This window comes from Mesorhizobium sp. WSM4310 (genome assembly GCF_007003935.1).
Taxonomy (GTDB): Bacteria; Pseudomonadota; Alphaproteobacteria; order Rhizobiales; family Rhizobiaceae; genus Mesorhizobium.
Window position 1 is genome coordinate 1 of record NZ_VFTA01000041.1, and the last position, 47,052, is coordinate 47,052.

Consider the following 47,052-nt stretch of genomic DNA (forward strand, 5'->3'; position numbering starts at 1 on the left):
AGGCGATAGACACGTCCACTTGCCACCTCGGCTTCCGCTGCATCGTGCGTCCGGTGTGAGGGAAGAGTGCGGAAGCTCGGCTGGCATAACCCGCAAGGGCAAAGAAGGGCAATGGCACAGTCTAAGTGGGTGGGTAGGCAGTCCGTATGGGGTATATCAGCTCTGTTTCTCACGCTGACGGCGTGCGGAGCAGGACCAGAAGGCGTTCTGGCGCCAATCCCCGCGAATCTGGTATCGTCGGCGGCATCGGATGTAACGATGCTGGTCGCAACCAGCCGCAAGCCTTCCGGCGACCCAGCGACCCTGTTTACAGGCGAGCGCAGCCCGACGCTTTCCATGACCGATCTGACCATTTCAATTCCGCCGAAGCGGGCGCCCGGCACGGTCGAATGGCCAAAAACGCTGCCACCGAATCCCGAAAGGGACTTCGCTGTTGTTGCCGTGAAGAACCTGTCGATTCCCGAGGCTCACAAATGGCTACATTCTCACAATTCGAACGGCCATGTTCTCGTATTCGTACATGGCTTCAACAACCGCTACGAAGATTCGGTTTTTCGCTTCGCGCAGTTTGTGCATGACTCGCGAGCAAGGGTCGCGCCTATTCTTTTCACGTGGCCTTCGCGCGCCAGCGTGCTCGGCTACAACTACGACAAGGAAAGCACCAATTTCTCACGGACTGCGTTCGAGCGAACGTTGAAGGCCTTGGCGGACGACCGCAGCGTGACGGACATCACTCTCATGGCTCACTCGATGGGAACATGGCTTGCCATGGAATCGCTGAGGCAGATGGCATTGGAGGACGGGCAGGTTTCGCCCAAGATCAGGAACGTCATCCTTGCATCTCCCGACCTCGATGTGGATGTCTTTGGTCGCCAGTGGACCGAACTTGGACCGAAAAAACCGAAATTCACGATCACAGTTTCACGGGATGATCGGGCGCTTGCGGTCTCGCGTCTGATTGCAGGCAATGTCGATCGGGTTGGGCAGGCTGATCCGTCAAAGGAGCCGTACAAATCGAAGCTGGAGGCAGCCGGAATAACCGTCCTCGATTTGACCGACGTGAAGACCGACGATCGCTTGAACCACAGCAAGTTTGCCGAAAGCCCGGAAATCGTTCAGTTGTTGGGCGCACAATTGGGTTCCGGTCAAATCATGACCGACTCGCGAGTAGGCCTTGGTGACAAGCTGGGTCTGATGGTTGCCGGCACGGTCGACACTGTTGGCAACGCCGCGGCAGCGACGGTCAGTGGGACCGTTACGACGGTCGAGGGGAAAGCGGGCAAACCCCGGCCCGACGAACTGGAAACGATCCTGAAGGGCGATGCGACTACCGAATGATCCGTACTGGAGAACCGAAGCGCAGGACTTGTCGGTTACTACGGGCGAGGCGCTGAAGGGGGAGAACTCGTGGACACGATGGCGGAAACAGACGTTCCTTCGTTGATTTGGGGGTTCGAACAGCTCACCGAGCGTTTCGTTTCCGGACTGTTCGCGCGGCTTGCCGCTTTGGCCGACGTCCCCGTCGAACTTGAAAACCTGAAGGCTTCGCTCGCGGCCGGGGGGACGCCTTTGCTTGTGCTGTTGTTCGAGATTGTGTTGCTTGTTGCGCTCGTCGCGGGGGTGTTCATCCTGCTTGCCCGGCGGTTCAAGAAGACGAGCGCCACAAGGAGTGGATGGCGCAGATACTTTGCGGGTGCGACGGCTACCGTGGTGGCTCTGGTGGTCGGTTTCATCGCGGCGCGGCTGCTGGGCGGTTCTGGCGTGCCTTTGCAAACCCTTCGCCTTTGGACTGTGGCGACCGTGCTCGGCTTAATCATCCTCGCCGCCGTCAGATCACTCTTGATGGCATCGCGGCGAACCGAGTTCGCAGAGCGCTCCGTCCATCTGGCGGCGCTCGTGCGCGACCTCTCGCTTGCCATTGGCCTGGCGATCATCGCCGTTACGCTGGTCGCGACGTTGCGGCTCTTGAGCGTCGGGCCGGCCTTGGGGGATCTGCTGCGAACAGGCGTGGCAATTCCGATCTACCTTCTGTTTGCATGGGCGGTATGGCGGCACAGACGCACAATGGCAGTCGCCGTCGCCGGTCCGCGGCCCAGAAGCCGCTGGCGCACCCGTCTCGCCAAAATGTGGCCGGCAATCGTGATCGCGTTCCTGATAATCACCTTTCTCAGCACTCAGGCCGCGGTGACCCTGGGAGCATCGCTTCGTGGGTCGGCCGTTCTGCTGACCGCGTTGATGTTTCTCGCCGCGCCGCATGTCGACGCAATGATCGGGAACTGGGCGCAGCGCGGCTTGGAGTCACCTGACATCTCGATCCTGGCAGCGGCAGGGCGACAGACCGCCCGCTTCACCGTCGTGGCTATAATTGTTGCCATGCTGGGAACGCTATGGGCGACACCGCTGGCTGCCGGGTTCGGCATAGATCTCCGAGAGGTCGCCAAGGGCGCATCCGGGGTGGCGCTGATCATGTTGGGGGCGGCGTTTCTTTGGAATGTAGTAGGAGTAGGGACGGCTCGTGCCTTGCGCGCGGAGTTGCCCGCCGTAGGGGGTGACGAGGAGGTGCAGGGTGCGCCGCGTTCACGGCTGGGCACGCTGGTGCCGCTGCTCAACGCGGTCGGCAAATCGAGCATTCTGGCCTTGGCGCTGCTCTCGATCCTGGTGACGATCGGGATCAATGTCTGGCCGCTGATCGCCGGCATGAGTGTGTTCGGGCTGGCCATCGGCTTCGGCTCGCAGACGCTGGTGAAGGACCTGGTCTCCGGGCTGTTCTTCCTGATCGACGATGCATTCCGCTTCGGCGAATATATCGAAACGTCAGGCGCGAAAGGAACCGTGGAAAAAATCTCGGTCAGGTCGGTTTCCCTGCGCCATCAGCGCGGTGCCTTGGCGACAATCCCCTATGGCTCGATTGGCAAGATTCAGAATTTCAGCCGCGACTGGATGATCGAGAAACTGACCTTTCGCGTTGCATTCAACACCGATGTCGACAAAGTTCGCAAGATTTTCAAGAAGATCGGCCAGGATATTTCGGCCAACCCGGAACTTGCTGCAGATCTGCTCGAGCCGTTCAAAAGCCAGGGAATTGCCGAGGTTGAGGACGGCACGCTGGTCATCCGGGCTAAATTCAAGGCGAAAGCGGGCAGAAACTTCATGATCCGCCGTGCCGTTTTGATCGCCGTGCAGCAGGCATTTCAGGAAAACGGCATTCAGGCCGTCCCAAAGCCACTAACATCTAATCCCCCAGGCTAAAGCCGCGGTTTGCGATGTGCATGGTAAGATTGGCGGGCTTGATATGGGAAGTGCCGACACGCATCGGATCAGGATTGGCTTTCAATACGCGTCTTAGCCGCGCCAGGGCAGACGGCCGGGCTGTAGGGCTATGGCGCTTCCGGTTCGCCGCACCGCTTGATCGACATCGCACCATAGTCGATCTCGGCGCCGAAGGCCTGCTCGACCACGTTCAGATCGGCGCAGACCATGCCCTCATGCTTTCCGCATAGCCGGTTGCGCCGAGAGCTTCAATCGCAAGATTAAGGGAGCTCGCCGGGGTATCTCACCAGCCGCAGCCTGCCTCATGAACACGTTCGCGTTCGCCACGCCTTCGTGGCTCGCGATGCTACGAGCTCGTCGAGCGGTATGATCTGTGCGGCCCGGACAAGTAGAAGCAAGCGGCATGATTGACGGGCAATGCCTCCAGGCTGGCGATGAGTTCGGGCGGCAGGCTACCGGTCTGCACTTGGTCGCTAGCGAAAAGGCCGTAGTTTAGGGGCGAGGCATTGGCCGTTTTCATGCAGGCTCCCTGATGTGCGATGTAGCTCGGACTGCCTCCCAGCAAGCGACGCGCTTACACCACTGGCTTGTATTCTGCTTGCCTGCACTGACGCGGATGATCTCATCCACGCGCTTTGCACGTTTCTCCCAACCTTTGCTGCAAGTGCGCTGGTAAGCCCTGATTATTCCAGATCGACAGCAGATCGATGTCCCTGCCCATCTCTAGTCTAGGCTTGCCATGGCCATCGCGTATGTCGCGATCTGTGCCCAGTAGCCGCGGAATTCTGCCTCTCAGTTTCGCATCGGCAACGTTTTTCGCGCCGATTGATTTGGCGCAATTTAAGCATAAGCTATCCCTAATATAACTGCGTTGCTATCCGCTTTGAGCAAAGGATCAGGTTCTTGACCTCGTGGCCTTCATCGCCTTCGCACAGGGATGTGCAGCTTGGCCCGGACCAACTTGGAAGCGCAGCCTCGGGAATGCTGGTGAAAATTGACCAGCTTTCGGCCGGCGGGGCACCCTCACGCATCCGACAAATTCAATCTCATGGCAAGTGGGCGCTTGACCTGGCCAACTTCAATTGCACCGTACATGCCAATGGCGGACTGGATAGCGACTCAGTGGTCGTATTGGCCGTGGAGCGCGCCTGCGGATCGACAATCTGCCGCATTCCACTTGAGGACGGCATGGTCGTCACAATCCCCGCTGGCACGATGATAACCGCAACTATCCAGCCCGGTCTTAGTTATGCGGCCTCCGTGATTCCGACCGCCCTCTGGGCTGAAATTCAGGCGCTTGCCGTGGGAATGTTCGCGGCCCAGGTCGCCGATCATCCGAAGGCCGTCAGGCTCTCAATCAACCAAGCACGAATTCTCCGGAACCAGGTGGAGGCGACTGCGAACAATCTCGTGGCAGCCGCTGGCGATTCAATTCAACTGGAGCAGCCCCCCGATGCATTCCTGGAATATTTGGGAGCGCTGGGTGGGGCTCGGGCTATTGCAGATGGTCGTGCACTCGCGATCGATCATTCTCCACGTCGATATCTCCGCCAAGCCTGGACGGCTGAGGATTTCATCCGCGTCCACATTCGAGAAGACCTACCGATCGTTCGGTTGTGCAGGGAAGTCGGCGTGAGTCGTCGTCAACTGGAGTACGCATTTCGTGCGACATTCGCGGCAAGTCCATTGGAATTCATACGCACTCTCCGCCTAAACGAAGCCAGACGGCAACTGACGACTGCACGTGCCAATGGCCTGAATGTCACGAAGGTTGCGATGGATGTTGGGATTACCCACCTTGGACGTTTCGCGACGAGCTATCGGCAACTGTTTGGTGAATCCCCCAAGGAAACATTCCTTCGTGCGGGAATATCGTGGCCGCGCCTGAAGTCGGCCGATGCAACGGATTGCCAGCCTGCCCCGATCGAATAGTGCTGTGCCATCACGGACCGATAATCAGTTTTATCGGAGTTGCGCAATTCGGATAGCGGCGGGGGCACTCGAAAGGTAGTTTCCCTCCCTCTTGGGAGGATTAACAATGAAAAAAATTGTCTTGAAGCTAACCAGCGCTGCCGGGGTTGCCGCAATAATGTTTGTCGGCCTGCTCGATCCGGTTGCGCCGTTCTCCCCCTTCGTCGGCTACGCTCAAGCAAGAGTGGGGCATCCGCTCACGCCTGGCAGCGCCGCCGGGGTCGCCAGACGTACCACACGCCGAGTGATCCGCCGTTCAACTGTCTACGTGACGAAGCTGCCTGCGGCCTGTGCGAAGACCTCGGTCAATGGCATCCTGCTATGGCACTGCGGCGCCGCCTACTATCAGCCCTCCGGCGGACGTTATGTCGTCGTCTCCGTACATTAGCTGAGATGCGACACTGTGCGAATGCTGGAGGCCCGGCTTGGGCGCGGCATATCGTTTCCACCTTTCTTCTCTGGCGACCGTGGTCGCGTCGTTGATGTGCCCAACTGGATTTTGACCGGCGAACTCGCCGATATCCGCGCAGCATGCGGCGAACTCTGGTTTTAACAAGCGCCATCTGCCAGGCCCGGCTGACGTACGCGGGACCCGGGGTGTCGGCCATTTCCATAGAAACTGGTTGTTGCGCCACCGTGGCTGCATCGGCCACCAGGGCATTTCGCATCAGCTCGCCTCACTCTCCCTCTCGTGGGGAGGGTCGGCGAGCGGTCGAAGCGAAGCGAAGATCGTTCGACGGGGGGGGGTGGGGCCGGCCTCCCCCACCCCGATCCGCTATGCGGATCGACGTGCCGGGGCGAGTCACGAGTCTCGCCCGTCCTTCGGACCCCCACAAGGGGGAGGGTAAGCAGAGCTACTGCCGCTTGTATTCCCGCACCGGCGATTTCGTCCCGTCGGTGTAGGTGACCTGCACCGACATCGATTTCACGCTGTCGGCGACCTTGAAATAGCCCTTGGCGTCGTAGGGGATGGCGTAGGGGTCCTTCTTGTCGCAAGGCGGTATCTCGAGCGAATTGTCAAGCGCGGCACCGTTCAGGCTGTAATGCACCTCCTTGATGGCGCAGCGGTAGGACAGCATCTGGGTGAAATAGACCAGCCCGTGATTGCCGCCGGAGTCGAAAGCGATCCACGACGTCCAGAACTGGTCGAGGATCTGCTTGTCGCCTTGCTGCAGGGCGGCATCCGGATCGAAGCGTATGTCGAACGGACCGGTCTCGCGGCCCCTGATGTCGAGATATTTTATGCCGATCGTGGTCGCCGCCGTGCTGTCGGGCAATTCGAAGCTCGGATTGGCCATCGGCTTGCCGGTGCTCTGGTCCTTCATCGCCAGGAAGCCGGTGTCGGTGAACGGGCCGCTGTCGCCGAGACGCCAGGAAATCGCGGTCGCCGGTTCGGGCAGCGAAATGGTCATCGACCAGCCCTGGTTGGAGCGCATCGGCGTCAGCGAAGGCGCGAAGCGCGCGGGGTCGAGCACGTTGCCAAGTGCTGCCAGCCGGCTGCGGCTGCGCTCCAGCCAGTCGGCGAGCTGCGTCTGGTCGACGAAATATTTGAGCAGCCCGCCATCCTTCTCGTAGGACACGAACTTGGTCAGCGCCTGGGCCTCGCTGCGCTTGTCGGTCAGCGTCTGGCTGCCGAGGCGGTCTTCCGAAAACTCCTGCGCCTTGAGGAAATAGGCCGGCGCATAGTCGGGATTGGCCGTGACGAAGGCGTTGAGCTTGTCCAGCCGCTGTGCGTCCTCGAACTGCAAAATATGCACCAGCTTGATCGACAGCGCCTTGCCCTTGTCGGCCAGCTGCCCGAACACTTCGCGGGCGCCCGCCTTGCCGTCCTGCACCCGAAGCAGCGTCGCAAAGCGCGTATAGGGGTCGATGGCGTCGACATCGAAGCCGGCAAAGGCGAGGTAGGAGCGCCGGGCGTTGAGCATGTCCCCCGACAATTCATAGACGCGGGCATTGTGGTAGAACTCGTCCGGCCGCTTCGGCTCGGCGATCGCCCCGCCCTGCGCCGCCAACCGGGCAAACCCCTTGGCTATGGTGTCGATCGAGGCGGCGATCTGCTCGGTGGTCGCCTGCAGCTTTTCGGCCTGGACCTGCTGCTGTTGCTGGCCGGCGACGAGCGTGTCGGTGGTCTGCTTGACCGCCTCGACGGTCTTCTGCGTCTGCGCGCCCTGCTGCGTCTGCTGCTGCTGGGTGGACGCGATCTGGTCGGTCTTCCGGGCAACCGTGTCGGTCGATTTCTTGACCTCTTCGACGGACTTTTGCGTCTGCGTTACCGTCTGCTCGATCCTGGCCACCTTTTCGGAGACGATGCCCATCGACTGCTGCAATTGCGCGATCGCCGGCACCAGGCCGGCCATCACCCCGTTCTGCGAATTGGTCTCCTGCTGCACCGCATAGACGCCGCCGGCAACCGCCGCCGCGCTGGTGGCGAACAACAGCGCCGGCAGCGCCTTGGCCGCCAGCACCAGCTTGAGCACGATGGCAATGGCGATGATGGCCGCCGCGATGGCCGCGACCAGCGCGATATAGGCGGCGAACGGCGCCAGCGGATTGAGCACGTCGCCAACGGCGCCGCTGATGAAAGCGACGCTGCCGGCCCATTTGCCGGTGCGGCTGAGCGATGCCTTGATAAGCGAGGGCGCTGCGCCCCCGGCCCCGATGTTCGTCATGCCACCCCCCAAAGCCAGCCAATGCCACGCCCCTTCCCACAGGAAACGCGGTTTTGGCAAGGAAAGACACAGAAACAGGCGTTTTCGCGGCGGCTTGAAAACCTGGGTTCCTCGCCCCCGCCAGAGGCGGGGGAGAGGTGGCTCGGCGGGGGCGCGCCCCCCCCGGAGAGGGGGCTGCGCCGACCTCGCCAGTTAGCGATCTGGCTGCGATGCCGCGCCTACGAATTCCCCTCTCCGGCCGCTTCGCGGCCTTCTGGGGCGAGGAAGCCGGTCGGGCTCGACAATCCTGGGACTAACAGCCATTAACCAAATGGACGCATCCAGCGCGTTACGTTAGCTTCGCCTCATCTCAGCAACAGCATCGCCAGAACAGTCCCGCCCTTGTCCAAATTGCGTCCCTTCCCGCTTCTCCAGAGAGTTTTCATCGCCCTTGGCCTGTTGCTGATGGTCGCCGGCTGCTCGACCACGACCCCGCCGGACCAGGTGCTGGCCGTGCCTGCACCGCCGCAGAAATATGCCGCCATCGTCGTCGACGTCAGGACCGGCAAGCAGATGTTCGAGGTCAACTCGACGGCGCAGCGCTATCCGGCCTCGCTGACCAAGATGATGACGCTCTACCTCCTGTTCGAGGCGATGGAGTCCGGCCGCGTGACCAAGCAAACGCAGATCCCCGTCTCCGACCACGCCGCCTCGCAGCCGCCGACCAAGATGCGCTTCCGGCGCGGCGAAACGATCGACGTCGATTCCGCCATCCGCGCCATCGTCGTCAAATCCGCCAATGACGTAGCGGTGGCGGTCGGCGAATATCTCGGCGGGACGGAGGACCAGTTCGCCGCCATGATGACATCAAAGGCGCGCGCGCTCGGCATGACCAGCACCACCTTCCGCAACGCGTCCGGCCTGCCCGACGACGGCCAGATGACGACAGCCCGCGACATGGCGGTGCTCGGCATGGCGCTGCGCCAGCGCTTCCCCCAGCATTTCCACTATTTCTCCGAAAGCGATTTCATGTTCCGCGGCAGGCTGGTGCGCGGCCACAACGACATGCTCGGCCGCGTGCGCGGCGTCGACGGCATCAAGACCGGTTACATCAGGGCCTCCGGCTTCAACATCGTCACCTCCTACAATGCCGATGGCCGCCAGCTGATCGTGGTGGTGATGGGCGCCGACTCAGCCCGCCAGCGCAACGACCATGTCGAGGCGCTGATCCAGCGCAGCCTGTCGCCGACCACGGCCGACAGCAAGACCAGGCTGATGTTCGCCGAACAGCAATAACAAGAGCGCAGCCTCCCCCTCACTTCGTCATCCACGGGTCTGCGCCGCGTCGCTGCGCTCCTTGCTCTGCCCGTGGACGACGACATTGGAGGAGACCTCGCCCAACCCCCAACAGTCAAAAAGACCCGCAGCCGGCTATTGTTATCCGACTGTCACGCAATCGTCTGGAAGCCATGGCATAGGCAGCGCAATCCGGCAGTGGATATGCCCCGTCGCCTCGGCGTATCCTCAGATACAGCAGCGCCACAGCAGGAGCCCGCACCATGAGCACCGTTCCCAAGGCACCCGAGCAGCAGGCGGCGGACACCGAGAACGACAGCGGCGGCGAATATTTCGAGGCGCCGATCACGCCGGAAGACCTGCACGAGGGCTCGGAAGAGCATTTCGACACGCCCGAAGTGCCGGATTCCGAACCGACCGGCCTGGGTGCGTCGCGCATAAAGCCGAAAAAGAAGCCGTCGGCGATCTCGGGCCGCAAATTCCACAAGCGCGACCTGGTGCGCATCGACACGCTGCGCCCGAGCCTGGCCGACCGCATCCGCTCCGACCATCCGGACCTGCCCAGGGGCGCCCGCATCAGCCGCGAGGAGCTTGGCCGCTACCGCATGCGCTACATGGAGGAGCTGCTGCAGCAGGAGCACGGCGAATTTTCCGAACTCGACCGCCAGGTGGTGGAATCGATCGCCCGGCAGGACACCATTTCCGAAAACTCGGAAGAAGAGTTCGAGGAGCACCGCACCTTCCCCGACCGCGTTTCCGACAACATGGCCGCCTTCGGCGGCAGCTGGTGGTTCCTGATCTCGTTTGCCGCCGTGCTCTTGGTCTGGATCGGCGTCAATCTGTTCGAGGGCATCGGCGGCGCCTTCGACCCCTATCCCTTCATCCTGCTCAACCTCTTGCTCTCCTGCATCGCCGCCATCCAGGCGCCGGTCATCATGATGAGCCAGAAGCGCCAGGAGGTGAAAGACCGCCTGCGCTCCTTCAATGAATACCGCGTCAACCTCAAGGCCGAGCTCGAAGTGCGCCACCTGCACGAAAAACTCGACTACCTCATCTCCCGCCAATGGACGCGCCTGGCCGAGATGCAGCAGATGCAGCTCGACGCGATGAACGAGCTTGCCGGTACGAAGAAGGTGAAGCGGGCGGTGCGCGGCAGGCGGGTGGTGAAGGGCGAGGCGTGATCCGCGAAGCGGACGAAAAGCCAATTGCTTGGCTTTTCGAATGCCGAACGGTGAAGACCCGGTCCGCCGTTGGGCGGCTCAAAAGGTCCAGTGAACCTTTTGAAGGGGCTGAACGCCCCATAAGGGCACGGAGCCTGCGAAGGGCCGGCCGCGCGCGCACAATCGCCAATTGCCCGTTGAAGCCCGCGCCGGCTTCCGCTAAGAAGCCGTGACTTGCCGGTTCACCGGCTGGTTCGTTTTCCGACCCGCCGGGAAGCACCCGTAGCTCAGCTGGATAGAGCGCTGCCCTCCGAAGGCAGAGGTCACAGGTTCGAATCCTGTCGGGTGCGCCAGTTTCAACATAAATATCAAATAGTTACCCGATCATGATTTTCGCAAGTGCCCTCGCGTTTTTTGCGCGGAAGCACTACGGAAGCACAAGAGATCGGACCAATTTCGACGCACCCTCCTGTGGAAAAAATGCCATGGAACTCTGCTCGACGATGACGCGGTGACCGAAGGCTGCCCATTTCGGGGGGATAGGATCTATCGGCTCATGAGATTGGCTTGCTTGATTATGGCAGCGCGAGAGTGCTGCCGCCTTTCCCCACATTCGGAGACCCCGCGATATTTTCCGTGACGAATCTGGGTCAGTGCTGCAAAGACCGGTGGAAACGGAAAGTCTGACCCGAAGCCGACGTACGTTTTCCAGACGCGAACGACGGCTTCGCGCCTCATCTCGGTCGCGAAGGCCGGCGTTGCGATTTCCCGAAAGCGGACATGGCGGCGATTGCGTTATAGGTCGCGATTGCGCCAAAAAGCGGTATTCAAGAGAGTTTGCTTTCTACAGGACGAATGCGAGTAAGAACTCGACCAAGAGCCCTTTGCAGCGCCACAGTTCCACCATAACCTGTCGCATGCGCCACGCCTGCCGTCGCGGCGTATAGATGGCGTTACGGGTTAGTTAACGCAGGTCTTGGCGCTGTAGATTGGTAGCAGGCCAAGACGGTCGATCGCCCTTCACAGCTGGCCTGCGCCGATGCGGTCTTGACGACGCAGGGCATTGAAGCCCTGCGCCGACAGCGCCCGCCCCCCGCTTCGGAAACGGAGATCTCCACCTTTAGGAGCGCGCTGCCGACACCGTCGCGATAAAGGCGCGCAGGTCGGCCAGCATCAGTTCCGGCTCTTCCAGCGCGGCGAAATGCCCGCCCCGCGGCATGTCGGTCCAATGCACGGTATTGTAGGTCTTCTCCGCGAACGAGCGCGGCGGCGGCAAGAACACCGGATCGGGAAAGGCCGCAACGCCGGTCGGCACCTGGATGCGGGTGCCGGCCGGAAGCATCCGCGACTCCTCAAGCCGGCTGCCGTAGTAGATCCAGGTTGCAGTCACGAACGATGCGGGCGCGATGTAGAGCATGATGTTAGTGAGGAGTTCCTCCTCGGAAAACTTGCTCCAGATGTCGGGGTCGCCATCGGCGGTTGTCGGAAGATCGGCCCACTTGCCGAACTTTTCGAGTATCCAGCCCGCCGCTCCGACCGGGCTGTCGGCCATCGCGACGCCGAGCGTTTGCGGACGGGTTGCTTGCTCGTGAAAGTAGGCGCTCTCCCGATCGGCAATCGCGGCCCGCTTGGCGGCGAAGGACTTCTCCTCGTCGGTCGTCGGAGCGGCATCCTCCGCATGCACGGTCATCATGTTGATATGGATGCCGAGCAGAGCGTCCGGTCGATCATGCGCTGCCCAGACCGCGAGGGCGTGGCCCCAATCGCCCCCTTGAATGAAATACCGCGCGTCGCCGAACAGTTGGATCATCAGCCCATGCACGAGCGCAGCAGCCCGCCGCGGGCCGATCGGGCCCGTGATCGGGTTGGAGAACGCGAAGCCAGGAAGCGAGGGGACGACAACATCGTGCCCGTCCGCTGCGAGCGGCTCCAAGAGCCGCTCGAATTCGAGATACGAGCCCGGCCAGCCGTGGAGAAGCAGGATGGGCGGCTTGGAGCCGTCGCCCTTCACATGAACGAAGTGGAGGTGCTCGCCTTCCACGTCGGCCGTGAAGTTGGGGAGTGCGTTGAGCCGCCGTTCGACCGCACGCCAGTCGTAGCTGTCCCGCCAATAAGCGGCGAGCCGCTTGAGGTCATCAACCCTGACCCCCGCCGACCAGCCTCCCGCATCCGGCAGCTGGCTCCAGTCATAAGCCTCGACCTTGGCTCTGATCGTGGCGAGCCGTTCGTCAGGGATGTTGATCGTGTAGGGTGAAATCATGATGTTCTCCGCTTAAGCTGGGATGCGGTTCGATGGAAAGGGCGTCCACCGATCTGCTTCGAGAATTGGTATCCAGGCATGGCAAACGACAATCACGAACCCAGCAACAATTCCGCAGCGGCCTGATTGCCACACAATTCCTCATGCTCTCCACTTCAGGGAGACAGACGGAGGAGACGGACGCACCTCCGCAGCTTCGCGATCACATGGTAATTTCAATCAGCCCATCGAACGTCGCTCGTCCGGTAGACAACGGCCATGGCGAGCCTCGTCGGCCCTTCACGAAAATTCCGGAACGAGCGCGGCTGCCGCTTTTTGCATCGCGCCCCAGACCGCCTCGGTATCGTGTGCATCCGTCGATATCGTGCCGACCGATACACGAACCATCCAATGCCCGGCCGCGATGGCGGGCGTGACATAGGCTTGGCCCGACGCATTCACCGCATTCGCCCATGCGCGCGTGAAATCATCGAGACGATGGGACGGCACAGACTTCGGACGATACACAAGACATACGGTTTGCAGAACGACGGGTGCGACGACCTCCCAATCCGGTGTTGCTTCGACTTTCGAGCGGAGATCTTGGGCCAGGCCGATGTCTCGCCGCAACCTGGCTTGTAGCCCGGAGACCCCCTGCTCCCGTATGGCGAACCACAGTTTCAACGCCCTGAATCTTCGCCCGAGGGGAATACCGGTGTTGCGCAGATTGCGCACCTTCTCGTCGGCCTGGGATTGGAGGAAGCTTGGATCAGCAGACATAACCCGAAGCAGGTGAGGCTCATCACGCACGAAATAGAGCGAGCAGTCAAAAGGCACGCCGAGCCATTTGTGCGCGTTGATGACTACGCTGTCTGCCTCTTCGATGCCTTCCCACATCCATCGCAGCTCCGGCAGGATCATCGCATTTCCGGCCATGGCAGCGTCGATGTGGAGCCACAGACCGTGTCTGCGCGCTATGTCGGCGATCTTGGATACCGGATCAATGGACACGGTAGCGGTCCCGCCCACGGCCGCGACGATCGCACAAGGGGTGAATCCGGAGCGGATATCCGCATCGATGGCATCCTGGAGCGCCGCTGGATGCATTGCAAAATTGACGTCGACATCGACCATGCGGACATTCTCACGACCGAAGCCTGCCAGCAGCGCCGCTTTTTCCACCGACGAGTGAGCGCTTGTCGATGTGTAGATCGTCAATGGCTTAAGTTCCGCTTGCAGGCCTTGGCGAGCAAGCGAAAACCCCGTTGTTTTCTCCCGGGCACACAGCAGGGCGACCAAGGTGCTTGTCGATGCCGTGTCGTTGATAACGCCGAACCAGGCGGAAGACAGGCCAACCATTTGCCGGAACCAGTCTAACGTGACCTCCTCAATCTCCGTTACAGCGGGCGATGACTGCCAGGACAGACCCAGCACCCCCAGTCCGCCGCTCACCAGGTCGCCCAGGATACCTGAGCCAAGCGAGTTTGAGGGAAAGTAGCCGAAAAAGCGCGGGTGCTGCCAATGCGAGATATTCGGAAGAACGACCGAATCGAGATCGGCGATGATCTGATCGAAACCCTCAGCTTCCACCGGCGGGACGGCCGGAAGCATCGCTTTCACGTCGCCCGGCCGTGTCGCAGGTTGGACCGGGTAGTCGGATATCTTCGCATGATAGTCCGCGAGCCAGTCGATGATTTCGTGACCTCGTTGTCGGAATTCCTCGGGCGTCATTTAGACCTCTATGGTTGTTTACTTCGGAGTTGGCTGGATGTTCCAAGCTATGGGAGAACGTGTCTCGAATGGCAATCAGTGAAACGAGGCCGCGCCGGATAGGGGGCAGAACACTGTGATGCCACCAATTCAAAGATCTACCACCGCGGTAGTTTATGGCCGGCCAGAGCGCCAATTCCTGTAGCAACGGATATGGCGATCGGATACCAGAGGAGGACGAAGAGCGGGCTGTCGTCGTTGCAATTTGCGGCATAGAACGTCGCCGCTATCCCGGCTTACGCTAGGCCCGCTGCGGCCCCCGCAATTCCCGGCCGAGCCGGCGCTCCATTGCCGAAGGGCCACAAGAAACGCTTGCTGATGACGGCGTTCACAGTGGCTTCGACGAAGGCCGAAGGTATACGACTGCCCGAAGCCCGGTAGGTCCGGGCAGATTACGGTGAGCGACGGAGCCAGCCGATCTGCCACCTGCCGCCATGGCATGTGTGTCCGCGGATAACCGTGGAGGAGAAGGACGGGCGGCCCCGCCCGCCCGTGCCGTCCTCAGCCGGATCTGACCGCGTGATGTTTGGATGGTTGTGAGCTCGAAGCCTGTGAACATCGAGTACGTTTTTCGGGATTTTCAGATGGATCTGTGTTCGAAATCCCTCTTGCCGATAATGGTTCCGGCGCTCGACGTGCGAGTAAACGAGCGGCGAGCGACCGAGGTTCACTAGCTGAGACCGAACGCCCTTTTTTCGCCGTCCCAACCGGTCTTGATCAGGAACTGCTCCCAGGTGAGACTGGAGGGATTGATCCGCCTGCTCCACGAGAGATCCCGGTCTTTCCGGAAATATCCGTATTCGACCGCGTATTCCGCCATGCCGATGTTTTCTCGAACGAGCTCGGGATTTTCCCCGAACTCCGGAAAATGACGAACCAGCTCATCAGGGGTGTAGGCTGATGCATACACAGCCTTCCGGCCCGTGACGCGCTTGAAGGTCTCGATCATCTCGGCCGGTGATAGAACGTCCCCGATGATCGGTAGCGTTTGCCCGGCATAGATGTCGGGATGGTCGAAGATTTCCAGAACGGCTGGCCCTGTCGCCGTCAGCGGATCGACGAAGGGTGCTCGGAAATGCTCCGGCAGATAGATCGGAAAGACGAGCGTGTCGCCCTCCTTACGCGGCGTATAATATTCGAGAAGGTTCGTGTAGAAGAACGCGAGCTCGACGAATGAGCTGCGAACAGGAAGACCCTGGATATAAGTCCCGACGCGCGCCTTGTCCGTGAAATGCGGCGCGAACTTCGAACCTCCGGTGATCTCATCGACGTTTTCCAGGGTGCTGAAGACGATGTGCTCGACACCTGCCTCGACCGCGGCATCTGCGAGATCCCTACCGATATCGAACTCGTAGGTTTCCGGCGGGGCGACGACTGGAGTCATCAGGAAGGCGCCCTGCGCTCCCCGAAACGCTTTCACAAAATCGCTCCTGTGGTTGATCGCAAGCGGCACGGCGATGAGCTCAGCGCCCTGCTCGGCCAGCTTGAGGGCCGCAGGCGAGTCTGGACGACTTGTCAGCGCACGAACGTGATACCGTCCACTCCCCAACAACGACTCCGTCACGCTCCGGCCCTGCTTGCTCAGGCTGCCTGCGACGACAATGGTAGGCTTTTGATCGATCGACATGTGTATCTCCATCACTTTTCTGGAGCAGCGCAGCACGGCACTCCCTGGAGATTAAATCGCACCCTGTAGACCATATGTGAAATCGATTGATTTATGCGCTAGTATCCATGCCATGGATATGAAGCGTATCGACCTCAACCTACTCGTCAGTCTCGAAGCTCTGCTTGTCGAGCGCAACGTCACAAGGGCCGCAGCCCGGCTACATATGAGCCAGCCGGCGCTCAGCGCCCAACTGAACCGCCTTCGCGACCTGTTCAAGGATCCCCTGCTCGTGCCGGCGCATCGTGGCATGGTGCCGACCGCCAAGGCCCTGGAGCTGATCAGACCGCTCAGAGCTTCCCTGGATCAGCTCCGCGGAACCCTCCAGGGCCATGACAGCTTTTCCCCCGCGACAGCCGAGCTAACCATCTCGATCGCCTGCACCGACTACGTCGAGGCTGTGGTGGTGGCGCCTCTGATCGTGGCGCTGCGCGACAAGGCGCCCAAAATACGGGTTGCGGTGCACCGCTTGGCCCCGGCAAAGTTAACGCAGCAACTGGCGGATGGCGATGTCGACCTGGCCATCGCCACGCCAGACACCGGGAAAGCTTACCTGAGGACCTGGCACCTGTTTGAGGAGAGCTATATCCTTATCGGCCGTCCCGGCCACCCACGTATCAATGAAGGGGCGACCGCAGCGGGGTTTGCCGCGCTTGAACAGGTGATAGTCTCGCCTTCTGGAGGCGGATTTACGACCCCCGTCGACGCCACCCTGGAGGCCCTCGGTCACTCCCGCGCCATTGTCGCGTCCGCTGCCTCATTCCTTGTTGTTCCGAGCATTGTCGCCAGCAGCGAGCTCGTTGCACTGGTGCCGCGCCGCCTGATGCGCGACCGTTTAGCTGAAGTCGCGTGGATAGACGTCCCTTGGCTTTCGGAGCGGTTTCAAGTGGAGCTCATTTGGCACGAGCGCACTCACGCGCATCAGGGACAGCAATGGATCCGCGAGCAGATCCATCTCGCCTCCCGCGGACCCACGCCATTTCGAGCGAAAGACAGATGTCTCGGGTATTCGTTCAACGGCACTCCCTGACTGGAAACATGTCTTCACCGTAGTGATGGAGCCGGGTGTGATGGCGGCGGCACAACCATCGGACCGTCAACGGCTCCTCGTATTGATCGTGATGGGCGTCGACGGCTTCGACACCGCAAACTTCACAAGTTTGCCTATCAATCTCGCCTGCCTTTAGGGCTCGCTGAACCGCGAGATGGGCTTCGTATTTGCCGGGATTGGCCCGTCGCCAGTTGGCCTGGCGGGTGTCCGTCTTCAGCATGTTTCGCTCCGCTTGATAGGCTGTGATCGTTAGATAGCACGCTTTCAGCACGTGCGGCCAAGAGCGGGTTTATTATTCGATCCTACGGCGCCGCGCATAGTCGGAGTGCGCCAGGTCCATTCGTGCCGAGTTCCTTACGAAGGGGTGCCGATGTCGTTTAGCGGTCGGGTTCCAGCCCGGAACACCCTCTACGCAGACTGACGGCAATGCCAAACGGCGGAGCACCTCTAACGGGCACGCAGCGTTCTACAGGCAAGCCAAACGGCAGCTAATCGTCAAATCCGAACAGAAGCGGACGGTCTGGAAACGGCCCCAAACACGCTATTCGATCGTCGCCTGAGCGGGGGGGGGGCGCTCGATGACACGGGAGGTTTTTTGCAGCACCAGCGGTTTTGAGAAGCCGGTGCGAGTGGCGCTCGGTCGGTCGTGGAACACCGTCTAAACCGTGGACCGGGTAGCTCAGGCAGCGGATCAAACAGACCCGCGCCGCTCGGAAGGCCTTTGTTGCGGCTGCAAAGGAGGCGGATATTCTGGTTGAGCGAGACCCGTGGGGTTGATCACCCGCCGCTTTCCATGGCGCCTTCGCTTGCCCTAATATCAACAGAGGTCGCCCAAGTCTGGAGCCGTCCATGTGCAACGATTACGAGCAGCATATTATTTTATTTGGGCTGAGTATTGCCGGATGATGGCGTCGCTGGCGCTCAAAGTCCCCCACCCACCAAACCGAACTCGATTTGCCTCAGGTGGACGACGTCCGCATTAATGACCCGGCACCAATAATGCGCGCCGCTGATGACACGATCGAGCTGCATCGATGACGTTCGGATTCGCGCCGGCCGGACCAAAAGGCGGGCCTGTGTTCAACTTCCGGTCCGAAGGGCGGCAATTCGGGAACAGCAAACGCTGCCTCGTTCCTGCGTCCGCGTTCTTCGAATTCACAGGGACGAAGTATCCGAAGGCGAAACATCGCTTCACGCTCAACGGCTGTCCATTCATGGCCGTCGCTGGGCTTTGGCGCGAAGCTGTCGGCAACAAGCCGGCCACCTTTACCATGCTGACGACCGATCCCGGGCCGGACGTCGCGCCGTACCACAATCGACAGGTCGTGGTGCTTCAGCCTGAGAATTGAGTATCTAAAACCGACCAGCTACCAGTTGGCTCCTGATGTTCTGTATATCGTCGCTTCATGGGTCCAATGGATGATACGTGTTCATCTTTCCTGCTTCACGGTTGAAACCCGCCGATTGATCGGTACCGGCCTTCCGACGCCGTCGAGGCAATCAATGTGTCCGGCCTGCCAGGCCGACAGGATGCGCCAGGCGCACGCCTCGGCCTCCGCCGCCACTGCGCTCATGATCGCCAATCAGCTCGATCCCTGCTGCTCTGAGGGCGATTACGACGTTCTTCTGCATGTCGAACGCGCCTGGTAGATCGCTCTCGCCGGCCTCCATTCGTTGGATGGCTGACAGCGAGATGCCGGCAGGCTCAGCCAGGCTTTTCTGGTCAATTCCAAGCAGTGCCCGGGCTGCGCGAATCTGCGAAGCGCTAATCACATTTTGGTCTCCAGACTACGGCTGCTTCGTATTGAAACAGTCATCGACCAACGCGACGGCGTATGGAAAAACGGCGTTTGTGATCAGTAGAGTGTTCATCCCGGCTCGTCGTTTTTAAGCCGCGAAAACCAGAACGCGCTGATCAAAGCGCCTTTTACGCGAGGTAACAAAAGCAGTATCAGCGCCACAATAATAAGAGAGATCAATACCATTGTGACGGCGAAGTATGACAGAAGAAGCCCTTGGAACAAGAAATACAAGGGGGCTGCAAAGACGCCCGCAATGAGGATAGTGAACCAAGGCGCCGCGTCATCAGATTCTATGTCACCAAAGCGTTCTCCACAAACTGCGCAACGCTCCACCTGCTTCAGGTAGGTGCGATACAATTTCCCCTGACCACAATTAGGGCATCGGCCCACCAAGCCTCGTGAAAGGGCGGCTGGCAGGGTCGGTCGTGCAAATCTACCGCTTCCTTTGCCCATTAATGATAATGTATAATACATGACACTCAATGTTTCAACACCTATATATCCACTGTCTGACATGATGCTGCATGGGTCCAGCGTCAGCTTGCGGCTGCTGCGCCATCAGATGGACACGGTCTGACCATGCACGCCTGTTGCGGACTGTCATTTCAGATGATCGGCCAACTCATAAGGCCCACTTGGACGCCTGAGCGTTCGCACTGAAGCCTGCCGCCGCTATCTCGTCGACGATTCACGGCGGAGGGCATGGGTTCCGTGAGGAACAGCGGAAGCTATCTGCCGGCGGTTGATGGTTCCTGGCCGCTTGGCTGACCCGGTCCAGCGCGCTCAACACTTCCGGATCTCGGCCTGCTCCCTTGCAATTTGCGGCAGCCCTTCGACCAAGTCGCCCTGCTTCTGCTTCACGCTACGATCGTTCAAGGCTCCGTTTTCACATCGAAACCTAGGCAGTCGGGAGGCCTTTTAGGTCTGGAGGCTTTTGCTACCTAGTGGCGGAAAAGCCCTCCACATCGATAGTCAATTTCGGGCAACACCGGCCTTTGAATTCACTCCCTCAAGCAAGGCGAGCAGGCCTTTCAGAATTTCGATGGGCGGTGGCGGGCAGCCTGGAATGTGCAGATCGACAGGCAACGCCTCCGACACGCCGCGCACCACGGCGTAACTGCCGGCGAAACAGCCGCCATTCTGGGCGCAATCGCCGAGCGCGACCACCCATTTGGGGTTGGGAGTTGCGTCGTAGGTCCGCTTCAATGCCTCACGCATGTTTCTGGTCACCGGCCCAGTGACAAGCAGGACATCGGCATGGCGCGGCGATGCGACGAACCGGATCCCAAAACGCTCGATATCGTAGAAAGCGTTGTTGAGCGCGTGCATCTCGAGTTCGCAACCGTTGCAGGAACCGGCATCGACTGCCCGGATCGACAGGCTTCGCCCCAATCTTCTGTGAGCAACCCCATTGAGGGCGCGTGCGAGCTCGTCAACCGCCGCGTCGCTCACTCGCGGCGGACGCTCGGTCAGCGGCGGGCGTATCAGGCTTTCGAAGAGGAGCTTGCGCATGATGGCTTGCCTTGGACCCTTAGAGGTCGTGTCCTGAATACGAGCAGTTGAACGATTTGTTGCATAGTGGGAAGTCGGCGACGATGTTGCCTTCGATGGCCGCTTCCAGCAGCGGCCATTGAAACCATGACGGATCACGCAGGTGACAGCGCTCGACCAGGCCGCTTTTACCAATGCGCAGCCAGGCCAGAATGTCGCCCCGGAAACCCTCGACGAGCGCCATGCCTTCATGCGGGCCGCCTGTCTGTGCCAAGTCGACGCGGATCGGTCCACCCGGCAGCTGTCGCAGGATTTGCTCGACCAGGGACAAGCTCTGCTCGACCTCGTGAATGCGAATCCAGACACGGGCGTTCACGTCGCCTTCCTGGAGGAGAGGCACATTGAAGTTGAGCGCGTCATAGGGAGGATAGGCCAGACTGCGTCGCGCATCAAAGTCCCGACCGGAGGCCCGGCCGACATACCCTCCGGCACGATATTGTCGAGCGAGTTCCACCTTCAGCCGCCCAGTTGCGACTGTCCGATCCTGTAGCGACGCGGTGTTGTCGTAGAGTTCTACAAGCGCCGGAAACCGCTGCCTGATCTCTGCGATCAGAGACCAGATCGCTGTCGTCCCCTCGTCGTTCAGGTAGGTCGCCACTCCTCCAGGCACGACGCGGTCGCGCATCAAACGATGGCCGAAGGCAGCATCGCTTGCCCGCAATACGCGCTCGCGCAGGACGCCGCAGTGGGCATGCATGAGTGCGAAGGCGGCGTCGTTGCAGATGGCGCCGATGTCGCCCAGATGGTTGGCCAGACGCTCCAACTCGGCCATGAGCGCTCGCAGCCAGACCGCGCGCGCAGGAACCTCGATACCAAGGGCCGCTTCGACCGCGCGGGAAAAAGCAAGGGAGTATGCCACGGTACTGTCGCCAGAGGTTCTGCCCGCCAGCTTGGCAGCATGGTCGATATCGGACCCCGCCATCAAGCCTTCTATGCCCTTGTGCGTATACCCTAGGCGTTCCTCCAGCCGGACGACCGTTTCGCCGCTGGCTGTAAATCGAAAATGCCCTGGCTCGATGATGCCGGCATGCACGGGCCCGACTGGGATCTGATGCAGGCTTTCCCCCTCGGCAGGCAGGAATTGGTAGGGGGGCGCCGTCGCAACAGAGGTCCGGACGTGGGCACTCAACGGAAAGCTGATGCCCCAGTAGCCATGATCAAGCCACCGTCGCGTATCGGGCGCGCCTTGTGGCAAGAGCCCGAACAGGTCCGCGGCCGCACGTTCAAGGCGCAATGCGGGCGGATGCAGCAGGCCGACCGATGGGTAGCGTCCATCCGGACATAGCAGGCTGACAACGCCGATGTTCCCGACAGCCTCGTCGAGTAGTGCCATGTGGACGGTGCCTGGTTCGCCCCAAAGACCGAGCAAGCTCAAGTGACCCTCAGCCAGTTGCTCGACGGCAAAGCTCCATTTTTTCGAAGTCACCACTGCGCGCGACCACGGGAAATGGTTGTCGACACACTTGCCAGCAAGGATGAGGTCGGTCAGTGCGGGCATGTCATTTCTCCCATCCGCTTCATCCTAGAAGGTTGGCGACATGCTGGAACCATATGACCAGCGGTGGTGGCAAATAGATGCCGGCGGCAAACACAAGCGTCAGGTGGGAATACATCGGAACGTAGGACGCCTCGGCGGGCGCGGTGCTGCCTCGCGGTTCGCCGAAAGCGACGCCGGTCAGCCGAAGCAGCAGGGCGCCGAAAGCGAGCAGAATCCCGAATACCAACGGCATCGCCAAAAGGGGGTGCCTTGCAAATGTCGAACTCACGACCAGGAACTCGCTCATGAAGATGCCGAGCGGAGGGAGGCCGGCAATGGCAACGACGCCGATGACGAGCGCCCAGCCAAGCCCCGGATGCGTTTCCGTAAGCCCCCGGATCTCGGCGATGTTCTGTGTCCCCTTGATCTGGGCGATGTGGCCGACCGTGAAAAAGATCGCCGACTTGGTCAGGCTGTGCATGACCATGTGCAGCAGTCCGGCAAAATTGGCGAGCGGGCCACCCATGCCGAAAGCGAACACGATGATGCCCATGTGCTCGATGGAGGAGTACGCGAACAGACGTTTGATGTCGCGGCGGCGGTAGAGCATGAAGGCCGCGAAGATGAGGGAGGTGAGCCCCATCGTGATCATCAGTGGTCCAGGCGCGATCGCGTCCGGGCTAGCCGCGAGCAGCAGCTTGAAGCGCAGTACCGCATAGAGCGCGACGTTGAGGAGCAGTCCTGACAACACCGCCGAAATCGGCGTCGGGCCTTCCGCGTGGGCGTCGGGCAGCCAGGCATGCAAAGGCGCAAGACCAACCTTCGTCCCATAGCCGAGCAGCAGGAAGACGAAGGCGACGTTCAGCAGCGCCGGGTCGAAGCGCGCTGCGTGCTCGATAAGCACTGTCCAGACCATGGCATTCGTGCCTTCGCCAACAATCGGCTGCGCGGCCATGTAGACGAGGATGGTGCCGAAGAGGGCAAGCGCAATGCCGACACTGCCGAGTATGAAATACTTCCAAGCCGCCTCCAGCGCCTCATGCGTGCGATAGATGCCGACCATCAGCACGGTAGTCAGCGTGGCAAGTTCCACCGCCACCCACATTAAGCCGATATTGTTCGACACGAACGCCAGATTCATGCCGAACATCATGATCTGGTACATTGCGTGATAAAATCGCAAATTCGTCGCCGTCAGCCGCCCGGTATCCAGTTCGTGCGCAATGTAGGAGGCGCTGAACACACTGGTCGTGAAGCCGACGAACGTGTTGAGCACGATGAAAACGATATTGAGATCGTCGACGAGCAAATACTGACCGGGCTGCGGCCGATCCGTGACGAGAAGCGACACCGCAGCGAGCAAGGTCAGCAAGCTCGCGGCGACATTGAGGCCAGCCGTTATCCGATAGTTCGGCAGGGTCGCCAGGAGTGCGGCCGCGCCGACCGGTATCAGCAAGATGGCGGCCACCGCATCGAGGGAAAACGCGGTCAACGATGTTCCCCCCTGTAGTCGTCGAGCGCGCCGACATCGACCGAGTCGAATCTCTCGCGTATGCGAAACAGGAAGACGCCGATGACAATGAAGGCGATCAGAATCGAGAAGGCGACACTGATCTCGACAACCAGCGGCATGCCCTTGGCGCCCGTGGCGGCCAGCACCAGGCCATTCTCGAGCGACATGAATCCGACAACCTGGCTGACGGCGTTCCGGCGGGTGACCATCACCAGGAGTCCAAGCAGTATGATGGACAGCGCAAAGGCAAGATCCTCGCGGGCGAGGGGATCGGCGTCGGGAGTGACCCGCAGCATCAGCACCATGGACAGGGTCACCAGACCTATTCCGGCAAGCATGGTTGGACCGATCCCGACGGCGGTCTCGATGTCGCGATGGATGCCGAGCCGCTGGATGATGCGGTGCAGGCCAACAGGAATGATGATCGCCTTGAAGATGAGGGCGATCGCCGCCGTGACATAGAGGTGATGGGCGTCCTGGATGTAGGCCTGCCAGGCCACGGACAGGGCGAGCACGATTGCATGAAGTGCAAAAACGTTGATCAGGGCGAAGAGGCGATCCTGGTACAGCATCATGAAGCTGACCAGCACCAGGCCGCCGGCGAGCAGATGAGCGATGTCGAAGGTGAGGCCGTTCATCAGAGGCTCCGTGAGACGAACAGCAAGAGCGTGCCGAGCAACGCCAGCATGAGTGCTGCGCCCAAAAAATCCGGGACGCGGAAAACGCGCATCTTGGCGATCGCAGTCTCAAACACGGCGAGGAGAATGCCGCACAAGGCAAGTTTGCCAAGATAGGCCACGGCACCCAGAGCAAATGATTTCGGCCCAGCCTCGACACCAGCCAGCCCCCAGGGGAGGAAGACACAGGAAATCAGCGACACATAAAGCAGGAGTTTGAGGAAGGCTGCGAACTCGATCATCGCCAGATGACGACCGGAATATTCCAAGATCATCGCCTCGTGGACCATGGTGAGCTCCAGATGGGTCGATGGATTGTCCACTGGTATGCGGGCGTTTTCGGCGACCGCCACCATCACGAGAGCGATGAGCGACATTCCGAGCGATACCCGCAGGCCGACCTGCGGCGAGCCCATGAAGGCGGCGACCGTGGACAACTGTGTCGCTCCGGCGACCAGCGCCAGGCTGAACACAATGAGCAGCATGGCGGGCTCGGCCAGCGAAGCGATCATCACCTCGCGGCTTGAGCCTATGCCGCCGAAGCTCGTGCCGACATCCATCCCTGCGAGCGCCAGGAAGAATCGGGCGCTTCCCAGCAGCGCGACAATAGCTATGAGATCCGCGGTCCAACTGAAAGTGAGCCCGGTTGCGAATGTTGGGATAAGCGCGGCCGCGACCCAGGTGGCGGCAAAGATCAGATAAGGTGTCACGCGAAACAGCCAGGATGCGTTGTCCGCCAGAACGACTTCCTTTCGCATTAGCCGCAGGAGATCGCGATAGGGTTGGATCAGGGATGGACCTTGGCGGCGCAAGAGTCGTGCCTTCACCTTGCGCACGAACCCGGTCAGGAGTGGCGCCAGCAAAAGCACCAGCATCATCTGTGCGCCCTGAACGGCCAACTCAAGGATCAGGGCCATAGTGCGAGTACCAAAAGCAGGACAATGAGAAAGAGAAATACAAGAGTCAGGTAGCGCCTGATCGTCAGGAACTGCAGATGGTTCAGGTGGTCGGTCGCAAAGTCGATAGCCCTGCCGATAGGCAGGTAAAACGTTTCCCAGATCACATCGTGGATTTCGACCGTCAAACGAGCCGGGCCAGTTTCGCCAGGCGCCGGCACTTCGACTTTTTCCCGCGCGCGGAATGCGAACGCGCCGAAGACGCGTCGAATGGGCTGTGCAAAGCTTATCGATGTATACTGCGCGGCGGGTGTTACGTCCGGGAAGCCGCAACCCCAGGCCGGGCCGCGGCGGAGCGCATGTGAGGCGAAGCGGTGAATGACGAATGCCGCGAACGATCCGGAGACAGCAATGAACAGGAACACCAGCAGGCCATTGTAAGAACTGCGGCTCGCTGCGATTGGCACGATCGACAGCCATGGCTCAGCCATCTGCACAGGCATCCGGCTGCCAAGCAGCGGAAGTGTCACCGCTGAGAGACCGTCGATGACGAGACCCGGCACAATGCCAGCCAGGAGACAAAGAGCCGCCAGGGTGAACATTGCCGCTAGCGAATAGCGGTCGACCTCGTGCGCCAGTTCCACCGCGGCCGAGCGTGGCCGGCCGAGGAATGTAATCCCGAACGCTTTCACGAAGCAGGCAGCCGCCAAGGCCGCCGAGAGCGCCAGTAAACCGCCAACGGCGGGCACCATGACCTTCAGGCCCCATTGCGGCAGATCTGGGCTCTGCAGGACGGCCTGGAAGGCCAGCCATTCGGAGACGAAGCCGTTGAAGGGCGGAAGCGCCGAGATCGCCACGCAGCCGACGAGAAAGGCAAAACTGGTCAACGGCATACGGTGGATGAGACCGCCCAGTTTCTCCATGTCCCGCTCTCCGGTTGCCGTCAGTACGGCGCCCGCGCCGAAAAACAGCAGGCTCTTGAAAAAGGAATGGTTGAGGACGTGAAACAGCGCGGCGGTGAGCGCCAGCGCCGCGGCCGATGGCATGGCGTTCGCCTTGAAGGCCAGAGCAAGGCCAAGGCTGACGAAAATGACGCCGACGTTTTCGATGGTGCTATAGGCAAGAAGCCGCTTCAGGTCCTTTTCCATCAAGGCGTAAAGAATGCCGAGAACCGCCGTCAGGCCGCCCAGGAAAAGCACCACAACGCCCGACCACCATGCCGGCTCACCGAGCAGGTCGAAAATGACGCGTATGAAGCCGTAGATGGCGACCTTGGTCATGACGCCGCTCATCAGAGCCGAGACGTGGCTTGGCGCGGCCGGGTGAGCGAGTGGCAGCCATATGTGCAGCGGTACCAGGCCAGCCTTGGAGCCGGCGCCCAGCAGCATCAGAGCCAGAACGAAAGCAGCGACGAGCGGGGCGGAAGCGGCGGCACGCATCGCTTCGAACGTGTAGTTTCCGCTCGGGCCGGCCAGCAGGCCGAACGCAAGCAGCAGCGCGAGCGTGCCGAAGCTCGCCATCACGAGATAGATGTAGCCCGCTCTCGCATTGTCCTGCTCGCGATGGTGCGCCATGACGAGCGCCCAGGAAGCGAGCGACATGAATTCCCAGGAAAGCAGGAAAGTGAAGGCGTCGTCCGCCAGCACGACCAGATTCATCCCGGCGAGGAAGGCAGGGAAGAACGGCAGCACCCGATGCGGCGCAGACTCATGCCTGCCGTAGCCGAGGCCGTAAAGACTGGCCATGCCGCCGCCAAAATTGACGACGACGAGGAAAAAGGTCGAGAGCGCATCCAGACGGAAATGGGCGCCAATCCATGGCAGCCCAAGAGGCAGCTCGGCAGTCGACGGGGTTACGGGATCATCGGCGACACGGCTCGCGAGAACCAGGAGCACGGCCGCCGATATGCCTAGCGTCAGGCTGTAGATCAGGCGTGTTCCCGAACCCGATCCGTGGCTTGACGCAATCGCAAGCACCGCAGTTCCCAGGAGCGCGGCAACGCCCCACAGGACGACTGCAGCCCCCGAAATCACGCCACACTCCTCACAGGGACTTTGGCGTCCGTATCAACCCCGCCCATAATTTTGGCGGGATCAAAATCTGCTTTCAGCCGCACGCCGCGCCCGCCGATTTGGCTGGAGGCGCCTTCAGAAATCAATTCGACGCCGGCGAGGTCAAGCGCCCCGATCAGCTTCATTAGGGAATCTACATTGCCCCGGATAATCGACTCACTGGCTTCCATACGTTGAATTGTCGGCACCGAAAGGCTGGACAATTCGGCAAGCCTGCGCTGGTCGATGCCAAGGAGCGCCCTCGCGGCACGCAACTGTGGAGCAGTTATCACGGTCGCATCCCCTTTTTGATCAGCTTTGACGTATTATCTCTAAGCGCTGCAGCATATATTAAAATGCGGTGCATTCAAATAATGATGCGTGACGCATCTGTCTCGAAGCTGTAGAAAACTGGGAGATACGAGTTGGGAGGCGCCGAGCCTCGCCGATTGGTGCCCTGCAATTGCGAAGAGCTGCCCGCTGCAAAATGACGGGCGAACCCCCTCGGCTCCGCATGAAGGGGCCAACGAACGGAAACCCAGCCGAGCGGCGGATTTAGGAATTGGCTGTGATGACAAGGTCATGATCCGGGTTGCGAAATATCATACCGATTTCGGCAACATCGAGGTTCTGCGGGCCAAGGACTCCGGTTCGTTCATTTATCGCCAAGGTGGCTGCTATCAAAGCGAGTGCGATCCGAATGGCGTCAGCGTCGTGCCCTATATACACGCCATCTTTGGTCTCCTCGCACAAGCGCGAGTGTCCGATGTCCTGATGATCGGTTGTGGCGGTGGCAGCCTGGGCACGATGCTGGATAGGGTTGGTGTGCGTGTTACGATCGTCGACATCAATCCAAAGGCTTTCCAGATCGCCCGAAAATACTTTGGGTTACCTCGTGGAGTTCACTCCTTCATCTCCGACGGGCGGGATTTTTTGCGCGCCGGCCGTCACCGCTACGACGCTATCGTTCTGGACGCATATTCCGGGCGGCGCATCCCAGATCATTTGTGCGCCGAGACATTCTTCGGCTTGGCGCAGACGCGTCTCAACAATTCTTCCGGTATTCTGATCGGTAACGTTCATGCTCGTCACGACCTCGACATCATGCCGGATCGCGTTGCTGTAAAGCTCGCCAATATCTGGGCGGATGTGAGACTGCTCGATATCCGCGGCGCTTCGGATCGCAACGCACTCGTCATGGCAGGCAAGGTACGAGATCTCGTCCAGCCAGTGCTGCTGATGCCGCCGTCCGTCGGAGCCGAGGAGATCGAACAGGAGCTTGGCCTCCTGGCGTTCAGGCCTTGGCATGTACCACGACGAGCTGCCTAAGGTGCGGCGCCACTGACAAAGCATGAGCCGAACGCCAAGTCATACTGGGTTCTCGATTGCTTCTCTCGCCAGCCAGTTGCGAAGGTGGCACACTGCGGGCCGCTGCAACGCTTCGGAGGTGGCAACGGCATAACAGGCGAACCGTGTTGGCCACCAATCTTGTCGCCAGCCATCGCGAATGTGCCGCCAAATCCGGCATGTGGCAAAGCCCTGTCGCGCTACTGCCAGAGCCGCTTCATGCGGATGGACACATCCTCCAGGACTGGCATGGAGGCCAGCACAAGGAGAATGGCGGCAAGAAACAATGTCGCTGCAAAGCCGATGTGTTTGAAACCCACAGCGCCGATGACGCCGCCGATAAAGAACAATGCTACGAGCGACGCAAGCAGTCTCAGCTTTCTCCGATCTGCTTTCACGAACAGTCTGTCCGAGTCATTGCCTGAGATGTTCCAGTAAAGCAGCTTGCCGAGTTCGATGCCCATATCCGTCACCAGGCCCGTGACATGCGTCGTCCGGATTCTGGCTTCCGATAGCTTGGTGATGATGGCGTTCTGCAACCCCATGATGAAACAAAGCAGCATCACCGTCATTGGCACAAACAGCGCTTCATGACGCGCAAGATGGCCGCCGAGCAGACCGAAACAGATCAGCAGGATCGCTTCCAGGACAAGCGGGAATGCGTACTCGCCCTGTAGGCCTTGCCGCCGTCCCCAGTTGACCAAGACTGCCGAACAGGCCGCGCCTGTGACAAACGACAACAACGCCCCCAACCCGGAAAGCGCCAGCCCGACATCGCCGAGTGCCAGATGGTCCGCCATCGACGAAACGATGCCGGACATGTGGGACGTGTACTGCTGAACCGCCAGGAAGCCGCCAGCGTTGGCGGCTCCTGCGATGAACGTCAGGAAACGGGCGAGGTGCCGATCGGTTCTTTCGCTTCGTTCCTTTCCGGTCAACCGACGCAGATACACGATCATGAGCGAACCGTGTCTTTCCATGCGGAAAAGCAGGACCGCAAGCTGATGTGCCGGGAAAGGCTCATTGAGTGTTTCTGGAGATGGGGGCGGTGAATGCGTGGCGTCGATGCTGTGCTTTGTAGGCCTAGTTTGGCTTGCCCGCCGGCAGCGTGTCTGGATGGCGGAACCTGACACCACGGCCGCCATCGTCGCTACGCACATGTTCGCTGAGAAGCTCGACGCCGGCGCGGTTCAGGGCGTTGATCACTTTCATCAAGCTATCGACAACGCCTCGCACATTGCCCTGGCTGGCCTCCATTCGTTGGATCGTCGGCAGCGAGACGCTCGCCATTTCCGCCAGGGTTTTCTGGTCGATGTTGAGAAGGGCGCGGGCAGCACGAAGCTGGGAAGCAGTGATCATTGGGTATCAGCGTCTGAATATGAGAAATAATATCCACCATGGTATCATTGACGTATGAAACATCAATACAAAGCGAGAAAATATTGATCGGCCCTTGGCACGACGGGGCTCGGCAATTATCGTCTCCGCATGACTCAACGCTACGAACCTTTTCAGGAGCCGACCGGCACCTGGACCGTCAACGATGCTTGGACCGGACGGCCCGCCGAGATGGGCAGCCGAACCATCGTTGGAATGAACCGGCACGATGCCGAGGAACTTGCCGATCTCCTCAACGGATTGAACGCACAAAGGCAGGAAGCGAAATCATGAAGGTCACGGACAGCAACGGCACTCCGCTGAGCGAAGGAGATTCCGTCACGCTCATCAAGGATCTCAAAGTCAAGGGCACGTCAGTCACCCTGAAACACGGAACGCTGATCAAAAACATCCACCTCACGGGCATGAAGATGAGGTCGAGGGTCGAGCCGAGAAGGTCAAGAACCTGGTTCTGCGGACAGAGTTCCTGAAAAAGGCGTAGGTGAGCGGATTTCTTCACTATTTGGCAGACCGTATTGAAGACGCATTCGTGCGTTGCAGGGTGCAGGTCCGGAGTGAGGAAGGCCCATCCTAAAGGTTCCGCTCATTACCGGCCGCCATCTCGTATTCGATACGTTAGGCGTTCGGCTTGACTGAACTTTGGCGAGATTTACTTCGACATCCTCTCGACCAGAGCAAGTGGCTGATTTGCATTGCCCAGCACAGCCGCGAGAAAGGCCGAAAGCCGGAGCTGCAGCCTAAAGAGCAATCTTTTGGTAAGCTCCGGATTTCTACTCCGAAGGCAGAGGTCACAGGTTCGAATCCTGTCGGGTGCGCCAGTTTTATACTGCAAATACAGTTGGTTAGCAAGACCATTTCTTGATGGGAAGTGGTCGGGAAAGACGTCGCGGAAGCACCACGGAAGCAGTCGGCAGGATGTTCGAATTAGCTATAGGCCGGACGCTGTCCAGTCAGGCGCCTGTTTCGCGTCAAACAAACCACCGATAGCGGCGATAGCTACGCGTGTGGCCGTGACGATGATTTTGGACAACGGCCAGTTTCAACACGCCCACGTTAGGGAACTTGCCAGCCGCCAAGCCTTGGACAGTCTAGCGAGGTTTATAAAGTGGTTGCGTTCAGCAGAGCATCCTCGTCCGCAAGCGCCCTGAGAAGCTTACAAGCATTCTGCCAGTAGCGCGCTGCATCCGCGCGTGTCGAGGCGCGATCCGGCCGATAAGGAGGCAATTCGCCCGCAACGGCTTTGAGGTCGCGTAGCACCGAAGCAATATGCGGCCACGGGAAGTCAGTAGGGTCACCGATATCTCGATCTGCGCCTACGATCATCTCCAACTTGGCTATGACCCCGGTGAGCGACGAAGCCGCCACCTGGGGGATAAGATCTTGAAGCTTTAAAGTCTCGGTCATCGCTAAGACCTCGGCCTCTCGCGCAACCGCATACGCCGCTGAACCACCGACGGTGTGCCCTGCTTTGCTTTCAGCCTGGTTTCGTAAATCTGCGGTCAATCCCCAATTTCCGGTATTGACCATCATACGGCTCTCCAAACGCTGCTGCACGCGACATAACAGCAGGGAGACGTACCGAGCTATCTGCCAATCGTTCACTAACTGCAGCGCAGGGTCGTGCACCCCTGCCAGTTGCGGCTCCACTTCGTCCCGGCTTTCGGCAAAGACACTCGGATTTCTCGTCGACACGGTATGAGCTCCCGGTGAGTTTCACGCTCAGTGAATACATATTATAGTTGATAAACTTAAAGTGTGTAAACCTCGATTGTCCGACGCATGGACATGCGTCAGTTGGTTGGAAAAAACTTCGCGCGGATTCGGCGAGAGAAAGGCCTGACGCAGGAGGATGTGGAAGCACGCTCTGGATTCAGTCAGCAGTATCTAAGCAGCCTCGAACGCGGTCGGCGGAATCCCACCGTAATCACTCTTTACGAGCTTGCCCAAGCATTAGGGGTAAGTCATTTGGAGTTGGTCAAACCAGACGACTCCTAGCCCTGGAATAGTTGCGAGCACTCGCGAGCACGCGTCGAGCGGACCTGTAGCTAACCAGCGGCGGCTTCGCGCCTCATTGCACGAACCCGCTGCGCGGGAGGGCCGCCTCCTTCTGAGATGGCGTGCATGTCATAGGCCTTGAGCGGGTAGAGGCGTCGATCTGACCATGGAGTTCCCTTCAACGAGAGGAACTCGCCATGGCTACCCCATCGACCAATGCACCTATTAGCCCGCTTCGCCAGCGCATGCAGCACGACATGCTGATGCGGGGCCTGGGCTCGCATACCCAGCAGGATTACGTTCGTCACGTCCGGCGCTTCGCCGCGTTCCTCGGCCGCTCGCCCGATGCGGCGTCGTCTGAGGACATCCGCCGCTTCCAGCTTCATCAGCATGAGAGTGGCGCCGGACCTGCGACGATCAACGGTGCGGTCTCGGCCTTGCGGTTCCTGTTCCTGGTGACGCTGAAGCGGCGGGATCTGGCGCGTGCGCTGGTGGTCATGCGGTATCAGCGCAAGCTTCCCGACGTGCTGAGCGTGGAGGAAGCGGCGCGGCTGCTCGAAGCCGCACCTGGCATCAAGTACAAGGCCGCGCTCGGCGTCGCCTATGGCGCGGGCCTGCGCGTGTCCGAGGTCGCGCATCTCAAGGTCGACGATGTCGATAGCACGCGCATGCTGCTCCGCGTCGAGCAGGGCAAGGGCCGCAGGGACCGCAACGCGATGCTCTCGCCGCAGCTTCTGGGGCTCCTGCGGCTGTGGTGGCGCGAAGGCAGGCGGCGCGGGGTGATGCTTCCGCATGGCTGGCTGTTCCCGGGCCGCAGTTGCACGGCGCCGATCTCGTCGCGGCAACTGCACCGCGCCGTCCAGGAGGCGGCCGAAGTCGCCCGCATCCGCAAGCGCGTCAGTCCGCACACGCTGCGCCACAGCTTCGCCACCCACTTGCTCGAGCAGGATGTCGACATCCGCGTCATCCAGGTGCTGCTCGGGCACAGCAAGCTCGATACGACCGCTCTCTACACCAAGGTCTCGACCCGGACGATCCACGCGGTCGCCGGGCCGCTCGATCGGTTGATGGCGCTGATGGAAGGCAAGACGCCGCCCGGTTGAGCCGTGCGCGCCTCGATCGAGGTCGCCGACATCTTCCGTGCTGCTGGCCCCGCCTATCGGGTCGCCCATGCAGGTCACCTGAGCCTCATCCAGCTCAAGGTGATGTCGGCGATCGAGCATTGCCGCACCGCGGCCCTTGGCGGTCACGTCGAGGCCTGCGAGGACTGCGGCCAATGGCGGATCGCCTATAACTCCTGCCGCAACCGGCACTGCCCCAGATGCCAGGGCGCTGCGGCACGGACATGGCTGGCCGAGCGCGAGGCCGACCTGCTGCCGGTCGGCTACTTCCACGTCGTGTTCACGCTGCCTGCCGAAGTCGCCGACATCGCGTTCCAGAACAAGGCGCTCGCCTACGACCTGCTGTTCAAGGCAGCGTCGGAGACGATGCTGACCATCGCGGCCGATGCGAAGCACCTTGGAGCCAGGATCGGCATCACCGCCGTGCTCCACACCTGGGGCTCTGCGATGACTCACCATCCGCACGTGCACATGATCGTACCGGGCGGCGGCATCGCGCCCGGCGGGAAGCGCTGGGTCTCGTCGCGGCCGGCCTTCCTGCTTCCGGTGCGCGTGCTCGGCAAGCTGTTCCGCCGGCTCTTCCTCACCCGATTGATGGCGCTGCACGACGCCGGACGGCTCAGCTTCTTCGGATCAATGGCGTACCTCACCGGGCGGCGAGCCTTCCTGCGGCACCTGTCGCCAGTCCGGAAGAAGCGCTGGGTGGTCTATGCCAAGGCACCGTTCGCGGGACCGGAGGCGGTGCTCGCATACCTGTCGCGCTATACTCACCGGGTCGCGATATCGAACAGCCGCCTGATCGCCTTCGACGAGAGCGGCGTCACCTTCCGCTACAAGAACTACCGCCGCGACGGCGCCGACCGCCAGCAGGTCATGACGCTCGCCACAGACGAGTTCATCCGTCGGTTCCTGCTCCATGTCCTGCCGCGCGGCTTCCATCGCATCCGCCACTACGGCCTGCTCGCAGGCGGCTCTCGCAAGGCCAGCCTCGCGCTCGCCCGCGAACTGCTGAGCGTCGCTGCGCCACCCGATGACGACACACCAGGCGAACCGGAGGACTTCCGCCCGTCATGCCCGTGCTGCGGCGGACGCATGATCGTCGTCGAGGTACTCGAACGCCGGGGGCAGCCACGCGGACCGCCGGACGCTACCGCGACGAACCGGGAGACCGCTCTATGACCCGGCATGGAATAGTCGTCGAGACTTCAACCGCAAGCCCTCAGCCTCCGGTAACGGACCCACACGCGTCCATGGTGATCGTCGACGCCGACGGGGCCGCCTTCGGCCGCTTACCGTGCCGACAACATCGCGCGGAGGCGCAACGAAGCCGCCTGTCCGCATCCATCCCGGCGCTTCCCGGCGACGGTCGCGCCATCGCCGACAGCAGCCGCAAATCGAAATCCCCATAGACATCGACTGTAGCCCGCGGGTTCCTGCATGAGAGGCTTTCGTACGCCTGACGGCACCCGAAACCCTTCCCAAGTAGGACGTTCACACAGCCTTGGCCTCGCCCAGAAGCGGACATCGCGGCTGATACCAGCGAGCGGTCGGAATGCTCCCTCATATCGGTCATTGAATAATCTTATCGCCCCCAAACCTGCAGATCGGTTAGCACGACGTCTATCCTTACAAGGATTCACTCAACGAGCACTCATCAAGATCCGATTGAACGTTAAGCCCGTTCGCAAGCTGATGCCCCATCCAATCTGCTCGACGTCATGCAGGTTTTGTTTACCGCCGTTTCGTCACCAGGGGATCGCCGAAGACGGTCAACGCAAGGCGGTTTGCGGGAGAGTTTCCGAGGGCGCGTTCGACGGCCTTGTTGCCCTCGAAGTTCGCCTCGATCACACTCGCTCCGGCGGACCACGCGTCCATAAACGCAGGTAGCCAGTAGGCGGGGACACTCGCGTTGAGTGGCCACGGTGATGCGACTACCGCCGAACAGCCCTGATCGAGCAGTTCCTTTGCAAGTCCGGTCGTGGTGTCGGCCATGGGGTGCTTATCAAACCTGCCGGCGCTGCAGACAAACAGAATGACAACGCCTGCGTTGCGCACTGCGCTCGATATTGCGTCGGGGGTAAGCCTCATATTGGCATCATCTGCGACAACCTGAAAGAAGCGGCCTTCCGGGATGATGCTTCCGTGCGCCGTGACTATTGCCAGCTCGGCACCCTTCAAGCGGTCCGGAACCGCAAGCCCTGTGTCGAGGTCGATCGAGTGGTCGCGAAGCGTGCCGCTGAGCCGCTCGGCCAGCGTTCCGAGAGTCTGGACAGCTTCCGGGTCGTCCGAGATAGGAATCCATGCGAACGGTGCACCAGTCCTCGCCGGGCGGTCTCTTGCCTCCTTGAGCCACGAAAGGGAAGGTGCGGCCGCCACGGGGACTTGCAGGCCGAGCAATTCGCCGGATGCCATGAGCAGGTTCGCAGGGAGTTGCTGCAGCGCAACGTCGGCAACAAGAAGAACGGGCGTCGTCGGAACGGCGCTGATCCCAAGTTCGCGCATACTGTTGTAGAACACGTTCAGATCGTCTGAATCGAAGGCGTATTGGTATGGGTACTGTTCCCCCCACGCGTCGAATGCTGCCTTGGAAAAAACCTCCGCCGATTCAACTATCGTTGCCGACAACTCGCCACCTTCTGCGGTAACGCGCACCACGCGGTTTGTGTCCGTCAAACCGAGCAAGGTGACGCTGATCCCGGCGCGCGAGATTTCTTTTGCGATTTCTGCCGGCTCCTCGATCGAGCATGGAAGGGCAGAACCGCTGTTAGCGGATTGATGTTTGATTGCTTGGTCGGCGAGAAGCTCGATTGCGAACGCGGCGACTGTTGCATCGTCGCCCGCCTCCTTAGAGTCCAGCAGCCTCCGTGCCGCCATTGCCACGGGACGAACATCGTATGCCGCATCTTCCGAGTGCCGCGCGGGTTCGAGGCGCTTCGCGAAAGACAATACATCTTTTGCCGACGGTCCCCCTACAGACAGGGTCCGGACCATCGAAGCGTTCGGCTCGCCGAGTGCTGCCAGCGCCGCCTCCAGCATTCCGCGCGCCCGCTCCGGTACGGCAATTCCACTGGCCTCCGCCATCTGGATCGCCTGTGCCAGCAAAATCGAGACAGGGGCGAGTTCGTCATGAAGGTCGATTACAGTCTGGCAGTTATCGGCAAGAGTGGCAAAAAACTCAGCCATGTTTTCCCGAGCGGGGATCGTCATCACCAATTCGCGGAAGCGAAGGCCAAGTTCGATCGTTTCAAGGCGATGCCCCTGAGATTGCTCCACCCCCATGGTCCGGAAGAGCTGCTTTGCAACCGGCAGAAGCGAGCGCGCGAACGCAGTCATGTTCAGGTCACGCATCAGCCGGATCAGGCCATGAGTTTCATACCATGATTCTTCGGGGCCGACTGGTGCTTCGCATGAAAGTGCGCACGCCATTCCGACAAGCGATTCGGTCAGGTTGTGGAGGCGATGGTAGATGTCAGCAAAGCCATACCATGCGATACGCGACCGCAGCGGATCATCTCCTGCGACCTGAAGGCCATGTTCTGCAAGGTTGCGCGCAAGCTGAACTCGTCCGGCAGTCACATACGCGCCGCCAACCAGCCTCATCAGCATGAGATCGATGTTCGGCGCGGTTGTGTGCGGCGCGGTTGCCACGGCGATTGCCAGAAGCTTTTGAATATAGTCGATATCCGAATCATCGCGGAGGCCTTGGCTTACATACTCGATCAATCCTGAAAGCCCGTTCATGAGCGTATCTGCCTGCCCATTGAGAAGGGCTGCGGGCAGCGTCGTGCGGCTCAAAACAACGATCTGCTGGCCAGCTAGCCATTGCAGCGCCGATTTCAGGAAGGGCATGAGGCTCTCTTCGAAATCCACCTGACCATTTGCCCGCAGCCTTGGCGCGTTACCCGTCGGCGCGGGAGCGGCTTGCATCAGCTTCAAGGTAGCGGTCGCGATCACCGGCAGGCCGTAGGTTCCAGTGACCTTTACCGACAGAAGCTTTGCGAGTGCCTGCCGCGTCTCGCCGTCAGTGGGATTACGTGAAAGGTAGCCTAGAATGGCATTAACCGGTCGATCAAGGTCCGCCGGATCAATACCGAGCCCGCCATGTTCGTCACGACGGATCAGTAGCTGTTCGATGGCACGCAGAAGCGCCCATGCAGATCGCTGGGCGTCCCCTCCTGCCAGCTCGAGCGTCATGGCGAGTGCGAGTGCTTCGGAGAACAGGCCACGCGCATCCGCATCCCGGATGCAGGCGAGCCGCGCCTGGACGAGCCGGTCCGGCCAACGATCCGCGACCTCGGCCAGAACAGCTTCGTAGCCGGACTTGGCGGCACCAGACAAAGCGGCAGCGAGCCGCTCATAGTAAGCAGTAACCTCTTGATCGATGCCGGGCGGCGGTGCTGCCAGCATTGCAGTGACGCCCGCATAGTCGCGCGCTTTCAACAGCAACCTCAGACGATGCCTCTGAAGATGGTGCGAACTCGGAAACATGCGTTCGAGCTGCGCAACACTTCTTGCTTCAAGCTCTTTCTCGCCGAGATCGTAAGCGAGGTCCACAGCGGCTTCCAGCATTTCCGACGTAGCCAGCTCGCCGATAGCCGGGTTCAGCAGCTCCGAAGCAAGGTCGTACGCGCCAGCTTCGACGGCGATTATGGCGAGCTTTACACGGCCCTCGGGGCTGGGATCTGATCCCGAGCGCAAATCCACCCGAACCAACCCGGAAGCCTGCGCCGCAAGCCCTGCCCGGTGAAGCATCTGGATTTTCAACCCGCTCTTATGGCGCCTTAACCCCTCAGGCAACGCGTCGATGGCCGCAAGCACGGAACCGATGCGGCCGGCCTCGATGGCGGCAAACCACAGCTCTGCGTTCTCTGCCAGAACGCCATCGATATCGTTGTCATTTTCAGCCGTCAGCAGACCACAGTTTTCGACCGACAGAAGAAGGTCTGTGTTGCCTTTGCGATGCGGACGCCACTTACCTGTATGCAGCGCCACATAAAGCTCATTCCGACCTGCGACAGCTACGGCCTTTGCCGCGAGGCTGTGAAAGTGGGGGACCCACAGATCCTCCTCCAGCCCCAGCTGACCTGGCTTGCCATTGGTAAGTTCGACCGCTTCATCGCGATACTTTGCCCCGGCACAAAGTATCAGGACCGAGTTTCGCCTTGCCCTCTCGAAAATCTCCGTGACGGCATCGACCTGCAGGTTGGCGGCGTGAACAATCTGTAGACGCCTTGGCAAGACCTTCAGTTCCTGCTCGTCGAGCGGCTTGCCGCGATGCACGGCAACGGCGTTGGCGAATGCGGCCCTAACGTCCTCAACCGTGTGTTCGGAATCCGGTGGAAGCACAACCACGAACTCCGAGATCGGGTTCCGGCCATCCCCGTCTTCAACCATGGACAGGATGAAGATCATGTTCGCGACGTGCTCCAAAAACCCGAAGGGCCCGCAGCTGAAAATGTCGCCTCCGCCAAAACTGAACGGGGAGTTTTGGAAAAAGTTCGCCATACCGTCGATGTCAAAGCTGAATTGGGGTGTACCTTCGCCGTTCATTCTAGCGTCCATGTTGTGGGCATCTGATGTTGGGGCCGCACCTTGCCGCTTCGGGCTAAGCACCACGTGCGTGATGGAGCGAACCGAGGCCAACCATTGATCTATTGTGGCGTCCCCTTCTGAACAAGCACACAGACCAAATCGGATAGCGAAATTGGTGGAGGTCTCATAGTGTTACCCCGCAGCGAACGTCTACCAATGCGGAATGCTGAAATTACGCCGGGCGATTTTTACGCTGCTGACTAGCGATAATTTGAAGACGCTCGGGAGAGTCTCTTGTTTTCTCTTCAACCTCCAGTCGACATTGCCCGACTCCTAGCTCCGCTCGATGGCACAACGCTTCGCTTTATGCTGACGGGTATCCTGCTCGAGCCGGCCTATCTCGCTAACCATGCTCGAATCCTAACACTGCTGCACTGGGCGCTCGTGCTGGCGAATGGTCGGCGACCGCCGGTCAAGAACGACCTAACGGGCCTCTTTGCAGCGATGTCGGATCATCCCGCTGCTTTGAGCGAAGATCCACCGGAAAACGTATTCGTGGACATTGTCTGGACGACGCAGTCGGGTTTCCGGATATTTCCCGGCATTTACACTGGAGCTGGCTTTCATCTGCAACGCCTGCTCGACACTGCCCAACAGGAAGAGGACAACGTCGCAGACGCCACGGCTGTACGCGATGTCATGGCACTACTTTGCCTCAGTGAGGCCGTTGCGTCTCGGTGTGGCCTGCCGGCCGGCGCGTTCGAAGAGAGCCAGCCGAGAGCGTCAATCCGGCCAAATTCGCGGCACGCGTTCAAGCTTGGCGCGTTCACCTCTTTTCGCGCCGAAGAATTGAATGCACTTGGCATCGAGGCCGCGCATCTCAAGAGATTCGTCCTTCAGCCAACGCCTGATCTGCTCGAGCAACCGTTCGGCGCGACGGATCTGGAAAATTCTCCGCTTATAGAATGGGAGGGTGGCGTCCAGGTCTTGAGCCCGCCCGGCCTTGTGGCCGCAGCCATTGCACACATGGTGCTGGCGCTCGGTCCATCGCTCGCGAAGAGCCTATACCTGCGCGATATGGCGCGCTGGCTTGGGGTAGATCTGCCGCGGGCGCACGCCAAACCCCTTCCGGGGCGCGACGTTGCCATCGGCGATCCGGGTTGGAGCAAGTCCATCGAGGAGCGCGCACTGGCGTTGGAATTCGATCACGACAAGCACGCGCATTTACTCGTCCTGGAGGCAAAGTGGCCAAAATCGCGCGACAATGCCGTGCCACCACCGCTGGGTGGCGGCAGTCGGCTAGCGTCTGCGCTCAGCCGGCTGGTCCGCAAGTTGCACGACGAAATTGAGGAGGGGGACGGAACTGACGCCGGTCTGACACTGGTCGTGCATAACTCGCCAGGGTGGGGTCTTCAGATCGACGATCTGCCTGACCTCGGGCCGAGGTGGTTTGTAGTATCCATGAGCGCGTACTCGTTTTCGATGCTGCTTCGGGCGCCTGGATTCGAACTGCTCAAATTCTGGAAGATGTTGGCCGAACTTCGCGAGCTCAGGGATCGCGGCATGATTATCAAGCTGTGGCCCGACCCGATCGTCTACTGGAGCGTTTGGGAAGACTTCGGATCTACGTTCACGCCGGCTTTGGCCGATATGCGCGGAATCGCGTTGATCGGCGATACAGCGTTGGTGGCGCCCTTGGTCCGCCGGGTGCGGGATGCATGGTGCACACATGGTGTCCCTACCCCTTGGGGTGAGTTGAGCATTGTCGAACGATATCCTGACGACGAAGATAGCGCGCCGGATCCGCAGTCGCCCATCTACAACGATCACATGGCCATCGCGGCCGGCACACTCGTCGGCGTGGTTGAAAACGAACACGGCCCCTGGTGGGTATCCGTTGGCCGCCCACCTGCCGACGTGGAAGACCGGCAGTTTCTTCTTCTTCTCTGGCAGGCCGTGCTGGAATGGTTGTCGCGCGCCACCGTAGAGGTGGGAGGGCGGCTCTCAGCAACCGCGAAGCCACTTCTCGTGACGCTGCTTCCAATACCGATGACGATCACCGACGGTCCGGACACTGCGCAGTTCTTCTATAGCCCAGACGGCTCGGAGGTGAGGATCGCTCTGCCGGCTAATCTCATGGAGCGCATGGTCCGCGTGGACAACGCGGCTGAGGTTCAGGTCTTGGCTTGGATCTTGGAGGGCATCTTGACGCTTCGCGGCGAAGCAACAACCGTCGACGCGCTAAATTGGGCGCGCGAGATACTTGCCAATCCGGATCTCAAGATGATCCACATCACCCGCGACATCGATCAGGCCTTCGCCATCGATCTTACGACAGACAAGACCCGCTACCGCCCGCTCCAAACACCCGACCTCGCGGTTGCAGGCCGCTGGATGGACGAGCGTCTTATTGGCCGCCACCGCCTCACCGTCGCGCCGCCCATGACGCCGATCAGCGATGCTGGGCAGGTCAATGTCATTCTCAACGCTGCTGTGGACGTGCACTGGGAGACGTGCCGCGACCGCCTTTCGAGCCTCGATCGAGGCGAGACATTGCACCTTGCGCTCGGATTGATCGAAGCGGCGCACAGGCATCGGGTCGACGATGAGCGCGGCGCGCGGGCACGGCGCGTCGCCTACACGGATGATCCACAACTTGGCGTCCGTCGTGCCAGCCAGCGTGACCATGCCTTCCGAACCTATCGCGTGGTGGCCGAGATGGCGCTCTGTGCATGTCCGATGACTGGCGGTCGTCGGCCCGGGCTGTCGGATATCGACGCTATCGCAGCGCAGGTAGCGGCGCTCGTCCATACGGCCGAGTTCAGCGACGCCGCACAGCGCAGGCTCATAAAGGGAGAGCTCACATTTCTACCGGACGGTTCGATCCTGCCTTATGGCGGCGGAGCCGAGGCATTCATGACACAATACCTCAAGGCGTGCCTCGAGGAGTCTGTTACCATAGATGAGGAACGCTATTCGGATCTCTTCGATACACCGCAAGACGACACGGAATGGATCGAGCGCCATCAAGATGACCTGCTGTCGTCTGGAAAGGAGGAGGAGGGAGATAGCGGTGCCTTCGAACATGCGGTCCGAGAGGAGATCGGCCTGACCACTTCTGCTATCGTGGTTATCTCGTTCGCACTGCAAAGCATCGCCGCTGAGCGATCCTCCGAAGTCACTCGCTTACGACGGTCCGAGTTAACCGCAGCTATCGTTCCTATGACTGGGCGGTTGGGGAATCCCATTAGCAGCGACGAATTCGATCGCTTCCTCGCCGCTTTCGGACTGTTTACGCGGCCTGCGTGGGATACGCCGCCTCCGGGCTTCGCGCCGAGCGACGTATTCCCATGGTTCTTCGAGCGCAGGCTATCGCTCATGACGCGGCCGCTTCTGGTACTAGGCAACGAAGATGACCCGGAGATCATGTTCGGTGTTCGCCAAGTCCAAATGGGGACTGAGTACGCGATGCTGCTGCTGGAAATGGGTATATGGGACAAGGCCAAACTGCGTACCGCCGCAGCTAAGGCCTATATTGATGCCGAGGTCGCCCGCCGCGGGCGCGCGTTTGAAAGTAAGGTCGCGGAGATCTTCACCGAAGGAGGTTGGAGGCCGCATGAGTCGATTCCGATGACGCGCCTAGGGGCGAGCAAAAAGCTCGGCGAGATTGACGTATTGGCAGTCAGCGTCGACGGAACGACTTGGGTGGTCGTCGAATGCAAGTGGTTCGGCGCCGCCCGGACTCCTCGCGAAGTGGCGGCGTGGATGCAGGACTTCCGCGGCCACGACGGCGACAAGCTGCATAAGCATCTTCAGCGTTGCGATTGGATCGAGGTCAACTCAGCCATGGTCGCCCAGCGGCTCCACCTGAAGCCACCGCAGAGGATTTTGAGGCGCCTAGTAACAACTCGCCCCGCCCCGCTTGCATTTGCCGACGAAGTCCCAGCTCAAGCGAACGTTCGGACCGAGCGCCAACTGCAGGCAGAGTTCGGCCAGCTTCCAACCGTCCGATGATGCCAGACCGCATTCATACAGTGCAGATCGAGGTGAACGGGAATCTCTCGCGGCGCCACCTATTTTGTGCCTTCAAATCATTCTGTTTCTGTTCCCTACGACCAGCCTCGATGCAGAGTAGCGTCCACTCTAAGCATATCAGGTGCCTGATAGCGGCCATTCTGTTTCCGGCCCCTATCAGCCATGCACAGTCTCCCGCCGGCCGGGTAGACGACAGCGACCGCAATGGGGCGGAAAGCGGAAAGGCAGGTCTCGGGTGACCCTTCTGGAAAGCCGGCATTCAGGCCACGACCTCACTTTGGCTCCAACGCGCCCTCATTTTGGTAGTTCCTGCAATGCAGCCTAAATCGAGACACCGGTATTCCCACAGAGCCGCTGGCCGCAGATTATGAATGCTTTGGGCGTCCAGAATTCTGGGAACATTCAATGGATTCGGCGCGTGTTACCAGCGATGCGCCGATTTGCATTCGTGGCCATAGCAGCAGGGAGAAAAACCACCGATGATACCAAAATGCATTAGATATTATGAGTGGGGTGCCGGGTGGAGCAATCAGACAAACCGAAGTTCGGCAAAGAGCAGCATGTTCAGGACTGGCTCGAGTCGGTCATAGGGGAGGACAAATTACGGGACGTCATTATCGGCGCCGCCAGGGTCCGCGAATCGCTGGCTGGATACGAATCGCCCGAATTCAAGCCGCCCTTTCCCATCGATTATCTGACGCGGCTGGGAAATCTCAGGGCTGCCCAGCATGTGCTGGGATCGCTATATGCCCTTGAGCTGATCAGCAACAACAATCGCAGCATTTCTCGTGAGAAAGGAGAAAGCCTCTTTGTCGACCTGCTCTACTGCACGCGGGAGTCCTCCCGGTTCATTCTGTTCGAAATAAAGAATCAGAATGGGAGTGCCCGCGAGGCGGTGACAGAGATCATGGCCTATGAGCATGAAGCGCTAAATCACATTCCTTTCTCCAGTGCGAACGATGTCATGATGGTGATCGTGTCGCGCGATTTCTCGACGCTTCTCGATCATGCCGTCACCGGACTCAATTGTTGGTCCCGGCGCCGCGTTCTGTGTCTTCGTTTCGAGGACGGCGAAGAAAATCCTCGGCTGGTCGTGCATATCCCAGCTGCCTGGAGCGCGATCGGTCAGAAAGGCTTGAATGCCAATGGCATCGTGACGGCAACCCTATCCTTAACACCATCGCCAGATCTGAACGAAGATGACATCCATGCAGTGTGCTCGACCGCTGCCAGCCTGATGGTCCGCGAGGCGGAGCGTTCCGGTGGCTCCGGCTTCGCGATCGTGGCCTATAACCATCTCTACCCGGGAATGGCCGACTCGCCATATCTGATTCTGGTTGGTGTCGTTAACCCATTCAGTTTTCTGGAGAGGGCGCAAAGCGAAGGATTTCTGGAGAACAGCCGGTCGCTCATATCCGATTACATCTTGTCGGATGGTCGGACAGACGAACTATCCGCGTATTGGGCTTGGCTGTCATGCGACGGGGGCGCTGCCGTCGAGTATCTGAAAGGATATGGCTCGCCGGAATGGGTCTTGGGCCAAGGGTGGGAAGGCATCAGGAGTATTGAGCGCTGGCGTTATCCGCGATTGACGCTGGATCGTCACATCATGCCGGTTTCGGTCGATTTCTGGGGCTTCTTGGGTGACTATGCGCGGGATGCCGTTCGTCATGTCGATCGCATGCGGAATTTCATGTCTAGCTGCGCCAGACCAGGCATGGACTGGCGCCATCCGATCCTCGGCGTGCTTCTGCTCGATGAGATTGCATCGGCACCGCCGCTCATCGACGGTCAGTGGACTTTCTCGGCTTTGTTCAGATTGGGATTGCTCCTCGGGCGTTTTGGCTCGCTCTCCGCCCAGATGACGAACGCCGAACCGGAGCAGCAACGCCTGCTGCAGGCCGGCTCCTTTTGGGCCGAAGTCGATATGGCCGCCATGCTCCAGGAGGTGGCGTTACGCTATATGTCTGCCGCAGACATGCATGAGGCCCCACCCACTATTGCTGTGCATCAATGCGAAACCGGAGAAGAGGCATTCGCTTCCGTCTCAGCCTTCGCTGACTGGATCCTGCGAGCCTTTATTGGTGAACACGAGAAGTTCGCGCGCGAGGCATTCGCGACCGGCTGGCAGGCTTACCCCATTTTCGATCCGCAGTTCGATGCAAGGCAGGACAATCCACAGGTCGCATCTCTTCGTGAACTGGCGGTGGCGAAGGCGCGAGACTGGCTGAAATGGTCCGTCGTAGCGGCAACCGGCGATGGCCGTGATTCCGGCGCGGCCACGAAGGCTATCACGGCAAGCTTTGGCGATCAGGTGCCTTTGACCGCAGGGAAGGATGCCGCTTTGGCGGCTATCGACAAACTGAGCCCAGCGATCCTGATCGACAAGCTGCTGATAGAAATCCCGAGGATCGTTGATAGTTGGCACCCCCAACTCGCACACACATTGGCACCCATGGCATCGAAGGGCCATGACTGGGATTGGCTCGAACAACAAATTGCAGCTGCCCGTAAGCGTGGAGAGAAGCACCCTTGCGTCTGCATCGGCGCAGGCGGCGAGATCGCCGTAGGGATCCTTCCCTCAATGCCTTGGATTCCGGTGGTGGACAACGTGACTGAAAAAGTTCTGGTATCCAGCAATAGCAGCGGATCAGAACTCATTCTGGTGGTTAGCTGGGAGGACCTAAGGGCCGGAAAGGTGCCGGGTCTATCGTGAATACTGAATTCCGGGGTCTCAAGTCCGGTTAGTCCGCGGACGGCCCAGCTCTGCAGTCCGGCGGAAACTAAACAAACGGCAGGTTTCGAGCGGCGACGGAAGTGTTTCCAACGGCAACTTTGGGGTCGACTCCCGCTAGTCGCCGATCGCGGCGCGCGACGCGACCCTGAACTACTGGGTAGGGTTGGAAAGCTGGCAGGCAGCTTTCAAGAGGCGCTCCCGACGAGGCGGCCATCGGCGAAAGCGCAGTGATCGGCGGCTAGGTAGGCCATTCGAGCACAGCCAAGGTATGGAGACTTCGCTGCATCTCTTCCCGCTGCGCAGAATCCTGATGGCGGAATGCCCAACCAATTCCGAGCATCTCCCCGATGATGCGCGCGACCAGCTTCGCAATCTCAGGAATTCCCGACACCTCGATCGACCAGCACATCGGCCCGAAATGTGTGAACTGGTTCCGAATCTCCCGGTGAAACCGGCTCAACCAATTCAATTCAGAATCGCTGATCGCTACACCGGCAGCGTTGCTGCTATCCCCTGCCGAATAAGGCTTTCTCACGGATTTAAGCAGGTCTGGGAGACTCATCAAATGGGTCTTAGGCCGTTTCGCGTTCGGATTGGTGCGAGAGTCCTCAAAGTAGGCCAGCCATTCGCCGGCGTTGCGCTCGGTGACAGCCCCCACCGGTCCCGCAGTCGTAGTGAGATGACATACGCACGCGCCCTGCAGCGCCGAATGCAACGCTATCACCACCCACTTCCATGCCAGGGAATCCTCGCCCACAAACTGAGCGGTGCGTATAGCGTGGCGGATCGATCCTGCGACATCCTCCGCCTCATCCGTCTGGATCCAATTCGCCACCACCGGTCCCTCGCCGTCATTCCGCCTGCGGCGAGCATAGACCAGTCGGTGGTGATATAAACATATGGTCGCTTTCGGGCGGCGGGCTGGCCGATCTTAATGAACGCAATGAGGTCGGCTGCAGAACGGCAGCTTGCCGCAGATGCCGGCCGAAACCTGACAGTCCGGATACGGCCCCGATCGAGACATTCGAAGCCCTACAATGTAGCGCCGACGGCCGGAGCACCGCAGGCGCTGCAAGCTGGTCGGAATTTGCGCAGCCCATTATCGCGCCGACCAACGCTACGTTTACTCATCCTCTTGCCCTCCATACTGTTCGACAACAAAGGCGTCCTTTCCCTTCTCGGCCCACAATTCCCGTGCTTGCTCGCCTTCGGGACTCTGCAGCTTGGCGGCGATCCAGAGCAGCGCTCCATAGATGGTAGCGCGATCGTCATTGGTGAGCTCAACGATGCCCGCCTTCACGACGAGACCGCCGAGTTCGATCAGATGTCGGGTGCGCTTGCGGCGCTCGACCTGCCAGGTCCTCATGTCATTGCGAGCCTGTGCCGCCTGCCGGCGAGTGTGGGCCGCCCGGTTGCGCTGGAGTGCTGCGAGGGTTGCGCTGAGATGTCGGAGCAGTTCGCCTGGACCGGTTCTCGAAAAACATCACCCCACGCTTGGCCCATGCCTCGCGCTTTGCTGCCTCGTTCGTCTCGGCAATTGCGACCAGTGCGCCGGCCAATTCGTCGGTGCTGAGCTGATCGGCGCCGGTGGCGATCACCAGCTCGCCAAGCTGCTGCACCTTTCGCGTCTTGAGCTCCCGCGCTTTGTCTTCCAGCGCCTTCAGTTCGGCGTCGAAGTCTCGTGGTTTGCGCATCGCCGTCTCCATTGATTGTCGATCTCTGGATGATAGGCGAGCGTCCGCCGGAAGGCTTCAGGGTTGGCGAGACAGCCCGGGACGGGCTGGTCCATCCCGAGAATTTTTCGAGGGAGGGCGCGCTTATACGTCGTGCCGACGTGCGCTTTGACGTG

33 protein-coding genes, 2 tRNA genes and 5 pseudogenes are annotated in these 47,052 nt (G+C 60.3%); 17 read left to right on the forward strand and 23 right to left on the reverse strand.

Annotated features, from left to right (window positions below):
* The first annotated feature begins 111 nt into the window (after window positions 1-111).
* The 4 genes from FJV80_RS29560 to FJV80_RS29575 all read left to right on the forward strand — a co-directional run bounded on the left by FJV80_RS29560 (window position 112) and on the right by FJV80_RS29575 (window position 5,629).
* Window positions 112-1,338: an alpha/beta hydrolase gene (locus FJV80_RS29560; protein ID WP_142878127.1), complete on the forward strand. Its 1,227-nt coding sequence runs from the start codon at window positions 112-114 to the stop codon at window positions 1,336-1,338.
* A gap of 78 nt (window positions 1,339-1,416) precedes the next feature.
* Window positions 1,417-3,249 carry a mechanosensitive ion channel domain-containing protein gene (locus tag FJV80_RS29565; protein ID WP_142878144.1) on the forward strand — a complete coding sequence of 611 codons (1,833 nt, stop codon included), beginning with the start codon at window positions 1,417-1,419 and terminating at the stop codon, window positions 3,247-3,249.
* A gap of 1,002 nt (window positions 3,250-4,251) precedes the next feature.
* Window positions 4,252-5,202, forward strand: coding sequence for an AraC family transcriptional regulator (locus tag FJV80_RS29570; protein WP_095773183.1), 951 nt, complete (start codon window positions 4,252-4,254; stop codon window positions 5,200-5,202).
* A gap of 106 nt (window positions 5,203-5,308) precedes the next feature.
* Window positions 5,309-5,629, forward strand: a complete 321-nt coding sequence (locus FJV80_RS29575) for a hypothetical protein (protein ID WP_095773182.1) — start codon at window positions 5,309-5,311, stop codon at window positions 5,627-5,629.
* 466 nt (window positions 5,630-6,095) lie between these two features.
* Here the strand turns inward: FJV80_RS29575 and FJV80_RS29580 are convergent, their stop codons facing one another.
* Window positions 6,096-7,910 carry a methyl-accepting chemotaxis protein gene (locus FJV80_RS29580; protein WP_142878128.1) on the reverse strand — a complete coding sequence of 605 codons (1,815 nt, stop codon included), beginning with the start codon at window positions 7,908-7,910 and terminating at the stop codon, window positions 6,096-6,098.
* Between the two features lie 381 nt (window positions 7,911-8,291).
* Between FJV80_RS29580 and FJV80_RS29585 the strand changes: the two genes are divergently transcribed.
* The 3 genes from FJV80_RS29585 (at window position 8,292) to FJV80_RS29595 (ending at window position 10,698) form a co-directional block, all read left to right on the forward strand.
* The gene (locus FJV80_RS29585; protein WP_095773180.1) at window positions 8,292-9,185 is read left to right on the forward strand and encodes a D-alanyl-D-alanine carboxypeptidase family protein; all 894 of its coding nucleotides are present in this window, start codon (window positions 8,292-8,294) and stop codon (window positions 9,183-9,185) included.
* A gap of 263 nt (window positions 9,186-9,448) precedes the next feature.
* Window positions 9,449-10,366, forward strand: a complete 918-nt coding sequence (locus FJV80_RS29590) for a DUF1003 domain-containing protein (protein ID WP_142878129.1) — start codon at window positions 9,449-9,451, stop codon at window positions 10,364-10,366.
* A 255-nt stretch (window positions 10,367-10,621) separates the two neighbouring features.
* Window positions 10,622-10,698 (forward strand) — tRNA-Arg (locus FJV80_RS29595).
* A gap of 767 nt (window positions 10,699-11,465) precedes the next feature.
* Here the strand turns inward: FJV80_RS29595 and FJV80_RS29600 are convergent.
* The 5 genes and pseudogenes from FJV80_RS29600 to FJV80_RS29620 form a co-directional block, all read right to left on the reverse strand.
* A complete protein-coding gene (locus tag FJV80_RS29600; RefSeq protein WP_142878130.1) occupies window positions 11,466-12,605 on the reverse strand; it encodes an epoxide hydrolase family protein in 1,140 nt (379 codons plus the stop codon).
* Window positions 12,606-12,884: 279 nt separating this feature from the next.
* On the reverse strand, window positions 12,885-14,315 hold the full coding sequence (locus FJV80_RS29605) for a pyridoxal-dependent decarboxylase (RefSeq protein WP_095773173.1): 1,431 nt from the start codon (window positions 14,313-14,315) through the stop codon (window positions 12,885-12,887).
* A gap of 137 nt (window positions 14,316-14,452) precedes the next feature.
* Window positions 14,453-14,641, reverse strand: a pseudogene (locus FJV80_RS29610) (NrsF family protein); the annotation flags it as partial.
* 70 nt (window positions 14,642-14,711) lie between these two features.
* A pseudogene (locus FJV80_RS29615) lies at window positions 14,712-14,913 on the reverse strand (alpha/beta fold hydrolase); the annotation flags it as partial.
* 111 nt (window positions 14,914-15,024) lie between these two features.
* Entirely contained in the window at window positions 15,025-15,981 is a 957-nt protein-coding gene (locus FJV80_RS29620; RefSeq protein WP_095790249.1) for an NmrA/HSCARG family protein, read from the reverse strand.
* Between the two features lie 112 nt (window positions 15,982-16,093).
* On the opposite strand from FJV80_RS29620, the gene FJV80_RS29625 reads away from it, so the two are divergent.
* Window positions 16,094-17,050 (forward strand): LysR family transcriptional regulator, encoded by a 957-nt coding sequence (locus FJV80_RS29625; protein ID WP_246689082.1) that lies wholly within the window; start codon window positions 16,094-16,096, stop codon window positions 17,048-17,050.
* Here FJV80_RS29625 and FJV80_RS29630 read toward each other — a convergent pair.
* Window positions 17,034-17,291 (reverse strand): hypothetical protein, encoded by a 258-nt coding sequence (locus tag FJV80_RS29630; RefSeq protein WP_095773424.1) that lies wholly within the window; start codon window positions 17,289-17,291, stop codon window positions 17,034-17,036. The genes FJV80_RS29625 and FJV80_RS29630 overlap by 17 nt on opposite strands.
* Window positions 17,292-17,920: 629 nt before the next feature.
* Here FJV80_RS29630 and FJV80_RS29640 point away from each other — a divergent pair.
* Window positions 17,921-18,417 (forward strand): annotated as a pseudogene (locus FJV80_RS29640) (SOS response-associated peptidase family protein); the annotation flags it as partial.
* A gap of 154 nt (window positions 18,418-18,571) precedes the next feature.
* On the opposite strand, the gene FJV80_RS29645 reads toward FJV80_RS29640, so the two are convergent.
* The 9 genes from FJV80_RS29645 to FJV80_RS29685 form a co-directional block, all read right to left on the reverse strand.
* Window positions 18,572-18,844, reverse strand: coding sequence for a helix-turn-helix transcriptional regulator (locus FJV80_RS29645; RefSeq protein ID WP_142878131.1), 273 nt, complete (start codon window positions 18,842-18,844; stop codon window positions 18,572-18,574).
* 95 nt (window positions 18,845-18,939) lie between these two features.
* Window positions 18,940-19,230, reverse strand: a complete 291-nt coding sequence (locus FJV80_RS34715; protein WP_179296440.1) for a DUF983 domain-containing protein — start codon at window positions 19,228-19,230, stop codon at window positions 18,940-18,942.
* A 615-nt stretch (window positions 19,231-19,845) separates the two neighbouring features.
* Entirely contained in the window at window positions 19,846-20,385 is a 540-nt protein-coding gene (locus FJV80_RS29655; protein WP_095773169.1) for an NADH-quinone oxidoreductase subunit B family protein, read from the reverse strand.
* A gap of 19 nt (window positions 20,386-20,404) precedes the next feature.
* Complete coding sequence (locus FJV80_RS29660; RefSeq protein WP_142878133.1) at window positions 20,405-21,922, reverse strand: nickel-dependent hydrogenase large subunit; 1,518 nt, start codon at window positions 21,920-21,922, stop codon at window positions 20,405-20,407.
* A 19-nt stretch (window positions 21,923-21,941) separates the two neighbouring features.
* A complete protein-coding gene (locus tag FJV80_RS29665; RefSeq protein WP_095773167.1) occupies window positions 21,942-23,393 on the reverse strand; it encodes a hydrogenase 4 subunit F in 1,452 nt (483 codons plus the stop codon).
* Complete coding sequence (locus tag FJV80_RS29670) at window positions 23,390-24,052, reverse strand: hydrogenase-4 component E (RefSeq protein WP_095773166.1); 663 nt, start codon at window positions 24,050-24,052, stop codon at window positions 23,390-23,392. The genes FJV80_RS29665 and FJV80_RS29670 overlap by 4 nt, the downstream gene beginning before the upstream one ends.
* Window positions 24,052-25,008, reverse strand: coding sequence for an NADH-quinone oxidoreductase subunit H (locus tag FJV80_RS29675; RefSeq protein WP_095790218.1), 957 nt, complete (start codon window positions 25,006-25,008; stop codon window positions 24,052-24,054). The genes FJV80_RS29670 and FJV80_RS29675 overlap by 1 nt, the downstream gene beginning before the upstream one ends.
* A complete protein-coding gene (hyfB, locus tag FJV80_RS29680; RefSeq protein WP_142878145.1) occupies window positions 24,999-27,017 on the reverse strand; it encodes a hydrogenase 4 subunit B in 2,019 nt (672 codons plus the stop codon). The genes FJV80_RS29675 and hyfB overlap by 10 nt, the downstream gene beginning before the upstream one ends.
* The gene (locus FJV80_RS29685; protein ID WP_095773164.1) at window positions 27,017-27,331 is read right to left on the reverse strand and encodes a helix-turn-helix transcriptional regulator; all 315 of its coding nucleotides are present in this window, start codon (window positions 27,329-27,331) and stop codon (window positions 27,017-27,019) included. The genes hyfB and FJV80_RS29685 overlap by 1 nt, the downstream gene beginning before the upstream one ends.
* Window positions 27,332-27,620: 289 nt before the next feature.
* On the opposite strand from FJV80_RS29685, the gene FJV80_RS29690 reads away from it, so the two are divergent.
* The gene (locus FJV80_RS29690; protein ID WP_142878134.1) at window positions 27,621-28,367 is read left to right on the forward strand and encodes a fused MFS/spermidine synthase; all 747 of its coding nucleotides are present in this window, start codon (window positions 27,621-27,623) and stop codon (window positions 28,365-28,367) included.
* A gap of 236 nt (window positions 28,368-28,603) precedes the next feature.
* Here FJV80_RS29690 and FJV80_RS29695 read toward each other — a convergent pair.
* Together FJV80_RS29695 and FJV80_RS29700 are read right to left on the reverse strand one after the other, a co-directional pair.
* A pseudogene (locus FJV80_RS29695) lies at window positions 28,604-29,365 on the reverse strand (YoaK family protein); the annotation flags it as partial.
* 103 nt (window positions 29,366-29,468) lie between these two features.
* A complete protein-coding gene (locus FJV80_RS29700) occupies window positions 29,469-29,744 on the reverse strand; it encodes a helix-turn-helix transcriptional regulator (RefSeq protein WP_095790220.1) in 276 nt (91 codons plus the stop codon).
* Between the two features lie 308 nt (window positions 29,745-30,052).
* Between FJV80_RS29700 and FJV80_RS29705 the strand changes: the two are divergent.
* Both FJV80_RS29705 and FJV80_RS34720 read left to right on the forward strand, forming a co-directional pair.
* Window positions 30,053-30,264: pseudogene (locus tag FJV80_RS29705) on the forward strand (alkylphosphonate utilization protein).
* A 251-nt stretch (window positions 30,265-30,515) separates the two neighbouring features.
* Window positions 30,516-30,601, forward strand: a tRNA-Arg gene (locus tag FJV80_RS34720).
* 280 nt (window positions 30,602-30,881) lie between these two features.
* On the opposite strand, the gene FJV80_RS29710 is transcribed toward FJV80_RS34720, so the two are convergent.
* Window positions 30,882-31,475, reverse strand: coding sequence for a hypothetical protein (locus FJV80_RS29710; protein ID WP_246689083.1), 594 nt, complete (start codon window positions 31,473-31,475; stop codon window positions 30,882-30,884).
* Between the two features lie 87 nt (window positions 31,476-31,562).
* Between FJV80_RS29710 and FJV80_RS29715 the strand changes: the two genes are divergently transcribed.
* The 3 genes from FJV80_RS29715 to FJV80_RS29725 all read left to right on the forward strand — a co-directional run bounded on the left by FJV80_RS29715 (window position 31,563) and on the right by FJV80_RS29725 (window position 34,078).
* Window positions 31,563-31,778 carry a helix-turn-helix transcriptional regulator gene (locus FJV80_RS29715; RefSeq protein WP_142878135.1) on the forward strand — a complete coding sequence of 72 codons (216 nt, stop codon included), beginning with the start codon at window positions 31,563-31,565 and terminating at the stop codon, window positions 31,776-31,778.
* Between the two features lie 197 nt (window positions 31,779-31,975).
* Window positions 31,976-32,881, forward strand: a complete 906-nt coding sequence (locus FJV80_RS29720) for a site-specific integrase (RefSeq protein WP_142878136.1) — start codon at window positions 31,976-31,978, stop codon at window positions 32,879-32,881.
* Window positions 32,882-32,884: 3 nt separating this feature from the next.
* Complete coding sequence (locus FJV80_RS29725) at window positions 32,885-34,078, forward strand: IS91 family transposase (protein WP_142878137.1); 1,194 nt, start codon at window positions 32,885-32,887, stop codon at window positions 34,076-34,078.
* A gap of 552 nt (window positions 34,079-34,630) precedes the next feature.
* On the opposite strand, the gene FJV80_RS29735 is transcribed toward FJV80_RS29725, so the two are convergent.
* Window positions 34,631-38,449 carry a hypothetical protein gene (locus tag FJV80_RS29735; protein WP_142878139.1) on the reverse strand — a complete coding sequence of 1,273 codons (3,819 nt, stop codon included), beginning with the start codon at window positions 38,447-38,449 and terminating at the stop codon, window positions 34,631-34,633.
* Window positions 38,450-38,797: 348 nt separating this feature from the next.
* On the opposite strand from FJV80_RS29735, the gene FJV80_RS29740 reads away from it, so the two are divergent.
* Both FJV80_RS29740 and FJV80_RS29745 read left to right on the forward strand, forming a co-directional pair.
* Entirely contained in the window at window positions 38,798-42,445 is a 3,648-nt protein-coding gene (locus FJV80_RS29740) for a hypothetical protein (protein ID WP_185975286.1), read from the forward strand.
* Between the two features lie 541 nt (window positions 42,446-42,986).
* Window positions 42,987-45,182: a hypothetical protein gene (locus tag FJV80_RS29745; protein WP_142878141.1), complete on the forward strand. Its 2,196-nt coding sequence runs from the start codon at window positions 42,987-42,989 to the stop codon at window positions 45,180-45,182.
* 259 nt (window positions 45,183-45,441) lie between these two features.
* Here FJV80_RS29745 and FJV80_RS29750 read toward each other — a convergent pair whose 3' ends face one another.
* The 3 genes from FJV80_RS29750 to FJV80_RS29760 all read right to left on the reverse strand — a co-directional run bounded on the left by FJV80_RS29750 (window position 45,442) and on the right by FJV80_RS29760 (window position 46,897).
* Window positions 45,442-46,038, reverse strand: a complete 597-nt coding sequence (locus tag FJV80_RS29750; protein ID WP_246689084.1) for a hypothetical protein — start codon at window positions 46,036-46,038, stop codon at window positions 45,442-45,444.
* A 288-nt stretch (window positions 46,039-46,326) separates the two neighbouring features.
* Window positions 46,327-46,569 carry a conjugal transfer protein TraD gene (locus FJV80_RS29755; RefSeq protein ID WP_142878143.1) on the reverse strand — a complete coding sequence of 81 codons (243 nt, stop codon included), beginning with the start codon at window positions 46,567-46,569 and terminating at the stop codon, window positions 46,327-46,329.
* A 1-nt stretch (window position 46,570) separates the two neighbouring features.
* On the reverse strand, window positions 46,571-46,897 hold the full coding sequence (locus tag FJV80_RS29760) for a conjugal transfer protein TraD (RefSeq protein ID WP_142878147.1): 327 nt from the start codon (window positions 46,895-46,897) through the stop codon (window positions 46,571-46,573).
* Window positions 46,898-47,052 lie beyond the last annotated feature (155 nt).

Coding starts and splice junctions, on each gene's coding strand:
- FJV80_RS29735 (WP_142878139.1), bottom strand. CDS start 38,449: ATGAACGGCGAAGGTACACCCCAATTCAGCTTTGACATCGACGGTATG.
- FJV80_RS29655 (WP_095773169.1), bottom strand. CDS start 20,385: ATGCGCAAGCTCCTCTTCGAAAGCCTGATACGCCCGCCGCTGACCGAG.
- FJV80_RS29600 (WP_142878130.1), bottom strand. CDS start 12,605: ATGATTTCACCCTACACGATCAACATCCCTGACGAACGGCTCGCCACG.
- FJV80_RS29700 (WP_095790220.1), bottom strand. CDS start 29,744: ATGATCACTGCTTCCCAGCTTCGTGCTGCCCGCGCCCTTCTCAACATC.
- FJV80_RS29740 (WP_185975286.1), top strand. CDS start 38,798: ATGCTGACGGGTATCCTGCTCGAGCCGGCCTATCTCGCTAACCATGCT.
- FJV80_RS29570 (WP_095773183.1), top strand. CDS start 4,252: ATGCTGGTGAAAATTGACCAGCTTTCGGCCGGCGGGGCACCCTCACGC.
- FJV80_RS29620 (WP_095790249.1), bottom strand. CDS start 15,981: ATGTCGATCGATCAAAAGCCTACCATTGTCGTCGCAGGCAGCCTGAGC.
- FJV80_RS29590 (WP_142878129.1), top strand. CDS start 9,449: ATGAGCACCGTTCCCAAGGCACCCGAGCAGCAGGCGGCGGACACCGAG.
- FJV80_RS29630 (WP_095773424.1), bottom strand. CDS start 17,291: ATGCTGAAGACGGACACCCGCCAGGCCAACTGGCGACGGGCCAATCCC.
- FJV80_RS29580 (WP_142878128.1), bottom strand. CDS start 7,910: ATGACGAACATCGGGGCCGGGGGCGCAGCGCCCTCGCTTATCAAGGCA.
- FJV80_RS29690 (WP_142878134.1), top strand. CDS start 27,621: ATGATCCGGGTTGCGAAATATCATACCGATTTCGGCAACATCGAGGTT.
- FJV80_RS29605 (WP_095773173.1), bottom strand. CDS start 14,315: ATGACGCCCGAGGAATTCCGACAACGAGGTCACGAAATCATCGACTGG.
- FJV80_RS29715 (WP_142878135.1), top strand. CDS start 31,563: ATGGACATGCGTCAGTTGGTTGGAAAAAACTTCGCGCGGATTCGGCGA.
- FJV80_RS29560 (WP_142878127.1), top strand. CDS start 112: ATGGCACAGTCTAAGTGGGTGGGTAGGCAGTCCGTATGGGGTATATCA.
- FJV80_RS29625 (WP_246689082.1), top strand. CDS start 16,094: ATGGATATGAAGCGTATCGACCTCAACCTACTCGTCAGTCTCGAAGCT.
- FJV80_RS29760 (WP_142878147.1), bottom strand. CDS start 46,897: ATGCGCAAACCACGAGACTTCGACGCCGAACTGAAGGCGCTGGAAGAC.
- FJV80_RS29660 (WP_142878133.1), bottom strand. CDS start 21,922: ATGCCCGCACTGACCGACCTCATCCTTGCTGGCAAGTGTGTCGACAAC.
- FJV80_RS29675 (WP_095790218.1), bottom strand. CDS start 25,008: ATGGCCCTGATCCTTGAGTTGGCCGTTCAGGGCGCACAGATGATGCTG.
- FJV80_RS29565 (WP_142878144.1), top strand. CDS start 1,417: ATGGCGGAAACAGACGTTCCTTCGTTGATTTGGGGGTTCGAACAGCTC.
- FJV80_RS29720 (WP_142878136.1), top strand. CDS start 31,976: ATGGCTACCCCATCGACCAATGCACCTATTAGCCCGCTTCGCCAGCGC.
- FJV80_RS29575 (WP_095773182.1), top strand. CDS start 5,309: ATGAAAAAAATTGTCTTGAAGCTAACCAGCGCTGCCGGGGTTGCCGCA.
- FJV80_RS29670 (WP_095773166.1), bottom strand. CDS start 24,052: ATGAACGGCCTCACCTTCGACATCGCTCATCTGCTCGCCGGCGGCCTG.
- FJV80_RS29755 (WP_142878143.1), bottom strand. CDS start 46,569: ATGAGGACCTGGCAGGTCGAGCGCCGCAAGCGCACCCGACATCTGATC.